Genomic DNA, 57,671 nt, shown 5'->3' on the forward strand with positions numbered 1-57,671 from the left:
ATGGACAGCGCCTCGCTGGGCGCGATACCGAAGAAGGCGGGGTCGAAGTCCGCGACACCGTCCACGAAGCCGCCGGTGCGGGTGTAGCAGGTGCCCGGAACATCGGGGTCCGGGTTGTACACGCCGGCCAGGTCCCAGCCACGGTCGGTCGGGAATTCGGAGAGCACATCACGGCCCTCGGCCAGCATCTCCCACAGGTCCTCGGGGGAATCAACCCCACCCGGATAGCGACACGCCATGCCGACGATGACGATCGGATCATCGTCGGTGGCGCGGGCGACCGCGGCGTGCTTGATCTCTTGCGGCACCCCGGCGAGTTGGGTACGGATGTAGCCGGCCAGGCCGTTGGGCGTGGGGTAGTCGAAGATCAGGGTAGGCGAAAGCGCAAGTCCGGTAGCGGTTTTCAGCCGGTTGCGCATTTCGACCGCGGTCAGCGAGTCGAAGCCCAACTCCTGGAACGCCTTGTCCGGGTCGATCGCCTCCGCGGTGGTGTTGCCCAGCACCGTAGCGATGTGGGAACGCACCAGATCCAGGAGCACGGCGTGCTGCTCGGGTTCGGACAGCCCGTCCAGGCGATGCGCGAGCGCCGATTTCGATTTCGCGGCGGCCAGGGAGTCGTCGACCCGGCGGCGCGTCGGGGCGTTGACCAGATCGGTGAACATCGGCGGCACCGCGACCGCGTTGGCCCGCAGCGCGCCGAGATCGATGCGCGCCGGCGCCAGGAATGGTTCGTCGACGATCAGTGCGGTGTCGAAGAGCTCCATGGCCTCGTCCGAGGACAGCGCCAAGATCCCGTCGCGGCCCAGCCGGGCGAGGTCGGCGGCGTCCAGGCCGCCGGTCATGGCGCTCGCCTGATCCCACAGCCCCCAGGCCAGCGAGATCGCCGGCAACCCGTGCGCCCGCCGGTGTGCGGCCAATCCGTCCAGGAACGAGTTCGCCGCCCCGTAATTACCCTGGCCCGACGAGCCGACCAGCCCGGCCATCGACGAAAACATCACGAACGCAGAGAGATTCAGCTCGCGGGTCAACTCGTGCAGGTTCCACGCCGCGTCGACCTTGGCCCGCAGCACCGCGTCGACGCGCTCAGGCGTCAGCGACGTGACCATCGCGTCGTCCAGTACGCCGGCCGCGTGAATCACCCCTGACAGCGGGCGCTGCGCCGCAAGGCCGTCGATCACCTGTGCCAGTGCAGCCCGGTCGGCCGCGTCGCACGCCACCACCCGCGCCCGGGCACCCGCGCTTTGCAGCTCGGCGACCAGCTCGGCGGACCCGGGCGCGTCCGGACCGCGCCGGCTCAGCAGCACCATGTCTTCGACCCCGTGGTGTGCCACCAGGTGCCGGGCCAATGTCGAACCCGCCATGCCCGTTCCACCGGTGATCAGCACCGTGCCCGATGCCAACCCGACACCCGGCCCGGAGGGCACCGTCATGACGACCTTGCCGATGTGACGGGCCTGGCTCAAGTACCGCAGCGCGGTCCGGCCGCGCCGCACGTCAAAGGTGGTGACCGGCAACGGTTCCAGCACCCCGGCGTCGAACAGCCCGGTCAGCTCGCCCATCCACTGATGCATCCGCGGGCGGCCCGGCTCGAACAGGTCGAAGGCGCGATAGCGGACACCCGGGTATTCCTGCGCCACCACGCCCGGGTCGCGGATGTCGGTCTTACCCATCTCAAGGAACACGCCGCCGGGAGCGACCAACCGCAGTGAGGCGTCGACGAATTCGCCCGCCAGCGAGTCCAGCACCACGTCCATGCCGCGACCGCCGGTGACGGCCCGGAACTTCTGTTCGAACTCGAGGCTGCGTGAATCCGAGATGTGATCGTCGTCGAAGCCCATGGCCCGCAACGCGTCCCACTTGCCACGACTGGCGGTCGCGAACACCTCCAAGCCCAGATGCCTGCCCAGCTGAACCGCCGCCATGCCGACACCGCCCGCCGCGGCGTGCACGAGCACCCGCTGCCCGGGCTTGACATCGGCCAGGTGGATGAACGCCATATAGGCGGTGGTGAAAACCGCCGAGATGCCGGCGGCTTCCGCGTAGGACCAGTGCGCCGGCTTGTGCTGCAGCAGGCGGACGTCGCCGGGCACCAGCGTGCCGCTGCCGTCGGGGAAGAAGCCGTATACCGAATCTCCGACCGCGAACTCGGTGACCCCCGGGCCGACTTCGACCACCACACCGGCGCCTTCGCCACCGAGCAGGGCATCGTGGGTGAACATGCCCAGGGTGATCATGACGTCGCGGAAGTTGGTGGCGATGGCCCGCAGGGCCACCCGAACCTGACCCGGCTCCAGCGCGGCGCCTGCGTTGGGAACCGGCTCCAGTTGTAGGTTTTCGAAGGTTCCCGCGCTGCTGATTCCGAGGCGCCATGGCACGTCCGCCGGAGGAGTCATGATGCCGTCGACCGCGCGGCTGCCGTGCACCCGCGCGATGTAGGCAGTGCCGTCGCGCAGCAACACCGCGGGCTCCCCGGCCGCCAGAACGGTCGCGATGGCGCTATCGTCCAGCGCCGCATCGGAATCCACCAGCACGATGCGGCCGGGATGCTCGGTCTGCGCCGAACGCACCAGCCCCCATACCGCCGCGCCGGCCAAATCGGGAACGTCCTCCCCCGCCAAGCCCATCGCACCCCGGGTGGCGACGATCAGCACGCCGGAGTCGCGCTCGGTCACCCACGACTGCACGGCCGCCAGCGCCCGATGCGTTCGCTCATAGGATCCGGAGACCGGATCTTGGCCGCCCGCAACGGATTCGAACACCTGATGCACGGGCGACTCGGCGCTTACTGCCGTCGTAGGGGCCGGTGACCAGGCCACCTCGAAGAGTCGGTCGGGGCCCGACGCCGACACCGCCGCGCGCAGCTGCCGCTCGCTCACCGGGCGCGCCACCATCGCGCGCACCGACAACACCGGCAACCCGAGCCCGTCGGCCAACTCGATCGAAACAGCCCTCGAGGCCGCGGCGCCCTCCGACGTCGAGGCCGCAGCGATGCGCACACGCACTGCAGAGGCGCCCGCCGCGTGCAACGACACGCCCTGCCAGGAGAACGGCAGCACCAGCTCGTCGGTCTGGCCGGCGACATGCCGGCTGACGATCAGGGCGTGCATGGCGGCATCCAGCAGCGCCGGGTGTACACCGAATCCGTTGACGCCGCCGGCCGCGTCGGGCAGGCGCACCTCGGCGAACACCTCGTCGTCGCGCACCCACGTCGCGGTCAGGCCCCTGAATGCCGGGCCGTAGCCGTAGCCAAGCGCCGCCAGCTGTTCGTAGCCGTCCGCCGCGTCGACCTTGACGGCTCCCGCCGGCGGCCATGCCGACAGGTCCGCTTGCGGCTCGACCGGGCCGGTGCTCAGCGTTCCTTCGGCGTGGCACACCCAGCCGGAGCCCGTGTCGGGGCGCGAGAAGATCGACACCGGGCGCTGGCCGGACTCGTCGGCGCAGCCGACCACCACTTGCACGGCGACCGACGCGGACCCGGAATCCTTGGTCGGCAACATCAACGGCGCCTGCAGGGTCAGCTCCTCGACCGTCGAGCAACCGACTTCGTCGCCGGCGCGGATGGCCAACTCCACAAAGCCGGATCCGGGGAACACGACCGTGCCGGACACGGCGTGATCGGTCAGCCAGCCCTGCATGGTCGGCGACAGGCGGCCCGTCAGCACCACCCCACCCGACGCCGGGAGCTCGACGACCGCGCTCAACAGCGGGTGCTCGCTGGTACCCAGACCCAGTCCGGAGGCGTCGGCCGCGATGCCCTCCCCGGACAGCCAAAACCGGCGCCGGTCAAAGGCATACGTCGGCAACTCGACGAAGCCGGCGCCGTCCAGCGCGCCGCGCCAACGCACGCCCACCCCCGCGACGAACGCGGTCGCGGCCGACGTCAGGAATCGGTCGAGTCCGCCGTCATCGCGGCCCAGGGTAGGGATGACGATGACTTCAGCGGCCTCGGCCCCCCTGCTGACATGGTCATTGGCGGTGTCCTCGATGCCCGCGACCAGTGCCGGATGCGGACTGGATTCGATGAACGTCCGGTATCCGTGCTCGCAGGCGCTGCGCACCGCCTGGTCGAACTGCACGGTCTGCCGGATGTTGCGATACCAGTAGTCGGCGTCCAATCCGGCTGTGTCCAAGCGGTTTCCGGTCACCGTGGAAAAGAACGCGCTGCGCGAGGAGCGCGGCTCGATGCCGGACAACACCTCCGCGAGGTCCGCGCGGATCGCCTCGACCTCGACCGAGTGCGAGGCGTAGTCCACGTCGATCCGTCGGGTCCTCAGCTCGAGGTCGGCGCAGAAGCCGACCAGCTCGTCGAGCGCGGCCACCTCGCCCGACACCACGACGGCCGACCGGCCGTTGACGGCGGCGATGCTGGCTCGATTGCCGTAGGGCGCCAACAGCTCCCGGGCCCGCTCAGTGCTGCAGGCGATGGACAGCATCCCACCGGGTCCGGCCAACGACGTCAGCAGCTTGCTGCGCAACGTGACCACCCGGGCGGCGTCTTGCAGCGAGAGCGCACCGGCGACGTAGGCGGCGGCGATTTCACCCTGCGAGTGGCCGATCACCGCATCGGGGTTGACCCCGACCGACTTCCACAGCTCGGCCAGCGACACCATCACGGCGAAGAGCACCGGCTGCACGACATCGACCCGGTCGGTTCCCGGCGCCTCGGGCGCGCCGCGCAGCACGTCGATGAGCGACCAGTCGACGAATTCGGCGAAGGCCTCTTCGCATTTGTGGATCTGCTGGGCGAATACCGGTGCGGTATCCAGCAATTCGGTCGCCATGCCGAGCCATTGGGAGCCCTGGCCCGGGAAGACGAACACCGTTTTGCCCGCCGGTGTCGCGATGCCACGAATGACCGATCCGGTGGGGTCGTCGTTGGCCAGCTCGTCCAGGCCGGCCAGCAGCCCGTCGCGGTCACCGCCGACGACGACCGCCCGGTGCTCGAACGTCGCACGGCCCGCCAAGGACCACCCGACATCGCCGACGTCGAGATCGCTGTGCGCGCGAACGTATTCGGCCAGCCGTGCCGCCTGGGCCGCCAGTGCCGACGGCGATTTCGCCGACACCGCCCATGGCACCACCGGTCGCGCCGGACCGGCCTCCCGCGGAGACCCAGCCGGAGCGGATTCGACGATGACATGCGCGTTGGTGCCGCTGATACCGAACGACGACACGCCCGCGCGGCGCGGGCGCTCGGGCCGTTCCGTCTTCCACGGCTGAGCTTCCGTCAGCAGCGACACCGCACCCGTCGACCAGTCGACGTGCGGGCTCGGAGCGTCCACGTGCAGCGTCGCCGGCAGCGTCTCGTGACGCATCGCCTGCACCATCTTGATGACGCCGGCCGCCCCGGCGGCCGCCTGCGTGTGGCCCATGTTCGATTTGATCGACCCCAGCCACAGCGGCTCGCTGCGATCCTGCCCGTAGGTGGCCAGCAAGGCCTGGGCCTCGATCGGGTCGCCCAATGTGGTTCCCGTGCCATGGCCCTCGACGACGTCCACGTCGGCCGCGGACAGCCCGGCATTGGACAGCGCGGCACGCACCACCCGTTGTTGCGAGGGACCGTTGGGTGCGGTCAACCCGTTGGAGGCGCCGTCCTGATTGACCGCCGAGCCGCGCACCACGGCCAGCACCGGGTGCCCCAGCCGCTGCGCGTCCGATAGACGCTCCACCACGAGCATGGCCCCACCCTCGGACCAGCCGACGCCGTCGGCCGCGCCCGCGTAAGCCTTGCATCGCCCGTCCGGCGCCAGTCCACGATGCCGGCTGAACTCGACGAAGACCGTTGGCGTGGCGTTCACGGTCGCGCCGCCGGCCAGCGCCAGGTCGCACTCCCCCGAGCGCAGCGACTGCACCGCCATGTGCAACGCCACCAACGACGACGAACACGCCGTATCCACCGACACCGCCGGGCCCTCCAGCCCCAGCACATACGACACCCGCCCCGAGGCGACGCTGGAGGTCATGCCGGTCAGCCGGTAGCCCTCGATCTCCTCGGCGAGCATGCCGTAACCCTGAACGATGAGCCCCGCGAACACGCCGGTGGCGCTGCCGCGCAGCCCGCTGGGGTCAATCCCGGCCCGCTCCAAGGCTTCCCACGACAGTTCGAGCAGCATCCGATGCTGGGGATCCATCGCCAGCGCCTCGCTCGGCGCGATGCCAAAGAAGGCGGGGTCGAAGTCCGCAACCCCGTCGACGAAGCCCCCGGTGTTCACGTAGCACTTGTGACGCGCGTCGGGGTCCGGGTCATACAGGCTCGCCACGTCCCAGCCGCGGTCGGTGGGAAATTCCGAGATCACATCGCGGCCGTCGGCAACCATTTGCCACAGCGTCTCCGGGCTGTCCACGCCACCCGGGAAGCGGCAGGACATACCGACGATCGCGATCGGCTCGTTGGACCGCTCCAGCAGCGCACGGTTGGTGCGCTTCAGGCGCTCAACCTGGACCAGCGCCTTACGCAGCGCTTCGGTCGCATGCTGGAGTTGATCAACCATCACAAACCTCGCCTAACCCTCACCTAAAGACATGTGGCCGCCCTTTACCGCCGGATGCGGTTTTCGCCGAGTGACGGAATTTGCTGCACGAGGCGACGCCGTTTCCCGTTCGACCAGCGCCGTGCTGCTCTCCGACCCAAGAATATTGCTGGTGAGTATGTCCAACTCCGACTGAAATTCAAAACGTCCGCTGCTCCCGCTGTTACGGGAGGACCGGCATGGACGGATGCGCCGCGCCGCGCGATGAATGTGTTATTCCAAGCGCCCGGTGTGGTCGCTGGACCGCGGCGCGCTGTAGACGTGGCCCGATGTCCATGGCGCGACTGTACCCGGCCGGCCATAGCCGGTGGTCAGGCGCATGTCGCGGACTGTGCGGGACTGCATCGGGGCCGGGCCGGACGACGCGGTCACACACCCGCTCGGCGCCATCCGTCGGCGGCCCGGGCGGCTTGGATCAGCGCGTCGCATAACTGGCGTAGCTCGGTGGCCCCGGCACCCTCGTCGACCGCCGTGGCCACGTCCTCGGCGGCGCACCGCACCTGGTAGACCCGATCCGACAGATCTGCGGCATCCTGGGCTGACAACACGACCGCGTCGTCGGCGACCGCTGCCGCGCCGTTGCGGTTCAGCGAGGCCCGTTGCTCATACGCGCGCTGCCTGCACGACTGCCGGCAGTACTGGCGGCGGCGGCCCATGCCCGCATCGGTGACGTCTCGGCCGCACCAGCGACAGGGCTGCGGGTGGGTACGGCGGCTCACGCCAGCCGACTTTAGTCGGGTTTTCCCGGTGATCCCGGTATCATTGATGGTCGCGTCGCGTACGCCGGCTCCGGCCGGGGAACTGCGCAGATCGTCGCAGCGTTTGCTAAATGAAGAGCTAGGAGCCGGAGAGCTCCGAGAAGACCTAAGGAGTAGCAGCCATGGCTGATCGTGTACTGAGAGGCAGTCGCCTCGGGGCCGTGAGCTACGAGACCGACCGCAACCACGACCTTGCGCCGCGTCAGCTCGCGAAGTACCGGACGGAGAACGGCGAGGAGTTCGAGGTTCCGTTCGCCGACGACGCCGAGATTCCCGGCACCTGGCTGTGCCGTAACGGCATGGAAGGCACCCTGATCGAGGGCGACCTGCCCGAGCCGAAGAAGGTGAAGCCGCCGCGCACGCACTGGGACATGCTGCTGGAACGTCGCTCGGTCGAGGAGCTCGAGGAATTGCTCAAGGAGCGGCTCGAGATCATCAAGACCCGCCGCCGGGGCTGACCGGCGAAATCGAGCCTGGCCGGCCGTGCCTAGCTGCGGTTGTCGGCCCTGGTGGGCCGGGCACCCGACCGCCGACCCTGGATACCCCAGCGGGTGACCTTGACCAGTGCTTCGCGGATGTTGGATCCGCTCATCTTGGACACGCCGAGTTCGCGCTCGGTGAAGGTGATGGGCACCTCGGCGATGGTGAACCCGTTGCAGATCGTGCGCCAGGTCAGATCGATCTGGAAGCAGTAGCCCTTGGAGTCGACCCCGTCGAGGTCGATCGCCTCGAGCACCTCGCGGCGATACGCGCGGTAACCGGCCGTGATGTCGTGCACACCGATGCCGAGCGCCAGCCGGGCGTAGGTATTGGCCGTCCAGGACAGGGCCCAGCGCCGCTTGGGCCAGTTGCGGACCGTTCCGCCCTCGACGTAGCGCGACCCGATGGCCAGATCGGCGCCGGCGTCGACGGCGTCCAACAGGCGGTGCAGCTGTTCGGGGGCGTGGCTGCCGTCGGCGTCCATCTCCACCAGCACCGAGTAGTCACGGCTCAACCCCCACGCAAAACCCGCCAGGTACGCCGCGCCCAGGCCGTCCTTGACGGTGCGGTGCATGACGTGCGTGCGGCCGGCGTCGGCCGCCGCCAGCTCCTCGGCGAGCTGACCGGTGCCGTCGGGGCTGCTGTCATCCACCACGAGCAGGTGCACGTGCGGGCAGGCGTCCTTGAGCCGCCGGTGGATGACCGGAAGGTTCTCCAGCTCGTTGTAGGTAGGGATGATCACCAAGACGCGCTGGCTGGGACGGTTGCCTGGGACCTGGGGCGCCGGCTGGCCGGTGGTCATGTAGCTCCTCTGTGTCGCCCGACATCGAATGCAGTGTCGGCCGTCCTGGTCGGACGGGGTGTGGTCAGTCGCCGTCGTCTTCCGGCGTGCGGTGCCGGGAGGCGGGCGCAGTGTCTTCAGTCGCGCTCGTCGGGCGGGGGTTTGTCCGCGGTCGCACCCGCCCTTTCGATCGGCGTGTGAACCGCAGACGTACCGAACGCGGGAACCATCCATTGTGCCGCATCCCGGCCAGGATCACCGCTCCGGCCGCCGCGACCATGACCCACTGCAGCAGCGGCCCCCACTGCGTCGCCGGGGTCAGCCTGGTCTTGAGGCGCACCTGCATGTCCAGATAGGCGGGCTGGAAGAAGTCGGTGCGGGCCAGCTCGCCGCCGTCGGGGGCCACCACCGCGCTGATCCCGGTGGTGCCGGCGACCACGACGTACCGGTCGTGCTCGACGGCACGCACCTTGGCGAATGCGAGCTGCTGCTCGCTCATCCTCTTGTTGAAGGTCGCGTTGTTGGCAGGTACGGCCAACAACTGGGCGCCGCCGAGCACCGCCTTTCTCGGCACGCGGTCGAATATCACCTCCCAGCAGGTGGCGACCCCGACGGGCACGCCCGCGATGTGCACCACGTCGGAACCCTGGCGAGGCACAAAGCTTCCGGCGCGGTCCGCGTAGCCGGACAGGTGCTTGAACAGCCACGGCATCGGCAGGTACTCGCCGAACGGCTGCACGATTGCCTTGTCGTGCCGATCGGCCGGGCCGGTCCCCGGATTCCACACGATCATCGTGTTGGTGTACTTCGGATCCTGCGGCGGGCGCCCCGGCACATCGAGGACGCTGCCGATCAGGATCGGAGCGCCGATGGCAGCCGCGGCCTGCGAAATCTCCTGGGCGGCGTCATTGTCGGAAAGCGGGTCGATGTCCGACGAGTCTTCCGGCCAGATCACGAATTGCGGTTGCGGGGCTGCGCCGGAACGCACGTCCTCGGCCAGCCGCAGGGTTTGCTGGATGTGGTTGTCCAGGACCGCGCGCCGCTGTTCATTGAATTCGAAGCCCAGCCGGGGCACGTTGCCTTGGATGGCCGCGACCGTGACCGATGGCTCGCCACCCGATCCGGTACCGGCGTGGCGCACCTGCGGCCAGACTATGACCGACGCGAACAGCACCAGGCAGATGCAGACGCCGGGCTGCACCACCGCGGGCGGCGCCTGATCGGGATCGTCCGCGCGTCCGTCGGCCGAGCCGGGCGCCGGGTGACCCAAATGCCACCACTTCACGATCTCCAGCGCGATGGCCGTAGCGCTGAAGCCCACGAGCATGATCGCCATCGACAGCAGTGCGACGCCGCCGAGCTGGACCAGCGGCAGGAACGGGCCGTCGGTCTGACCGAATGCCGCCGATCCCCAGGGGAAGCCGCCGAACGGGCCTATCGACTTGAGCCACTCCTGGGCGGCCCACAGCAGCGCGAACCAGAGGGGCCAGCCAGGCAGCCGGCGCACGGTGACAGCGCAGAGGCCGAACAGGGCGGGAAACAGCGCCGACACCGTCGCGAGCGCGATCCACGGGATCGGGCCGACGAGGAGCCCGACCCAGGGCAACAGTGGCAGGTAGAACGCCAGCCCGAACAGGAAGCCGTAACCCAGGCCGCCCGCCGGCGTGGTCGCGGGGTGCGTCAGCACCCACGCCAGCAGCGCGGCGGCCACGACAGCGCCCCACCACCAGTTGAGTGAGGGGAAACTGGCGCAGAACAACAAGCCGCCCGCCACCGCGCAACCCAGCCGGGTCAGGCGGGGCAGCATCGCGGCCTGCGCGGCGGGCAGCCGCGCGATCACCGCGGCGAGCAACCCGGTTACCGCGCCCCGCGCCGAGGTCCCCAGCCGACCGCCCGCCCGCCCGCGCTCCTCGGGAGGCGCGGCGTTCTCGCGCTCGTCGTGCTCGTCGTGCGCTTCTCGCTCGACGTGGACGGCGACGGGCTCGTCGTCGCGCTCCGACTCGGCCTCGTCGCTGATCGGGTCGGAATTTGGCCGCTGAGTCAGGTCCGCGTCCGCCCCATCGGTGCGGTCCGGCCGCCCGTGGCTGCCCGGCCGATCCCTAGCCATGGATGACAGCGCCCCGATGCACCGTTCGCCGGCACCGCGGTAGGGCGTCGCCCGGGTCCAATCGTGGCAGCGCGGGCACGCGCGAACGCGGGTCGGTCGACCAGCGCTGGACGGTGTCACGCGGGGCGTGCACCTCCAGGTCTCCGGCATCCCAGATGGCATATGAGGCCGGGGCTCCCGGCACCAGGGTTCCCGCGTTGCCGTCGCGGACACCGGCCGCCCGCCAGCCCCCGCGGGTGGCCGCTGCGAACGCCGCTCGCGCCGACACCCCGCTGCCCGCGGTGCGGTGGTTGACCGCTGCGCGCACGCTCACCCACGGGTTGAAATCCGTGACCGGAGCGTCGGAACCTAGCGCGAGAGGCACGCCTTGGGATGCTAACAGCGCAAACGGGTTGAGCCGACTGCCTCGCTGGACACCGAGCCGCCGTGCGTACATGCCGTCGGCGCCGCCCCAGAGCGCATCGAAATTGGGCTGCACGCTGGCGATGACGCCCCATCGGCCCAGCTTGGCGGCCTGCTCGGCGCTGACCATCTCGACGTGCTCGAGGCGGTGCCCGCAACCCGCGACGGCGACGGGCCCGAGGTCGGCGACGACGCGCTCGAGAGCACTCACCACCATCGCGACCGCGGCGTCCCCGATGACGTGGAATCCGGCGGTGACTTCGGCCTGGGTGCAAGCCCGAACGTGCGCCTCAGCGGCGTGGGAATCCAGATAGCAGCTCCCGGTGTGATGCGGCGCATCCGCGTACGGCTCGTGCAGCCAGGCAGTGCGCGAACCCACTGCCCCGTCGACGAACAGGTCACCGGCCAGCCCGTGGGCTCCGGTCGCCGCCATCAGCTCGCGCGCCTGGGCGGGGTTGCTCACCGGCTCGCCCCAATAACCGATCACCTCGACGCCGTGGTCGAGGGCCCGCAACTTCAGCCAGTCGTCGATCCCGCCGATCTCGGGCCCGGCGCATTCGTGCACCGCGACGATGCCCGACGCAGCGGCGGCCCGCAGGGCTGCGGCACGGGCTTCGCCGAGCTGATCGGTGGTCAGCCGATCCCGGGCGGCGGCACGCACCAGATGGTGCGCATCCCCGACCAGCGGCCCCTGGGCGCTGAAACCCGCGGCCGCCGGAAGGTCGCCCACCAGCCGTCGCAGGCCAGTCGACGCGAGCGCCGAGTGCACGTCCACGCGGGCCAGGTAGGCGGGCCGGTCACCGAGCACGGCGTCCAGGTCGCCCGTGCTTGGCGGCGCGTTCTCCGGCCACGACGTTTCATCCCAGCCATGCCCCCACACCGGCCGACCGGGGTGGGCGGCGGCGTAGTCGGCGACCATCCGCAGACACTGCGCGTACGAGGCTGCCGGACGCAGGTCCAGCCCGCTGAGCGTCAGCCCGGTCGCGGTGAGATGGATGTGGCTGTCCACGAACCCCGGCGCCACGAAACCGCCCCGGAGGTCTTCGACGTCGGCATCGGGAAACAAGCGGCGGCCGACCTCGTCGGCGCCCAGCCATGCCACGACGCCCTCGCGGACGGCCATCGCGGTCGCGTCGGGCTGGGCCGGGCTGTGCACCCGACCGTTGACCAGCAGGGTTACCGGTGCGGGACTAGCGGTCACTATCGGTCACAGCCCAAAACTACGTGCACCGGCCCAGGTGGCGATACGGCAATCAGATGGTCCCGGCGCCGGCGTCAGCGGCCGTCGAATCGCTGCGGATGCGCCGGCGCCTCGACGTCGCGGACATCGATGACCTCGCCGTCGATGTAGTCGCCGTGGCCACGGCCTGCCTCCGAGTAAGCCCCGCCGGTATACGAGGGTGGGTAAGGCTCCCCGCGGAAGGCGCTCGCGTAACTGAGTCCCGGCATCTGCCGCTGCAACCCGCGCACCGCTCGGGCGGTCAGCCCGGGACCGACGGCCGACCGTACCGGCGGGATGAGCAGCACCAAACCCAGCGCCGTGCTCACCAGGCCGGGCACGAGAACGAGGAGCGTGGCCAGACTGACCAGCACACCGTCGCCGGTAGCGGCGCGTTCTCCGGTCAGACCCGAGCGCAGCTGCCCGATCCGGCGGATGAGGCGCGAACCCGCCAGCGGGGCCACGATCCCCCAGCCGAGCAGAACGGTGGCCAGCAGCACCAGCAGGGTCCAGCCCCACCCGACCGTCGACACCAGCGCGAAGATCACCGCGAGTTCGACGACGGCGTAGATGAGCAACAGCCGCGACACCATGTGAGACCAACGTCCGCGGACCGCGCGCGAGTTCCCGTGGTGCCGGCCGGCGTGATTGCAGTTAGATGACGCTATGACGACGATTCAGATCGATACCCCCGACGGACCGATCGATGCGTTACTGAGCACGCCTTCGGGGCAAGGCCCGTGGCCGGGTGTGGTGGTGATCCACGATGCGATCGGCTACGGGCGAGACAAGCAGTCGATTAACGACCGCATCGCCGCGGCGGGTTATCTGGCCCTCACCCCGAACATGTATGCCCGCGGTGGCCGCATCCGATGCATCTCCCGAGTCATGAAGGAGCTGCAGACCCAGCGCGGCCGCGCCCTCGATGACATCTTGGCCGCGCGCGACCACCTCAAAGCCATGCCCGAATGCTCCGGCCAGGTCGGCATCGCGGGTTTCTGCATGGGCGGCCAGTTCGCTCTTGTCATGTCGCCCAAGGGTTTCGACGCCTCCGCGCCGTTCTATGGCGCTCCTTTGCCCCGCCACCTCGACCAGACGCTCGACGGTGCATGCCCGGTGGTGGCCAGCTTCGGCGGCCGCGACCCGCTGGGCCGGGGCGCGCCCGAGAAGCTGAACAAGACGCTCGCAGCCAAGAACATCACCGCCGATGTGAAGACCTATCCAGGTGTCGGGCACAGCTTCGCCAACGAGCTGCCCGGCCAACCCCTGCTTCGCATCGCCGGTTTCGGCTACGACGCGGACGCCACCGAGGACGCGTGGCGGCGGGTGTTCGCGTTCTTCGGCGAGCATCTGGGAACGGGCGCCGGGTCCTAGTGGGCTAGGGCGCCGCGTTCAGCTTCTGCGACAACACAGTTGCGAAGGTGTGGGTATCGCCGGGCCAGCGCGCCGACACGTAGCCGCCGTCGTCGACGACGAATGCGGACCGCGAGTCGGTCGGCGTATCGCGCGCAATTCCGGAGGTTTTCAGCCGCCAGTGCGGCGAACCGCGGGCGACGTCGCGAAAATCCGCTGGATCTTCAAGCGCGCGTGTGACTTCCGACTGCACCGACATGTACCCGCCGGGTTGGCCCGGTGCCTCGGTGAAGGTCCGGTAGTAGTCGCGATCCCAGAACCGGGTGAATCGGGTGATGCGCCAGGCCAACCGCTCCATTGCCCACGTCAACGCCGTGGTCCTGCGTCCGTACAGGACGGAACGGCCGGTCTTGGGATCGATGCTGCGCGCGGCGAGCAGGACCCCGTGACAGATGGCGGCCACCACCAGCCCGCGGGCGAAGGCCTCCACGACCAGCCGGTGCAGCATGTCGCTGTCGATATAGCTGCGCATTCCGCGGGCGCGGTGCCCACCCGGAAGCAACAGCCCATCGACGCCGTCCAGCGTGGCTTGCGCCCAGGTGAGCGGATGCTGAAACTCATTGGAGCGGAACATGTCCCGATAGGCGTCGCGCCCGGCCTTGTTGGCGCGCAGCGCCAGCCCGATCAGCGGGATGACGCCCAGCAGCGGCAGCGCGGACCAGATATCCAGTCCGCGGCCCGTCACCATGATGTCGTCGGCCACTCCGGGCGTGCCCGTTTCGGTCGCGAAGACCACGCGGTGGCCGTTGCGCGTCAACACGCGCCAGCTGACCGCGACCTCGGTCGGGTCGAAGTCGCGGTCCGGGATCGGGATGAGAACGGTGCCCACGGCGCCCGGGCGGTTACGCCACTTTCAATTCGAGGCCGACGTTGTTGTCCATGCCGCCGCGTAGCTTGCTGAAGAAATTGAACACCTTGCCCACGACGCCGTAGCGCTTGCCGATCGCGTCGTAGACGGCGGCGGTTTCGGACTTGTCGAGAATGGCCGCCGTCCCCTCGACGGCCTCGCTGGTCGGGCGGCCGTTCATGGTGCAGGTGGCCAGCGTGACCCGCGGGGTGTTGCGGATTCGCTTGACCTTCCAGGACTTTTCCTGGGTGATGACCAGAAGCCGGTCCCCGCGCTGCTTGTCCAGCGCGGCCCAGATCGGCGTCGGCTTGGGCTTGCCGTCCTTGGTGAACGTGGTCAGCAGGATGTACTGCGTTTTGGCGAGATCGGCGAAGGTCGGTGTCACCAGAACAACCTACCGCCGCGGCCCCGACGTTGACATTCTCAACGCCTAGCTGCGATAGTCATGGCAGCTTAAACGAAAATGCTATTTTCAATTAAGAGGCAGAGCACCGATCGAAGTGGGCGATAGTGAGCGATCTGAAGAAGCCGCTGGCGTGGTTGCCGTTCACGATCGCCGAGGCGGCCCTGGAGCCGGAGTCGTCGGATAAGCCGAGCAGTCCCGACGTGCTTGCCGCGTGGTCGCACTTCTTGAACCGGCTCAACGACGCCGCGCAGACAGTCGAATTCGAGCAGGCAAGTCGCAATCGGATCGACGCGGCCGCCGGTATTCGCCACCTGCTGGTACTGCTCGCCGCAGGTGTCGACGAGGCGCTGCGGTTCGATCCCGATCCGACACTGCGCGTCCAACGCACGAGCACTGACGACATCGTGACCTGGGGAATGGAGTGCCCGGACTGCCTCTACACCCGTGCCGCGCTGCGTGGCGGGGAGAGCTATCGACTTTTCGGCAACCGCGGCACCGCCCGCTACGTCGGGCTCCAGACGATGAACGGCATCACCGCCATCGCGAACGAGTTGGTCGACGAGCTCGAAACGGATCCTGAGGGCAACTTCGAGGTCGTGCTGTCGACCTCTGAACAACCGGGCAATTGGATGCGTATCGAAGGCGAGCATCCCACGTTGACGGTGCGGCACTTCTTTTACGACTGGGATACCGAGGTGGCATCGTCGCTGCGCATCGAGCGCCTCGGCGACCCGGTGCGAGCTACTACCGGCCCGGTCGATCCCTATTCGGCGGTGACGCGGCAATTGACCGCCCTGGGCGACTTCGTGGCGGACAACCTGGCGTTCTTTCTGCAGTTCGGTTCCGCCGCACCACCCAACGGCTTCCTGCCGCCGATCGACCGGACCGACATCGGCGCCGCCGCGGAGAACCGGCCGGTGATCGGCCGATGGGAGCTGCGCCCGGACGAGGCCCTCATCGTCGAACTGGAGCCACCGCAAGGCATCTACTGGAGCTTCTCGATCGGCAACCCCTGGTGGGAGACGATCCACTACGGGCGCCATCAGTCCAGCCTCAATGCCCATCAGGCCGCAATGGATCCCGATGGTTTGGTCCGTGTGGTGCTGTGTGATCGTGACCCCGGGATCGCCAATTGGCTCGACACGGCCGGCCACAGCAACGGCCCGATCATCATGCGCTGCGTACGGACCGAAACGGCGGCCACACCCACGACACGTGTGGTGCCGTTCGACGAGATCCATTCCGAGTTGCCTGCCGGCACTGCACAAGTCACGCGCGAAGCGCGCGCATCGATCCTCGCGGCCCGGCGCCGCGCGGTGCACGAAAGGTTCGGACGGTGACATTCGATGCCGACGAGTTAGAGGACGGCGCCCGAACCGCGACCGGCCTTGAGGATTTCGGCTCCTGCCACTACCGCGAGGGACTCGAACGCATCGTCGAAGCGCTCAACGCCGAGGCGGACCTCAATGACATCGGGCGAGTCATCCAGCACGCCACCATCAGCAACGCCCTGATCCAACGCCTCAAGGTCGAGGACACCTACCGGCAACACCCGGAGATCGACGACCAGGTGGTCGCCGGCCCCGTCTTCGTCATCGGCCTGCCCCGCACCGGGACCACCGCGCTGAGCCAGCTGGTAGCCGCCGATCCGCAGTTCCGGTCGTTGCGAATGTGGGAATCGCAAGCGCCTACCCCACCGCCGGAGACCGCCACCGAACACAGCGATCCGCGGATCGCGCAGGCCGAGGCCGGCCTGAAGATGCTCGACGACATGTTCCCGTTGATGAAGAGTTTGTACAACTCCGAGGCCACGGCACCCACCGAATGCCAGGACCTGATGGGAATGAGCTTCCGTACCTTCCATTTTGACGGCGCCGTGCGCGCACCCGGCTATCTCGCGTGGTTGATGGGATGCGACATGCGCGGGACGTACATTTTTCATCGGCGGGTGCTGCGGCTGTTGCAATGGCACTGTCCGCCCGTGCTGTGGCATCTCAAGACGCCCGTGCACATGTTCGCCCTTGATGCCCTCGTCGAGGCATACCCCGAAGCCAAATTCCTGTGGAGTCATCGCGATCCGGCCAAAGTGATGGGCTCGGTCTGCAGCCTGATCCGGTATGTGCGGAGCTGGAGCAGCGACCGCGATGACGCCAAGGAGCTCGGCGCCGAGCAAGTCGACAGTTGGGTCGAAGGTGTGCGGCGGGCGATGGAGTTCCGCACCCGGATGGGCGACGACCGATTCGCGGACGTCTCGTTCGCGGACCTGCAAACGGATCCGATTGGTACTCTGCGAGCCGGCTACGACACCCTGGGCTTGCCCTTCACCGATGCCACCCTGGCGTCGGTCAAGCGTTGGGCCGCCGACCACAGGCCCGGCTCCCGCGGCGCACACGACTATGACCTGGCCGACTACGGCCTCACACCCGAAGGCGTTCGCGAGCGGTTTGCCGACTACCTCGCCGCATACGACGCGACCGCGTGAATCCATGAGCACTCCGCGCACGCGGCGACGCGACAAGCTCGGTCCCGACGCGACGGTGCGCCGCGAGATCCTGACAGCCGCATCAACCGTATTGCGAGAGCATGGAATCGGGAAGCTCAGCATCGGCGCGGTATTGGAGAGAGCCGCTCTGGGCACGCGAGCCTTCTATCGGCATTTCGATTCCAAGGACGAATTGGTGGCCGCTCTCTTCCTCGATCTGGCGCACGCGGAGGGACGGCGACTGCGTCGCCGAATGGCTTCTGCCGCCACGGAGGTCGACGCGGTCGCGGCGTGGATCGACGGAAGACTCGACCTGGCATTCGACGCGGACATCAGATCCGACTTGCGTCGCCTGTCGATGGAGGCTCAGTCACAACCCCCCGCAATCGTTCAGCCCGCGTACGCGGAGATGCTCAAGCCGCTCAGCGAGGCGCTGCAGCGTGGTGTGCAGAGCGGGACGTTTCACCGCGTCGATCACATGGCGGACGCCCAGTTCATCCACGGGGTGGTCTGGGCGGGCATCAACCAGCAGTGGGCCACGGGCGATTGCGACCGCACCGATCTCCGCGAACGCATGCTGCAGTTTTGTCTGCGCGGCCTGGGCGTAGAGGCCCGAGAACCGATCGAAGGAGGCTAACGATGGACCTGGGATTTGCCGGATCGACGGCCGTGGTCACCGGTGGCAGCAAGGGCATGGGACTTGCTATCGCCGAAACCCTTGCGGCCGAAGGAGCCAGCGTGGCGGTGATGGCCAGGGGCCGCGAGGCCCTCGACGCCGCCGTCTCGTCGCTGCGCCGGGCGGGCGCTCCGGATGCCGTGGGCGTCAGCGTGGATATGACCGACGCCGAATCCATCGCGGACGGCTTCGCCGCCGTCTCGCAACGCTGGGGGCGACTCAACAGCCTGATCCACACCATCGGACCGGGCGACGGCTATTTCGAGCAGATGGACGACGCACAATGGTACGAGGCGTTCACCCTCGGCACGATGTCGGCCGTCCGATCGATTCGCGCCGCCCTGCCGCTGCTGCGCTCCGCGGACTGGGGTCGCATCGTGACATTGTCCGCGCATTCGATTCAGCGCCAAAACCCGCGGATCATCGCCTACACGGCATCGAAATCGGCGTTGGCGAGTGTCACCAAGAATTTATCGAAAAGCCTTGCTAAGGACGGTATTCTGGTCAACTGCGTGTGTCCAGGAACCATCGTCACCGCGAGTTTCACCGAAGCGCTCAAGGACGTCCTCGCCGCCGACGGCTTCGATGCCACCAATCCGGTCGACGTCATGACCTGGATCGACAACAACTTCCACCAGCCCTGTGACCTCGGCCGCGCCGGGCTACCCGAAGAGGTCGCCTCCCTGACCGCCTACCTGGCGTCGCGGCGCAACGGCTATGTCACCGGCGCGACGGTCAACGTCGACGGCGGATCAGACTTCATCTAGCGGACCCCGTCAGCCTTCCAGGTCGCCCTCGGTTTCCAGCAGCGCCTGCCGCAGCCCATCCAGGGTCTCCGGTTGCGGCTCGGCCCACATGCCGCGCCCGGCCGCCTCGAGTAGCCGTTCGGCCATGCCGTGCAGGGCCCAGGGATTCGATTCCGACATGAATTTCCGGTTCTCCGGGTCCAGCACGTAACGCTCCGTGAGCTGTTCGTACATCCAGTCAGCCATCACCCCGGCGGTCGCGTCGTAGCCGAACAGGTAGTCCACGGTCGCCGCCATCTCGAACGCGCCCTTGTACCCGTGCCGCCGCATCGCCGACATCCAGCGCGGGTTGACGACGCGCGCGCGGAATACCCGGGTGGTCTCCTCCGACAGGGTGCGGGTGCGGATCGCGTCGGGGCGGGTGTTGTCGCCGATATAGGCGGCCGGCGCCTGCCCGGTCAGCGCGCGCACCGTGGCCACCATGCCGCCGTGGTACTGGAAGTAGTCGTCGGAGTCAGCGATGTCGTGTTCGCGGGTGTCGGTGTTCTTGGCGGCCACCGCGATGCGGCGGTACTGCCGGTTCATGTCGTCGACGGCCTCGCGGCCGTCGAGGTCACGGCCGTAGGCGAAGCCGCCCCACGCGGTGTACACGGCGGCGAGGTCGGCGTCGTCACGCCAATTGCGGCTGTCGATTAGCTGTAGCAATCCGGCGCCATACGTGCCTGGTTTGGACCCGAAAATCCTTGTGGTGGAGCGGCGTTGATCGCCGTGCTGAGCCAGATCGGCCCGGGCGTGCGCACGAACGTAGTTCTCCTCGGCGGGCTCGTCGAGTTCGGCGACCAGCCGCACCGCGTCGTCGAGCATCGTCACGACGTGCGGGAAGGCGTCGCGGAAAAACCCCGAGATCCGGACCGTCACGTCGATGCGGGGCCGGCCCAGCTCGGTGGGCGGGATCGGCGCCAGGTCGATGACGCGCCGCGATGCGTCGTCCCATACCGGCCGGACACCGAGCAGGGCTAGGACTTCGGCGATGTCGTCACCGGCGGTGCGCATCGCCGAGGTACCCCATACCGACAACCCGACGGATTGCGGCCACTCCCCGTGATCATCGCGGTACCGGACCAACAGTGAATCGGCAAGCGCGACACCGGCTTCCCAGGCCAACCGGGACGGTACGGCTTTAGGGTCGACCGAGTAGAAGTTGCGCCCCGTTGGCAGTACGTTGACCAGGCCGCGCAGCGGCGACCCGGACGGGCCAGCCGGGATGAACCGGCCATCGAGGGCGCGCAGCACCTGCTCGATTTCGGCGGCGGTGCCGGCGAGCCGCGGCACCACTTCGGTGGCCGCGAATCGCAGCACCGCGGCGACGTCGGCGTCGCCCGTAATCCGTTCGGCCGCATCGGCGTCCCAGCCCGTCGCCTGTAAAGCGGCGATCAGCTCGCGGGCCACCGCCTCGGTCTGATCTACCGTGGTCCGGTCGTCGGTGCCGTCCTCGGCCAGGCCCAGCGCCTGGCGCAATCCGGGCAGGGTGTGCTCGCCGCCGAACAATTGGCGTGCCCGCAGGATCGCCAACACCAGGTCCAGTTCGGCTTCACCCGTTGGCTGCTGCCCCAAAATATGCAAGCCGTCGCGAATCTGGACGTCCTTGATCTCGCACAGCCAGCCGTCGACGTGCAGCAGCATGTCATCGAATGAGTCTTCTTCGGGCCGCTCGGTCAGACCCAGGTCGTGGTCCATCTTCGCGGCCCGCATCAGCGTCCAGATCTGCTGGCGGATGGCGGGCAGCTTTCCGGGATCCAGCGCGGCGACGTTCGCGTGCTCGTCGAGCAACTGCTCCAAACGTGCGATGTCTCCATAGGATTCGGCGCGCGCCATCGGAGGGATGAGGTGGTCGACCAGAACGGCGTGCGCGCGCCTTTTCGCTTGGGTGCCCTCACCGGGATCGTTGACCAGGAATGGGTAGATCATCGGCAGGTTGCCCAGCGCGGCGTCGGGGCCGCAGGCCGCCGACATGCCCAGCGTCTTGCCGGGCAGCCATTCCAGGTTGCCGTGCTTGCCCAGATGGACCACCGCGTGCGACCCGAATCCGGCGTCCAGCCAGTGGTAGGCGGCCAAATAGTGGTGACTCGGCGGCAGGTCCGGGTCGTGATAGATGGCGACCGGGTTCTCCCCGAAGCCGCGGGGCGGCTGCACCATGAGCACCAGGTTTTCCGATTGCATTGCGGCGATGACGATTTCGCCGTCGGGATCGTTGCTGCGGTCCACGAAGAGATTCCCGGGCGCCGGGCCCCAGTGCTCGGTGACCGCATCGGTGAGCTCGGTGGGCAGGGTCGCGAACCATTCGCGGTAATCGTTGGCCGACACCCGGATCGGGTTGCCGGCGAGCTGTCCTTCGGTGAGCCAGTCGGGGTCCTGGCCGCCCCGCTCGATCAGCGCGTGGATCAGGGCGTCGCCGTCGTCCGCCGCTACGCCGGGCAATTCACCCACCCGGTAGCCGTGCTCGCGCATCGCCTGCAGCAGCGCAACCGCGCTGGCCGGCGTGTCCAGTCCGACCGCATTGCCGATGCGAGCGTGTTTGGTGGGATAGGCCGAGAACACCAGGGCTACCCGCTTGTCCGCCGGGGCGATGCGACGCAGCCGCGCGTGGCGTACCGCCAGTCCCGCGACCCGCGCGCAGCGTTCCGGGTCGGCGACATAGGAGATCAGCCCGTCGGAGTCGATCTCCTTGAACGAGAAGGGCACCGTGATGATGCGGCCGTCGAACTCGGGTACCGCCACCTGACTGGCGACGTCGAGCGGGCTCAGGCCGTCGTCGTTGTCGTGCCACTGGGCGCGCGGGCTGGTCAGGCACAGCCCCTGCAGGATCGGAATATCAAGGGCGGCAAGGTGTTCGACGTTCCAGCTGTCGTCATCGCCGCCGGCGGACACCGTGGCCGGCTTCAGTCCCCCGGCCGCCAAAACGGTGACCACCATGGCGTCGGCGTCGCCGAGACGTTGCAGCAGTTCGGGTTCGGCGGTGCGCAGCGACGCGCAGTAGACCGGCATCGGCCGCGCCCCGGCCTCCTCGATGGCCCGGCACAGCGACTCGATGTAGGCGGTGTTGCCGGCCAGGTGCTGCGCGCGGTAGTACAGCACGGCGATCGTCGGGCCGTCGGTATCGGTGGCGTTCGGCGTCGTCAGCTCACCCCACGTCGGCGTCACGACCGGCGGGGTGAAGCCGAACCCGGTCATCAGCACGGTGTCCGAGAGGAAGGCGTGCAGCTGACGCAGGTTGTCCACGCCGCCGTGGGCCAGATAAATGTGTGCCTGCACCGTGATGCCGGCCGCGAGCGTGGACATACGGGTCAGCTCGGCGTCGGCGGCCTGCTCGCCGCTGACCAAAACCGTGGGCACCCCACTGGCGATCACCGTGTCTATGCCGCTTTGCCACGCCCGGTATCCCCCGAGGATTCGCACTACGACGATGGCGACGTCGGCCAGCAGGTCGGGCAGTTCCTCGTCCGACAGCCGCGACGGGTTGGCCCATCGATAGTTCTTGCCGCTGGAACGGGCGCTGATCAGGTCCGTATCGGACGTCGACAGCAGCAGGATGGTCGGCTCAGCCACCCATCATTCGTACCGCAGTGTCGCCGCGATCCGGGCGGCGACCTCTGCAGCCACCTGGCGCGAGTGCTCGCTCGCTCCCGGGACGTAGCGGTCCGTGCGGGCGTCATAGTCGGCGCCGGCGATCGATCCGTGATCGGCAGTCAGTTCGACCACCTCCACCGGCCAGCCAACTTTTTCCAGGCGGGCGGCGAACTCGCGGCTGGCGTTTACCGGCACCGCGTCATCGTTCACACCGTGCAGCAAGGTGAACGGAGCGCCGATATGGTCGGTCGACAGCATGCCGGTCAAGGTCTGACCGGATACGGGGTCGGGGACCATGAAGGCGCCCGCCAGGCAGACCGTATGGGCCAGGGCGAGGTCGAAGCGCGCCGCGTCGAGCGTCAGGCCCGCGGCGGCACACCCACCCAGCGACCACCCGACGAGGACGAGGGTGGCGTCGGTTGCGACGTTGCGGGCGAAGTCGAGCGAATGCAACAGGTCTGCGCGGCCGCCGTCATCGGCGTGCGAGTTCCAATCGGGCGCCACCACCGCGGCACCGTGGTCGGCGAGCATGCCGGCCAGCGGCCGGACGGCGGCGCGGGCGTCGGTCTGCATGCCGTGCCACAGCAAGACCGTGGGTTGCGATGAGTCGCCGAACACGTCGACCAAACGCCCCGGGGCGTACTCCTCCGTCCTCACGGGGACGAGTGTGCCCACGGTGGTGCGGAATCAATCGCACCGAACGTGCATCCGGGGCGAAAAATTCGCGCGAACCTCGCCGTGAATGCACGCTCGGCGCAACACTGTGGTGATGAACGTCTCCGGAAAAACCTTCGCCGTCACCGGCGGTGCCCGCGGGATCGGCCTCGCCATCGCCACCGCCCTGCACGGGCGGGGCGCCAAAGTCGCCATTGGGGACATCGACGAGACGGCCGTGCAGGAGGCGGGTCGCCGGCTGGGGCTGACCGCGTGCCGGGGGCTGGACGTGACGGACCGGCAATCCTTCGCCGGCTTTCTCGACGCCGTCGAAGCCGAGCTGGGGCCCCTTGACGTGCTGGTGAACAACGCGGGGGTGATCGCCGCGGGCAGCGCGGTCGACGAGCCCGACGCCGTCACCCAGCGGGTCCTCGATGTCAACATCGTCGGCGTCATCCTGGGCACCAAGCTGGCCGCCGAGCGGATGCTGCCGCGCGGTCGCGGTCACATCGTGAACATCGGGTCTATGGCCAGCATGCTGCCGTGCGCGGGCATCGCCACCTATTGCGCCACCAAGCACGCCGTGCTCGGGTACACCGACTCGGTTCGCATGGAGAACCGTGGCCGCGGCGTCCACTTCTCGACGATCATGCCGACCCTGACGAACACCGAAATGATCGCGGGTGCCGGACACGCCCGGGGCTTCAAGAACGCCGAGCCGCAAGACGTCGCCCGGGCCGTCGTCGGCGTGATCGCCAAACCCAAACGGCGCGTGGTCGTTCCGCGTGCGATGGGCATCCTGGCGTCGGTGCAGCGACTGATGCCGCAGGGCATGGCAGAGGCGATCGGACGCGCGGCAGGCACCGACCGCGTCTTTACCAGCGACCTCGAAACCGTCAAGCGCCAGGGTTACGCGCGGCGGACCGGAACGTCCTGACCTAGCCCGTCGCTACCCGCTTGCTGCCGAACACGCGTTCCTGCATGGCGGTGTCGCCGAAGGAGTGGGCCCTGACGACCTTGCCGTCGCGGAACTCGAACACGTCGGCTTCGTCGGCGCTCTCGTCGCCGACGCTGACTCGGGTGAGGACGATGACGACGTCGCCGTCAGCCAGGTAGCGCTTCGTCTCGACCTTGGTGGCCTTCTCGGACAGCCGCATGAACAGTTCGGTGAGCTCGTTCTTGCCCCGATACGTCCCGCCAATCATGCTGTTGCCGTTGATGGTCCACTCGGCCGAGTCGCTGAAGACGTCCAGCGCCGCTTCCAGGTCGCCCGCGGTAAACGCCTCGTAGCCCTTCTTGGTGACCTCAATGTTGTTGTTGGACATTTGACTTCCCTTCTCTTCCTTGCGGTTGACTTCGAACCCGTCGTCGACGGGTTCTACACCCGCCGGCCGACCGCCACGGGCTTGAGCGACGCGGCGCAATACCGACGGACGGAACAACCGGGCCGGCGCTTCGAGGGCACGCGGGCCGCCAACAGGCCGCCCATGCTTGCTCCCAACACCACCGCATGACCACCGCGCTGTTCCATGCGTGCTCCTGACCTGGAAGTAATTGCGCAATCGCAGTGTCGTTCGCGGCGTTGCCGGGCGGCTAGCGTAGTCGGCTACTTAACTGCCGCGGCGGCGGTCGTACCGTGTGGTGATGGCCCGCGAGCGCGACACCGACGCCTGCCCGGGTGCGCTGCAGGTGCACCAGGCGGCCGACGGCGCGCTGGTGCGGGTCCGGCTGCCCGGCGGCAGCATCTCCGCCGCCCAGCTGGCGACGCTGGCCGGCGTCGCGACCGAGTTCGGGTCCGGCACGCTCGAGCTGACCGCGCGGGGCAACGTGCAGGTGCGTGGCATCACCGACGTCACGGCCGTCGCTGCGGCCATCGCGGGCGCCGGGCTGTTGCCGTCGCCGACGCACGAGCGGGTCCGCAACATCGTGGCCTCTCCCCTGTCCGGCCGGCTCGGCGGGGAAGCCGACGTGCGCGGATGGGTGAGCGAGCTCGACGCGGCGATCTGCGCCGAGCCCAGCCTCGCGCAGTTGGGGGGCCGGTTCTGGTTCGCCATCGACGACGGCCGCGCCGACGTATCCGGGCTGGGCGCCGATGTCGGGGTGCATGCGCTGGGCGACCGCGTCGCAATGGTGTTGACGGGCCGGGACACCGGCGTGCGGCTGGCCGTCGACGACGCCGTGCCGGCACTGATCGCGCTGGCCGTGCGGTTCGTCGCGAGCCGCGGAAGGGCTTGGCGCGTCAGCGAATTGGCCGACCCCACGGAGCTGCTGCCCGATGCGGACATGAGCGCCGCGCCGTTCCGGCCCGTCACGAAGGGCCCGGTGGGGTGGATCAACCAGCAGGACGGCCGGGTGGCGCTGGGCGCGGCGGTGCCGCTGGGCGTGCTGCCCGCGCGGGTCGCGGAGTTCCTGGCCGCGATCGGGGCCCCGCTGGTGATCACGCCGTGGCGGTCGGTGCTGGTGTGCGATCTCACCGAAGAGGTCGCGGACACCGCGTTGCGGGTGCTGGCACCGTTGGGGCTGGTCTTCGACGAGAACTCCCCCTGGCTGAGCGTCAGCGCCTGCACCGGCAGTCCGGGGTGCGCGCATTCGGCGGCCGACGTGCGGGCCGACGCCGCGCAATCGCTGGATGCCGATTCCACGGTTCATCGTCACTTCGTCGGCTGCGACCGGGCCTGCGGCAGCCCGCTCGCCGGTGAGGTGCTGGTCGCTACCGGAGACGGGTACCGGCTGCTGAGGTCTTAGGGTGAGCGGGTGCTCGACTACATCCGCGACGCGGCGGAGATCTATCGCCAGTCGTTCGCGACGATCCGCGCCGAAGCCGATCTGGCGCGCTTCCCGCCCGACGTGGCGCAGGTGGTGGTCCGGCTGATCCACACCTGCGGGCAGGTCGACGTGGCCGAGCACGTCGCCTTCACCGGTGATGTCGTCGACCGGGTCGGCGCCGCCCTGCGAGGTGGTGCTCCGGTGCTGTGCGATTCGTCGATGGTGGCGGCCGGAATCACCGCCGCGCGATTGCCGGCCGACAACCAGGTGGTGTCGCTGGTGGCCGATCCGCGGGCGGCCGAGCTGGCCGCACGCCGGCAGACCACTCGCTCGGCCGCCGGTGTGGAGCTGTGGGCGGACCGGTTGCCCGGCGCGGTGGTGGCGATCGGCAACGCCCCGACCGCGCTGTTCCGGCTGCTCGAGCTGATCGACGACGGCGTTGCACCGCCGGCCGGGGTGTTGGGCGGGCCGGTGGGTTTCGTCGGATCGGCGCAGTCCAAACAGGAGCTTATCGACAACCCGCGCGGCACGTCGTATCTGGTAGTGCGGGGCCGCAGGGGTGGCAGTGCCATGGCCGCCGCCGCCGTCAACGCGATTGCGAGCGACCGCGAATGACCGCACAGGGCACCGCGCAGAGCGCCTATCGGGGCACGCTCTGGGGCGTCGGGCTGGGTCCCGGTGACCCTGAGTTGGTCACCGTCAAGGCCGCCCGGGTGATCGGTGAGGCCGACGTGGTGGCCTACCACAGCGCCCGGCACGGCCGCAGCATCGCGCGCGGCATCGCCGAACCGTACCTGCGCCCCGGTCAGATCGAAGAGCACCTGGTCTATCCCGTCACTACCGAGACGACTGACCATCCCGGCGGCTACGCCGGTGCGATCGAGGACTTCTATGTCGAGGCCACGGAGCGCATCGCGGCGCACCTCGACGCCGGTCGCAACGTGGCCCTGCTGGCCGAGGGCGACCCGCTGTTCTACAGCTCCTACATGCATCTGCACACCCGGCTGACCGAACGGTTCGACGCGGTCATCGTGCCCGGCGTGACCTCGGTGAGCGCGGCCTCGGCGGCCATCGCGACGCCGTTGGTGGCCGGCGATGAGGTGCTGTCCGTGCTGCCGGGGACCTTGCCGGTCGAGGAGCTGACCCGCCGCCTCGCCGACGCCGATGCCGCCGTCGTGCTCAAACTCGGGCGTTCGTATCACGCCGTGCGCGAAGCGCTTTCGGCATCAGGACAGCTGGGCGACGCGTTCTACGTGGAACGGGCCAGCACTGCCGGTCAACGCATACTGCCCGCCGCCGACGTCGACGCGGCCGGCGTTCCGTACTTTTCGCTGGCCATGTTGCCGGGCGGCCGGCGTGGGCGGCGCACGCCCCCCACCGGGAGCGTCACCGTGGTCGGGCTGGGGCCTGGCGACATGGACTGGATGACGCCGCAGACCCGGCGGGAGCTTGCCTCGGCCACCGACCTGATCGGCTACGGCGGCTACCTGGATCGCGTCCCGGTTCGCGACGGCCAGCAACGCCACCCCAGCGACAACCGCGACGAACCCGAACGGGCCCGGTTGGCGTGCGAGCTGGCCGAGCAGGGGCATGCCGTGGCGGTGGTGTCGTCGGGAGACCCGGGCGTGTTCGCGATGGCGACCGCGGTGTTGGAAGAGGCCAAAGAATGGCCGGGGGTGCAAGTCCGGGTCATCCCGGCGATGACCGCCGCCCAGGCGGTGGCGAGTCGGGTCGGTGCTCCGCTGGGGCACGACTATGCGGTGATCTCGCTGTCCGACCGCCTCAAGCCGTGGGAAGTGATCTGCACGCGACTGCAGGCCGCCGCGGCCGCCGACCTGGTGCTGGCGATCTACAACCCCGCTTCCAAGACGCGAACCTGGCAAGTCGGCGCGATGCGCGACATATTGTTGGCCCACCGCGAACCCGGCACTCCGGTGGTCATCGGCCGCAACGTGTCCGGTCCCGACGAAAGCGTTCGCGTGGTCAGGCTGGCCGATCTCGATCCCGGCGAGATCGACATGCGCTGTCTGCTGATTGTCGGGTCGTCGCAAACCCAATGGTATTCAAGCGATTCCACCGACCGGGTGTTCACGCCGAGGCGTTACCAGGGTTAGTCGCGGTCCCAGGTGCTTGGCATCATCGGGACGCCGGGGCCGTCGCTTAATCCCTCACGGGTCAGCGTCGCCAACCCGGCGGCTCGCGCGGCATCAGGTTTGGGAGCCGCACCGGCGAATCCGAGCGGACCTGCACTGTCTCCGGAAGGACGGGCGGCGTGCGGATCGTCAGCATCACCGGCCGGAGCCGAATCATCGTCGAAGTCCATGAACTCGTAGCGGTATGCGCGCTCAGTGACGGTCCCTCCGCGGCGCCGGCGCGCCCGGGCTTTCTTCTTGGCCTCAGCCGCCGCGGCCGCGCCCGCTGGTGCGTCGACGTCGTCTGACGACGGTTCCTCCACCTTGCGGCGTGACCGCCCGCTCGCGCTGTCGCGCGCCGACAGTCCCGAAAGTCCCACCGCATAAAGGGCGTTGGACAGGTTCGCTCCGATTCCGTCGGTCGCCGTCGGACCGAAACCGACGCCCGGACCGCCGCCGACCGGTCCACCACCTGGAGCCGTGGCCGTACTTGGCGTCACGCTGGAAACCGGGGCGCTGCTCGCGTTTGCCGGGATACTCGCCGACATGGCCGGCGCCGAAGCCGGCGTGGTCGCCATCGGCGTCGGCGGCACGGTTGCCAACGGCACGCTGGCCGGCAGCGCAACGCCGGCGGCACTCGCAGCACCGGCGACAGCCGCGGCAATGCCGGCACCGGCAGCGGCGACCACCGGAAGAACGGCGAGTAGCAGGACAGGAGCCAGCATTAACGCCGTCTGGACCGCTTGCACCAACGGCCAGACGAGCATCAACGAGTGAAAGGTGAACCAGGCGAGCGCCGTCGCCAGCGTCGGGGTCATGCCCGGGATGTTCATCAGCTGCGCGGCCAGCCCGTTGGCGAACGAAACCGCGTCAATGGGCCAGCCGTCGGGGTATATCTCCTTCCCGAGCGGCCAGAGGACGTTTTGGGTGAAGTTGGACAGTTCCTGCGCAAGCTGGTCCTGCCAGGAGGTGGCGGGAGGAGTCTGGGAAGCGGTATCCGTCGCCGTTGCCTGGACCTCGCCGCCGGGCGTGACGATCTGCGGTGCGGGTGTCGTCGCCGGAACTGCGGCCAGGGCGGATTCACTGACCGCCTGGTAGGTGGTCATCGTCGTGGCGGCTTGCACCCACATGCGCGCGTAGTCGGCTTCGTTCACCGCAATCGGAATCGTGTTGATGCCGAAGAAGTTCGTCGCGACCAGCGCCGCGTGTGTGGCGTGATTGGCGACGAGCTCTGGCATCGTCGGCATCGTGGCCAGCGCCGCCGTGTACCCGCCTGCTGCCGTCTCATGCAGCGCCGCGGCGGTCGTGCTCTTGGCGGAACTCTCCAGCAGCCAGCTCAGATAGGTCGCATGCGCCGCCACGTACTGCTCGGCGCTCGGCCCCTCCCACGCACCGCCCTGCGTGGCGCTCAGGAGTGCGCTGAGCTCCTCCGCCGCCTCGGCGTATTGGGTGCCCATGGAAGACCACGTCGCCGCGGCGGCGAGCAGCGGCCCAGGTCCCGGACCGCTGCTGAGCAACGTCGAGTGCACTTCGGGGGGAAACGCGATCCAGACCGGGGCGGTCATCGTCGGGGGCCTTCAGGCAAAAACACGAATACCTCTTCGGTGGATCATGTAAATGGGCTGGCGATGTCTCTGAGCAGAGGTCGGTTGTCGGCGCCGTTTAGTTCCCCACGAATTCGTTCTGGCGCTAAATCTCGGTGAGTCTTTGCGCGCGGCCGGGCCATGCGCAACGATGCAGGGATGCGGTGTGAGATTGCGCGTGAAGCGCTGTCGGCTCGGTTGGACGGCGAGCGTCCCCAAGTGCTCGCTCAGCAAATCGACGCCCATCTCGAATCCTGCCGCGGTTGCCGCTCCTGGCTGATCGGTGCGGCGGTGCAGACGCGCCGGTTGGCCTCGGTGACCCCCGGCGACGGGCCCGACCTGGTCGAACGAATCATGGCCAGCATCGGCGAGCAACCGACCGGGCACCAGGCCCGGATGCGATGGCTGCGAACGCACTACCGGCGGTGGGGGCTGATCGCCGTCGGCCTTTTCCAGGTGGCGATTGCCGCCGCTCAGATCAGCGGCATCGATTTCGGCATGGTGTCCGGTCATATGCACGGCGCGATGTCCGGTGAACACCTGATGCACGAGTCGACGGCATGGTTGCTGGCTTTGGGTCTGGCCATGATCGCCGCCGGCGTCTGGCCCGCCTCCGCGTCGGGGGTGGCCGCGATCACCGGTGTGTATTCGCTTGCGTTGCTGGGTTATGTGATCATCGACGCCTTTGACGGCGAGGTCACCGCCACCCGCATCGCCAGCCACATGCCGCTCCTGCTAGGACTGGCGTTCGCGTTGCTGGTGGCGCGCGAACGAGTGGGCTCGCACCGACGGCACGGCTCCGATGCCTCGGATGAGGCCGATTTCCCCGCGTGGGCGGCGGACTCAGCCGGTGGTCGGCGGCGCGGGCACCTGAGGCCCATCAATCACGCGGCCGTCGACCCGACGGAATCTTCTACGACGTGTCGTCGTAGAATCGGAAAACCCGCACAACGAAGGTGGTTGGGCATGACCGCGCCGAGTGACGACGAGGCCGTAACCGAGCTCGCGTTGTCGGCCGCGCGCGGAAACCCACGAGCGCTCGAGTCGTTCATCAAAGCCACCCAGCAAGACGTGTGGCGGTTCGTCGCCTATCTGTCGGATACCGGCAACGCCGACGATCTGACTCAGGAGACCTTCCTGCGCGCCATCGGCGCCATCGAGCGATTCTCCGGGCGCTCCAGTGCGCGGACCTGGCTACTCTCGATCGCCCGCCGCGTAGTGGCCGACCATATTCGCCACCTCCAGTCGCGGCCCCGCGCCGCCCTGGGCGCCGATCCTGAACATGTGGCGCGCGGGGACCGTCACGCCCGGGGATTCGAGGACCTGGTCGAGGTGACCGCGATGATCGCCACCCTCAATGCCGAACAGCGCGAAGCGCTTTTGCTCACCCAGCTGCTGGGCCTGCCCTACGCCGACGCGGCCGAGGTCTGCGGCTGCCCGGTCGGCACCATTCGCTCCCGCGTTGCGCGCGCCCGCGATGCGCTGCTGGCCGATGGCGAGCGCGGCCACCTAACCGGCTAGCGCGCCCACCCATGCGGCGGCCTCGGCCACAGTGCCGGCGGTCAACACCCCAGCGGGTAGCGGCGGCCGCGCCACCATCACCACCGGAACCTCCAGCGCCGCAGCCGCATCCAGCTTCGCGCGCGTCATGTCCCCACCGCTGTTCTTGGTGACCAGTGCATCGATGCGGTGGGCGCGCAACAGCGCGAACTCGTCGTCGTAGCGATACGGTCCGCGAGAGAGCACCACCCGGTGCCGACGGGGCAGCGCGGAGGCATTCGGGTCGGTGACCGCTCGGATCAGAAACCACGCGTCGCTGCCGGCGAAGGCTCCCACGCCCGAGCGGCCAGTGGTGAGAAAAATTCGCGAATACCCTTGCCGTGCAACGGTTTCAGCGGCAGAGGCGTCCGACTCGACGACGATAGCGGTGCCGGGATCCCAGGCCGGGCGGGCGAGGATCAGATGCGGGATCCGCAGTTCGCCGCACGCGGCGGCGGCATGCGCCGTCATGGTGGCCGCGAACGGGTGGGTTGCATCGACGAGGGCGTCGATGCGTTCGTCGTGCAGCCAGCGCCGTAACCCGTCGACGCCACCGAAGCCGCCGATGCGCACGGGGCCGACCGGCAGGGCCGGATCCGGAACGCGGCCCGCCAGGGAGCTGATGATGTCGATGCGCGGGTGCAGGGATTTCGCCAGGGCGCGCGCCTCGCCGGTGCCACCGAGCAGCAGTACACGCATCAATGCCTGCTCCCCCGGGCGCGCCCGGTCGAGTACAGGTAGCTGTCGGTGAAACCTCCGGCCGTCAACGCGTCGCCGACGACAATGACGGCGGTCTTGGTGATGCCGGCCTGATGCATCTGTCCGGCGATGTCGGCGAGCGTGCCGCGCAGCACCGCCTCTTGCGGCCAGCTCGCGAAAGCCACTACGGCCGCTGGTGTTTCGGGGCGGTAGCCGCCTTCGAGAAGTTGCGGGACGATAGCATCGATCTGGGCGGCGGCCAGGTGCAGGACGAGGGTCGAGCCCGATCGCGCCAACGTCTTCAGGTCTTCGCCGGACGGCATGGCCGTCGACAGGGTCGCCACCCGAGTCAGCGTCACCGTCTGCGCCACCCCGGGAACCGTGAGCTCGCGCTTCAGAGCGGCCGCCGCCGCGGCGAATGCCGGTACGCCGGGCACGATCTCGTAGTCGATGCCAACAGTGTCGAGGCGTCGGCACTGTTCGGCCAGCGCGCTGTAGAGCGACGGATCGCCGGAATGCAGCCGCGCCACGTCCAGGCCTGCGGCGTGCGCCTCGGCGATCTCGGTGATGATCTGCTCCAACGTCAGGGGGCCGGTGTCAACGACTTTCGCGCCCGGCGGGCACAACGCCAGCAGGTCGTCAGGCATGATCGATCCGGCGTAGAGGCACACCCGGCAAGTCTGCAGGAGCCGCTGGCCGCGCACCGTGATGAGGTCGGCCGCGCCCGGGCCCGCGCCGATGAAATACACCGTCATTTGGTCACCGCCCACTGCGTGACCGGATACTGCGGGCGCCAGCCGGTGAAGCCGCCCAGCGGCTCGCCGTGATAGTGCTGGAAGCGCCGCAGCTGGCCACCCAGACGCTGATGCGCCTGCGCCAGAACGGCTTCCGACTCGGCCGTGACCGCGTTGACGACGAGCCGACCGTCGGGGGGCAGGTTGTCCCAGCAGGCGTCGAGCAGGCCGGATTGGGTCACTCCGCCGCCGATGAAGATCGCCGACGGCGGCTCGGCAGCGTCGAAGGCGTCGGGGGCGGCGCCATGCACATCGATGTCGACCCCGAACGCCGCGGCGTTGGCTTCGAGGTGGCGCCGGCGCTCTTGGTTGCGCTCGAATACCACTGCGCTGCAACCTCGTCCGCGCAGGCACCATTCGACGCTGATGCTGCCCGAGCCCGCGCCGATGTCCCACAATCGCTCCCCGGGGCGCGGCGCCAGGGCGGCCAGCGTCACCGCGCGGATGCCTTGTTTGGTGATCTGCCCATCATGGGTGAAGGCGTCGTCGGGCAGGGGTGACACCCGTTCGTCGGGCAGGTAGCGCACGGCGATCACGTTGAGGTCGTCCAGGTCTCGCTCCTTGGCCCAATCGCGCGCCGTGCCGTCGCGGCGGTGCTCATCTGGGGCGCCCAGTCGTTCGAGAACGGTGAACTCTGAATCGCCACGACCGTAGGCGGTGAGCAGCGCGGCGAGTTCGGTTGGCGTGGAGTTGCTTTGCGACAGCACGATCGCCTGACCGCCGCGACGCACTGCGGTGTGCGGCGGTGCGGTGACCAGACTGATCACCTCGGTGTCGTGGACGTTCCAGCCCATCCGCGCACACGCCAGCGTCACCGACGACACGTGCGGCAGCACCCTGACGTTGTCGCGGCCGTGCAGGCGGATCAGGGTGCCGCCGATCCCGTGCAGCAGCGGATCGCCGCTGGCCACCACGTGCACGTCACCCGATTGCTCGTCGAGCAGCGTCTGCAGCGCGGGCAACATCGGCGACGGCCACTGGCGCCGCGGCGCGGGCACCGTGTCGTCGAGCAGGTCGAGTTGTCGTTTGGATCCGTAAATCACTGCGGCGCGTCGTATTTCGGCGAGTGACGCCCCGCCGAGCCCGGCCATGCCGTCGGCGCCGATGCCGACCACGATGATCATGAGCGCCACTCCTCATCGCCTGGCCCCGCATCGTCAGCGGCCCGGATCATCGCGGCATCCTGCGCCAGACGAACTGCGGCAGCAGCCGCATCACAGCGGCCGCGGGCCCCAGCGCCCACGGGATCCACACCGTGCGGCGGCCTTTCGCCAACGCGCGCGCGGTCGCGGCGGCCACCTGCGCGGGCGTGCTCGGCAGCGGCGCGGGCGTCATGCCCTCCGTCATACGCCCGATGACGAATCCCGGCCGGACGATCAGCAGCCGAACCCCGGTCTCGTGCAGCGCGTCGGCCAGGCCACTGGCAAAGCCGTCCAAGCCGGCCTTGGCCGAGCCGTAGACGTAGTTGGCGCGGCGCACCCGTGCGCCGGCGATCGATGAGAACACCACCAATCGGCCCCTGTCAGCGTTGCGCATGGCGGCGGCCAGGTGGGTGAGCAAGCTGACCTGGGCGAGGAAATCGGTGTGCACGACGGCGACCGCGTGCGCGGCGTCGGTTTCGGCGCGGGCCTGATCGCCCAGGATTCCGAAAGCCAGCACCGCCGTGCCGATGGGCCCGTGGTCGGCGACGATCGAGGCGATCAGCGGACCGTGCGAGGCCAGGTCGTCGGCGTCGAATTCTCTGGTGTCGACCGCCGTGGCGCCGGCGGCTTTGAGCGCGCTGACCTGGTCAGCGAGCCGGTCGGCCTGCCGGGCGCCCAGCACGACCGTCGCGCCCGGGGCGAGCAGTCGTGCCAGCTCGACCCCGATCTCGCTGCGGCCGCCCAGGATTAGTACTGGTCCTGCGCCCGTGTCGTCCACGGCTGCGATTATCACCTGCGCTAGCGTTGGCGATGATGGCGAATACCACTACCCGGCTCACCGACGACGCGTTGGCGTTCCTGTCGGAACGGCATCTGGCCATGCTGACCACGCTGCGAGCCGACAATTCGCCGCACGTGGTGGCGGTCGGTTTCACCTTCGACCCCAAGACGCACATTGCGCGGGTGATCACCACCGGGGGTTCGCAGAAGGCGGTCAACGCCGATCGCGGCGGACTGGCCGTGCTCAGCCAGGTCGACGGCGCGCGGTGGCTGTCGCTGGAAGGCCGTTCCAAGGTCAACAACAACGGCGATGCGGTGCGCGATGCCGAGCTGCGTTACGCCCAGCGCTACCGCACGCCGCGGCCCAACCCACGCCGGGTGGTCATCGAGGTTCAGATCGAGCGGGTGCTGGGGTCGTCGGACCTTCTGGACCGCAGCGGGTAGCGCGATTAGCGCTCCGTTCGGTGTTGGTTCGCCTGCGCGCCGCATGGCTTCCGGGTTGACGAAGGTTCCAACCGACACATCAGCCGATCTCGGGCAACGCTTCTTCGGGCAATTCTGGACGCTTTTTATGGAAACGGACAGTCGGATGTCCATGAGTCGTGGCGTTCGACCCCCGCTTACACAGGGGTCCCGCGATTGTTGCCAGGTTGTTGCAAGAGCAGGTCGTCATGCTCATGCCGACGGCAAGCTTCAACGAATCTGACTGCGGCCGCCCTGTCTTCTAGGAACTGGTGATATTGGTCAGGAGTGAGCTCATAATATTCTTCGTAGTCGACAATCCCATTGCTCACCGGAATCGACGCGTAGTAGCGCCCCGACATCGATTCGATGCCGATCGAATATCTGTCCTCTCGAGAAAAATAGGTGTCATCAAACTTCATAACGCTTCTTTCCACTCGAAGACCTCAGTGACAGTGTAGTGCTCCGGTTTCATCGATCCACCATCGACAACACCCTCCGACAAGCCATTGGGCAATAGACCACCGGGTACCCATTGTTCGTTGGCGCCGACCTCATTGCCCGACGGCATTCGCAGATTGAAGTCATGAGGATCGGAGATATCTACCCTGACAATCTTATTCGAGTCCAAAAACCCTTGAGGTAATCCGAGCTCGGTTTCCATTGCTCGCAGGTCACCTCCCGTGGCGGCCGTCATTGCATCGGCTTCATGTTTGGGCATCACAAAAGAGGTTCCATCCCGCTGTGCGATACCGTATTTCTCGAGATTGCCTTCCGGCATAAATCGAGTTGCACCGCCGTCAAACTTTTGCAAATGACGTTCAATATATTGTGACGACAAGTATTCCGATGGGTCGGGACGCGCGCCTTTCGGCATCGCGATTACTTCGTCGCGCGTCTCCGCGGTGAGTCCGTCCGCCTTCCCGTCGCCGCCGTGCGAAGCATCTTCATCCTCAGGTCCCTGAGGCGAATCGTGATGGCCTCGCGGGCGGTGGTGCTTGTCCTCCTTGGTCGGATCGCCGTCACCATCCCCATGCCCTTTCCCACCATCTGGCAGCTCTCCCGGCGCGTGCTCACCCGGAGGAACGCCCTCGCCGGGCCCGTGCCAGCCACTGCCCGACATTGGCGTTCCGGCGGGGTGGCCATTCAATGGCGCGAAATGAAAGGGCGCCGGAGTCGTCGGCGCCGGTGAGTGAGCAGCAAAACGCGGGGCGTTACTGGGAAATTCGCTAAACGACAAGGGCGGCGAGTGGTCGAACGCTTGCGGAAGTGCGGATGGCACGCGCTCGCCGGCAGCGGTCGGCACTGCCGCGGCAGGCGAACCGGCGGCCGGAGCCCAGGCAGGCTGCGGCCCCTCGTGCGGACCATTCGCCGGCTCATGCGGTCCGTCCGCCGGGACCGAAGCCGGTTCATGCGGACCGCCGTGCGGAACGCCCACCGGCTCATGCGGTCCCTCCGCGGGCACCGAAACCGGATCATGCGGACCGCCATGGACCGCCGGTGTCGGTGGCGGCGCGATCGCCGGGTCGAAAGGTCGGCCCGCAGCGGCAGCCCTCGCGGTCTCGGACAACGGCGGCCCCGGCGCTGTCGTCGGCGACTGTGGCGAGCCAGGGACTCCGTCGGCCGGGCGCGGCGCCGCCTCGATCGGCAGCGCAATCGGCTTGCCGGGCAGCAATGCCACGGGACTGCCACTCGTAGGAGGCTTGATCTCGGGCAAATCCTTCGTGACGCCCTCGAGGTTTTTGGGGAGTTCGGCACTCGCCTTCGTGATGTCAGTCAGCGTTCCCCGAGCGCGTGCGGTGCCGCTAAGGCCTTCGCCCGCTTTCGTGCCGGCACTTCCGGCGGCCTCCGCCTCCGCCTCGGCGCCGCGTGCGGCCGCACGGGTACCGTCCGCGGCCGCGTCGGCTTCACCGGCCCCGGGTAGAAACAGCGTGGCAACGTCGAACAGGTTCTCGCCCGCGCCCAATCCCGGTCGAGCTCCGCTCCAATCCTTTTCGTGCACAATGCCTTTCAATTCTTGGATCCTCGCGTCCGCGAATTCCTGGGGGTGGAGGGGCGCGTTGAACAAACTTCCCTTCCATGCGCTCTTCCCCAGGCCGGTCCAGGTGGCGGCCGCGCCTTGGGGATCGACGAAGAACCAATGCGGACTCAGGTCGGCGAAGCCTAATGCCATCTCGACCGCGCCCTTGAGAACACCTTCGTGGGCATTTATCCAGGTGTCGAATGCGGTCGCGACCGGATTACCGACGTCGTCTCCCAAAAATTGGGTGAGCCCGCGACGCGCGTACTTTTCGCACGTGACGATCTCGCGATCGGCCGCTTGCATGAGCAGTCTGATCCCCTGCTCGCAGGCCCGGGCCTCGTGTCCAAGGTGGCCCAGTACGTCGTTGATGTCCTTGGCGATCTTCTTGATCTCGTCCCACGCGTCACCGTCGATGATGAGCATGATGTCGTGACCGATGTCGCCGAGGGATCCGAGTCGGTGCAACAGATCCCGGATCGCGTGTTGGGCGTGGTCGACCCTGCCCGCAAACGTGTCGATGACGGTGGCCAACTTCTTGCACTGCACACCGATAGTCGCTGCGGCAGAGCCTATTTCGTTCAGAGCGTTGTCGATCTTGACGCCTTCGGGCAGGTGTTGAGTATCCAGCAGCGTCTTCGACGCGTTGAGAGATCTTTGAACCCCTTCGACCGCCGCGGCGAAGTCGCGCCAACGAGATGCGGCCGCGCGCAGACCCGCCACATCACCGTCGGGCCACAATTCAAGGACGAGCGACTCCACGATCGACCACAGCAGCGGCGGTGGCTCGCCGGGGCCCACCGTTCCAGGGGGACCGGGCGGGCCAAGTTCAACCGGCGGCGACGGTGCCTCCAGCACACCGCCAGCGCCACCGAGCGTCGAGGCCACTTCGGCCTTCGAATAGTTCGATGCGCCTTGCTGGATGAGAGCCCCGCATTTGAGGCACGCGTTCACGGCAGCGGCCGCCGCCTTCAGCAGCGACTTGGCGGCGTCTTGATACGCCAGACCGAACACCTCGCCGGCGCGGTCCACGCCCGTGTGGGCCGAAAAGCCCGCGGCCAAGACCGTCAGATTCGCGGACAGGCCACCGCCGGCGGCGGACACTGCACTACCCGCGGCGTACAACGCCTCCGGATCGACAGCCAAGGGAGCCACGCGCGGAATTTTCGCCCAGTCCGCCCGTCGCCGCTATTCACCCAGAGACCGCTCCGTCAAGCCGGCTACGATCACCTAGCGCGACAACTCATGCATCGACAGCCGCTCCGGCCGTCAACGTGATGCGGTGGCGCCCGGGCGACATGGTGACGATCGGCCCGGCCGGCTCCCCATCGACCTGCACGACAGCCCCGGCGCGCAGGCCACCGAGCGTGATCTGGGTGACGACATCGGTGGCCACCGTGATGGTCGACGACGGCAACGCGGCCAGACCGGCGCGCGCGACATCGACCCTCAGACTCCCAATCCCGTTGAGGCGCAACGTCAGATATGGCAGCGGGCCGACGGGCCGTCCCACCTGCCAGTCCAGTTCGCTGTACAGCCCGGGCGTCGGCTCGAAGTGTGGGATGAAACCACGATGATGCCTGACGGTATGCGTGGGGTCCGGCCGCGCGTACGAGCGCGCGTCGACTTCCGCGACGGCCCCGCGCCGCGCGGTCACCTCGGGATCGGCGGCCAACTCCGACAACCACCACACCTGGTGCGGTCCGATACCCAGATCGGCGCGCACCAGCTGCGGATACCAGGCGAAGGTGATGTGTCCCGGATCCGCTTGGCGCAGAGCGGTTCCCATGTGGGAAATCGGATCCTCGAACTTGTCCTGGAACACCCAGGCGATGTGATCCTCGAGCGGGTAGACACTGAACCGGTGGCGGTAACCCAGCCGGTCCAACTCCAGCACCTGCTCGGCGGCCGAGGCGAACGGCACCAGCTCGTCAAGTAGCCCATGGGCGATGACATAGGGCAGCCATCGGGCGTTCACCAACAGCTTCCAGGTGTCACCCTCACGGGCACAGGGCGTGTCGAGATCGAGGTCGGCGGGGATGTCGACGTCGGGCAGCAGCCGGACCCCGCATGTCGGGGGTCCCGCCAGCACCACCGCTTGCGAGAACACCTGCGGATAACTCAACCCCAGCTTGTACGTCGCATAGCCGCCCATCGAATAGCCAGAAATCACAGTGCGATTGGGATCAGTGCCCAGTTGCTCGGCAACCCGCGCCCACACTTCCCAGACGTCGAGTTCACCGGTGTCGAAATACCAGGTCGACGGCCCCCGGGCCAGCGGCGTGACCACCACCGAGTCGCGGCCCTCGCACACCTCGTGCAACAGTCGCGGGTCGATCGCGGCGAACTGGCTCTGCCCGAGTGAAAGGGAGTGCAGCAGCAGGGTCAGCGGCAGCGTGCGACCCGGTGCATAGCTCGACGGCAAGCAGATCGAATACGGCTGTACCCGGCCGAGGAATTGCGGCTTGGTGCTCAAGATGTCGTTGGCGGCCCAACCTTGTTCCAGACCCTGCCCGAGCTCGATCGAAGATACGTACCACCGGGTGGAAGGGCCGGTGATCAGCGGCTCGGGAGCGGTTTCGCGGGCCGCCAGCTGAGCCCACGGCACCGTCAGCGCGAACTCGGAGACGTCGCCAGTTGTCAGAGCGGCGGCCTGGGCGGCATCCGACCAGAAATTCAGGTGCGGCGGCTCCTGCTCGTTGGTTCGGAATGCCACGTTGTAGACGTTGGCTTGGCCGGGCAGCGCACCGTGCAGGGCCGGCACGTCGGCGAATCCGTCCCCCGCCGTGTTGGCCAAGCCTGCGGCCAGGCGGACCGTCCAGCTCCCGGTGGGTTCGGCGAGCGACCGCGGGACCTGCGCCACGAACGACCGCGACTGCATGTCGACACTGTGCTCGACCGGCGTCCTGACCTGGGTCGTCAGGTCGATCAACGCGGCACCACTCCCCGCGACCAGCAGGGCCATGTCGATGCCCTTTGACCGCACGCCGGCTCCGGCGGGCCACTGCTCGTCCGCCGTTCGGGCCGGGTCGGTGTCGAAGGTGAACAGCGCGATGGGCACCGAGGCGTCCAGCAGCGTGTTCCAGTCGATCCGCCACCAGGTGTGGGTCTCGGTGAGCCCGATGGCGACCCGGAAGATGTCGGCGCCGTTGCCGGCCGCCGGCCCGTCCGGGTAGACGTAGGTTCCGCGCGGCGGCGCCTGAATCTTCAGGTCGCCGATCGGGATGCCCGTCGCGCCGTGGTCGTCGTAGAGGAAGTCGGTCCAGAACAAGGCACCGTCGGCCACTCGGCCCGCGCCGCAGGTGCGCGGGAACCGTTCGCCGAATGGCCATCCCGCCGGCACGGGAAGCTCGGGCTCGGGGCGCCGCGCGGCCGGCGGCACCCCCTCGGGCATGCCGTCGACCACGATGAGCTCGGCCGGCGGAGCCGGTGCCGGCGTTGGCGCCGGTGCGTTGGAGTGCAAGACCGCGTCGACCACGTGGCGTGCAAGGCGAATCGGAAGCAGCGGGAGATCCAGGATTGACACCACCCCCAACCTACGCGGAACTCGGGGCGCGCCCGTTAAGGCACCGGCACCACGATGAGTTCGTGCGGACGATTGTTGACGGGTGAGGCACCGTCCGCGGTCACGACGACGATGTCCTCGATGCGAGCACCCCAACGGCCCGGGAAATAAATCCCCGGCTCGATCGAAAAGGCCATGCCCTCGGCCAGCGGCAGATCGTTTCCGGCGACGATGTAGGGCTCTTCGTGTACCGACAGCCCGATACCGTGCCCGGTCCGGTGCACGAAATATTCGGCAAGCCCTTCGGCGGCCAGCACGTCGCGGGCGGCAGCGTCGACCTGCTCGGCCGTCACCCCGGGACGTACCGCATCACACGCCGCGCGCTGGGCGCGTTGCAGCACCGAATACTGTTGGGCTGTCTTGGAATTCGGCTCGCCGAGGCTGTAGGTGCGGGTGGAATCGGAATTGTAGCCGGGTTCGTAACAGCCGCCGATATCGACGACGACGATGTCTCCAGCCTGCAGCTCGCGATCCGAATATCCGTGGTGCGGATTGGCGCCATGCGGCCCAGATCCGACGATGATGAACGCTACCTCCGAATGCCCTTCGGCCACAATGGCATCCGCGATGTCGGCGGCGACGTCGGCCTCGGTGCGGCCCGGAACCAGAAACTCCGGCACCCGGGCGTGCACCCGATCGATGGCCGCACCTGCCTTGCGTAACGCGTCGACCTCGCACTCTTCCTTGACCATCCGCAGGGTGCGCAGCACGTCGGTGGCCAGGACCGGCAACACGCCGAGCACGCCGGCCAGCGGCAGCAGGTGCAACGCCGGCATCGCATCGGTAACTGCGGTCGCGGCGGGGGCACCGCCGAGCGCGGAGCCCACAAGATCGTAAGGGTTCTCGCCGTCGACCCAATCCCGCACCGCCAGGCCGAGTTCGGCGATAGCAGACCCTTTGAGCGAGGCCAGCTCCAGCCGCGGCACCACCACCGTCGGATCGCCCGACGCGGGCAACACCAGCGCGGTGAACCGCTCCAGTGTTTGCGCGCGCGACCCGACGAGGTAGCGCAGGTCATAGCCCGGGGTGATGACCAGCCCGGCCAGGCCCTCGCTGGCGGCCGCGGCGGCGGCCGTCGCCAGCCGGCGTTCGTACACTGCTGCGTCGAAGCGGTGAGACTCCATGGCAGCCAGGCTAATGCTCGCTTGCGCATCGTCTCACGGCGGCGTGAGACCATAACCGGCATGCCAGCACCCCGCTCGCCGCTCGTCCTGCTCGACGGCGCCAGCATGTGGTTCCGCTCGTATTTCGGGGTGCCGTCTTCGATCACCGCTCCCGACGGCCGGCCCGTCAACGCCGTTCGCGGCTTCATCGACTCCATGGCCGTGGTGATCACCCAGCAGCGGCCGGGCCGTCTGGCCGTTTGCCTGGACCTCGATTGGCGCCCTCAGTTCCGCGTGGACCTCGTCCCCTCCTATAAGGCCCACCGCGTGGCCGAAGTGGAGCCGCAGGACGAGCCCGACATCGAGGAGGTCCCGGACGACCTGACGCCCCAGATCGACATGATCGCCGAACTCCTTGACGCGTTCGGTATTCCGACGGCCGGCGCGCAGGGCTTCGAGGCAGACGACGTGCTGGGCACCCTGGCGGCCCGGGAACGCAAGAATCCGGTGGTGGTGGTCAGCGGGGATCGCGACCTGCTGCAGGTGGTGTCCGACGATCCCGTCCCGGTTCGGGTGCTCTACCTCGGCCGCGGGCTCAGCAAGGCCACGTTGTTCGGGCCCGACGAGGTGGCCGAACACTATGGCGTGCCGGTGGATAGGGCCGGCCCCGCCTACGCCGAACTCGCGTTGCTGCGTGGCGATCCGTCCGACGGCTTGCCCGGTGTCCCGGGCGTCGGTGAGAAGACGGCGGCGACGCTGCTGGCCCAGCACGGCTCGCTGGAACAGATCCTGGCCGCCGCCCACGACCCCAAGTCGAAGATGGCGAAGGGCGTGCGCACGAAGTTGCTGGCCGCGCTGGATTACATCGAGGCGGCCGGCAAAGTGGTGCGGGTGGCCGCGGACGCTCCCGTGATGTTCTCCACGGCCAGCGACGAACTGCCGCTGGTCGCCGCCGATCCGCGGCGCACCGCCGAACTGGCAACCCAGCTGGGTGTCGGCTCGTCGATCAGCCGCCTGCAGAAAGCGCTGGACGGGCTGGAAAACTGACGAGCCCGCCGACTACTGCGGCCGCCCGACCTCGTAGGTGCCCTTGTTGTCCTGGAACGTCACGGTCACGTGTTTGGGCGCGCCGTCGATGCTGACGTCGCAGTCGAACGTGGCGCCCTTTTTCACCGTCGGGTTTTGACCGTGGTTGCACTTGACGTTCTGGACGTTCTTCGCGCCGTAGCCGTTGGTTTCGTCGCTGAGGACCTGCTGGACCCCCGCCTGCGCCTTATTGACGTCCAACTTGGTGGTGACGAAGAACCCGGGCTGCCAGAAGCCCAGCACCAGCACGACCGCGATGAGCAGAAAGGCGATCGCGCCGCCCACGCCGGCGATGAGCCCGACCGGCCGATTCTTGCCCGGTTGCTCGTAACCGGGGTACTGCGGCGGGTACTGGCCCGGCTGCCCGTACTGGCCGGGCTGGGGATACTGCCCGGGCTGCGGGTACTGGCCCGGCTGGCCATACTGCCCCGGCTGGGCGTATTGCCCCGGCTGCCCGTATTGGCCGGGCTGACCGTACTGCCCGGGCTGCGCGTAGCCCGGCTGCTGCTGCGGGTACTGCTGCGGGTACGCCGGCTCGGCCGGCTGTTGGTACTGCGGGTAGTCGGCGGGCGGCGTGTACGCCGGGGCCTGCCACGACGTCTCCTGGTTCGACTGATCCTGCCCCCAGGTCGGTGCCACCTGAGTTTGGTCCGACGAGTGATCGCTACCTTGACCTTGACCGGGCGGCTGCCACTGCTGGTCCGATCCCTGCGGTCCGCTCATCTTTCTCCCTCAGCCTGTGTGTCTTGGCATGCTATCGGCGCTTAACGGTAGCTCCGGCCCAGCCTACCCGGCGTCAACTGCGACGACGCCGCGCCGAATGTCATTGATAGCGCGCTTGGCGGTGGACCGTAATTCGGGGTCTGGAGCAGCGTTGCGCACCTGGTCCAGCAGGTCGAGAACCTGGCGGCACCAGCGCACGAAATCCCCCGCGAGCAGGGGTGATCCGGTGCCGGCCGGGTCGGCCGCCGCCAGTGCCGCGGCAAGGTCTCCGGTCCTGGCCCAGCGGTAGATGACATTGACGAAGCCGTCGTCCGGTTCGCGGCTCGGGGCGATTCGGTGCGTTTGCTCATCGGCGCGCAACGCCATTGACAGCCGCGACGTCTGCTGCAGCGCCTGCCGCACTTGCTGGGTGGGCGCGTCGGCCGCAAAGGCCGCCCCCGGCCCCTCCCCGCCCCGGGTTTCGTACAGCACCGCCGAGACCACCGCCGCCAGCTCGGCCGGCTTCATCCCCGACCACGCGCCGGTGCGCAGACATTCGGCGACCAGCAGATCGCTTTCGCTGTAGATGCGCGCCAGCAACCGGCCGTCGTCGGTGACGCGAGGATCTCCGTCGCGTCCCTCGATGAAGCCGCGCTCGCTGAGCAGCCCCACGATCCGGTCGAAGGTCCGCGCCAGCGAATTGGTCGCCGCCGCAACCTTTTTCTCCAACTGCGCGTTGTCGCGTTCGATCCGCAGGTAGCGCTCGGCCTGCCGGACCTGCGCATCCAGGCCGGGAATGTTGTGCGACGGGTGTCGGCGTAGCTGTTCGCGTAGCGACGCCAGCTCCGGGTCGTGGAAGTCGCCGTCGGAGTCGCCGCGGCCGCCGCGATGCCGGGCCGGGATGGTCAGCCCGGCCGCGGCCGATCGCAGCGCCGACGCCAGATCGCGCCGGACCCGTGGCTGACGATGTTCGACCCTCTTCGGCAGTGACATCGAACCGACGCGTGCGGACGCCCCCGAATAGTCGGCCGACGAAATCCTGCCCGCCCAGCGGTTTTCGGTGAGCACCAGCGGCCGCGGATCGGAGCTGTCGCGGGCCGATTCCAGCACCACGGCCAGGCCTCCGCGCCTGCCGTGCGTGATGTTGATGATGTCGCCCCGGCGCAGCGCGGCCAGCGCATCGGTGGCGGCCTGCCGCCGTTGCAGCCGGGACGCGCGGGACTGCGCCCGCTCCATCTCGGTGATGCGTGCACGCATTCGGGCGTACTCGAGAATCGGGGCCTTGGCTCCGCCAATCTCCGCGGCGATCTCATCGAGCAACGCGGCGCCCCGCTCGATGCCACGAACCAGCCCGACGACGGAACGGTCGGCCTGATACTGCGCAAATGACTGTTCCAACAATCGATGCGCCTGCTCGGGCCCCATCTGCTGGACCAGGTTGATCGTCATGTTGTACGACGGGGCGAACGAACTGCGCAGCGGGAAGGTGCGGGTGGAGGCCAACCCGGCCACCGCGGACGGCTCCGTGGTTTCCTCAGTGGGATTCCACAGCACCACCGCGTGCCCCTCGACGTCGATACCGCGCCGCCCGGCGCGGCCGGTGAGCTGTGTGTACTCCCCCGGCGTCAACGCCACGTGCTGCTCGCCGTTGAACTTCACCAGCCGCTCGAGCACCACCGTGCGAGCCGGCATGTTGATGCCGAGCGCCAGGGTCTCGGTGGCGAACACCGCCCTGACCAGTCCGGCGGTGAACAGCTCTTCGACCGTGTGACGGAAGACGGGCAGCATGCCCGCATGGTGGGCCGCCAAACCGCGCAGCAGGCCCTCGCGCCACTCGTAGTAGCCGAGCACGCTCAGATCCGCGTCGGCGAGATCGCCACACCGATGTTCGATCACCTCGGCGATCTGCGCGCGCTCCTCCTGGGTGGTCAGCTGCAGGGATGAGCGCAGGCACTGCTGGACCGCAGCATCGCAGCCGGCCCGGGAGAACACGAACGTGATCGCGGGCAGCAGCCCTTCGGAATCCAACGTGGCGATCACGTCCGGACGCCCCGGTGTCCGGTAGAAGCGGGGACGCGACGGCCGGCCCGCGCTTCCCCGGCGCCGCGGTTGCCAGTCGGTCATGCGGTCCGCCTCGCGGCGGTGCGAAATATGGCGCAGCAGTTCGGGATTGACGCGCGGTTGACGATCCGCGGCCGGCTTCTCGTGGTCGTAATCGAACAGATCCAGCAGGCGCTTGCCCACCAACACGTGTTGCCACAGCGGCACCGGCCGGTGCTCGTCGACCACGACGGTCGTATCGCCGCGCACGGTCTGGATCCAGCCGCCGAATTCCTCGGCATTGCTCACGGTCGCCGAGAGGCTGACCACCCGAACCTCGTCGGGCAGGTGCAGGATCACCTCCTCCCACACCGGACCCCGCATCCGGTCGGCCAGAAAATGCACCTCGTCCATCACCACATATGAAAGTCCATGCAGCGCGGGTGAATCCGCGTAGAGCATGTTGCGCAGCACTTCGGTGGTCATGACCACGATGGGCGCATCGGCGTTGACGGACATGTCCCCGGTGAGCAGGCCGATGCGATCGCGGCCGTAGCGCGCCGTGAGGTCGGTGTGCTTCTGGTTGCTCAGCGCTTTCAGCGGCGTGGTGTAGAAACACTTGCCGCCGGACGCGAGCGCCAGGTGCACGGCAAATTCGCCGACCACCGTCTTGCCCGCGCCGGTCGGCGCGCAGACCAGCACGCCGTGGCCTCGTTCGAGCGCCGCGCACGCCCGACGCTGAAAACCGTCGAGCGCGAATGGCAGTTCAGTGGTGAACTTGGTGAGCTCCACGAGCTCGGCGACGTCCTGAGGCGGCGACGGATCAGGTGACATCGTCGTGTTGCCCGGCGGTGAACGACGGCTCCGGTATCGCGGTGGGCGGTTCGATGACCGATGGTTCGTCGTCGGGAATCACGGCCTGGGCTTCACGCTTGGCCTTCCGTCTGTCGTGCAGCCGGGAGATCTGGATGGCGAACTCAAGGAGGATCGACAACGCCAACCCGAGCGCGGTCATCGAAAACGGGTCGGACCCCGGGGTGAAGATCGCCGCGAACGCGAACATCGCGAAGATCAGGCCGCGCCGCCACGCCTTGAGCCGCTCGTACGGCAAGATGCCGATGGCGTTCAGCATGACGATGAGCAGCGGGAATTCGAAGCTGACGCCGAAAACGATGAGCAGGTTGATCAGGAAGCCGAAATACCGGTCCCCGGACAGCGCGGTCACCTGTACGTCGCTGCCGACGGTCAGCAAGAAGCCCAGCGCCTTGGCCAGTACGAAGTAGGCCAGCACCGCGCCGACGAGGAACAGGACCACGGCGGGGATCACGAACGCGACCGCGAAGCGGCGTTCCTTCTGATACAGCCCGGGCGTGATGAACGCCCACAACTGGTAGAACCACACCGGACAGGCGAGCACCACCCCGGCCGTCAGCCCGACCTTGAGCCGCAGCATGAACTGGTCGAACGGCGCGGTGGCCAGCAGCCGGCACTGGCCGCCCGGGCTGATCTCCGCGCGCGCGGACCGCGGCAGCGAACAGTAGGGATGACGTAGCCACTCGCCCAGGCTTTCCAGCCCGAAGATCGAATGCGAGTACCAGACGAAGCCGAAAATCGTGGTCACCAGGATGGCGGCCAGCGAGATCAGCAGCCGGGTGCGCAGCTCGGTCAGATGGTCGACCAGCGACATGGTCGCATCCGGGTTGGTTCGGCTGCGCCGGTTACGAGGGTTGAGGCGCCTCAGCAGGCCGGAACTGCGCGCTGAAACCTTGAAGACTTTCACGATGCTCGGTCAGTGGCGCTCGGGCAGCGCGACGATGATGGCGGCTACGCCGGACGTGCTTCGCTGTGCCCCTGCTGCTCGCTGGGCGTCGGCGCGTCGACCCGCTGCGACTGCACAGGCGTGGGGTTCGCCGCGGAGCTCTCGCTTTGGGTTCCCAAGGCTGACGTCTCCCCTTTGTTCTCCGTCTGCATTTCGCGGAGCTCGGACTTGAAGATCCGCATCGACTTGCCCAACGAACGCGCCGCATCGGGGAGCTTCTTGGCACCGAAAAGCAAGATCACCACGACCGCCAGGATCGCCCAATGCCACGGACTAAGACTGCCCACTTTGATTACCTCCAGACGTTCACCCGATGCTACCGCAGTGATGGCGTGCGGCGCCCGGTGCGCGCCGCCCCACGGCCCATGTCGCCTGGACTTTTATGAGTTCAGGGCTTCGTAGCATCTCACCGCGGCCGCGGCGGCATCGCGCACCCGCTGCGCCAGGGATGCAGGCTGCAGTACCTGCACGTCGAGCCCGAAGCCCAACACCAGCCGCGTCATCCAATCCTCGGAGGCGTAGGTCATCACCGCCTCGCAGGACCCGTCCGGCAATTCGCGCACATCGCGCAGGGGGTAGTACTCGAACATCCAGGACGCCGCGGGCGCAACCCGAAGCCTGGCCGACGGGAGTGACGGATCGCCGTCGAAGAGCGAGGTGTCCGGTGGCGCGTGCAGCACCGGCTCCGGCGGTGCGGCCGGCTCGTCGAGCTGCGTGGCGTCCACGATCCGGTCGAAGCGGAACAACCGCACGCCCTCGGCCTCGCGTGACCAGCCCTCCAGGTAGCTGTGGCCGCCGATCAGCAGCACCCGGATGGGGTCGACCACCCGGCTGGTCAGGGTGTCGTGCGAGGCCGAGTAGTAGTCGATGGCCAGCGCGTGCCTGGACTGGACTGCCGCGCGCACGGCGGCGGCGGCCCGGTTCTCCACCGGTGCGGCCTCGTCGACGGCCGAAGCCGCGTGTGACGCGTCGTGCCCGACGGCACCCGCCGCATCCTCGATCTTGGCGATGGCGCTGCGCGCGGCTTCCGGGTCGACAACCCCGGGGATATCGGCCAGCGCCCGCAACGCCACCAGCAGTCCCGTCGCCTCCGGCGACGTGAGCCGAAGCGGACGGTCGATGCCCGCGGAGAACGTCACCTCGATGGTGTCCCCGGAGAACTCGAAATCGATGAGGTCGCCGGGGAAGTAACCGGGCAGGCCGCACATCCACAGCTGGTTGAGGTCCTCTTCCAGCTGCTTGGCCGATACCCCGAGGTCGGCGGCGGCCTTGGCTCGGGTCACCCGCGGATTGGCCTGGAAGTACGGCACCATGTTCAGCAGCCGGATCAGGCGGGTGGACACGGGTGTCATGCGGTCCCTCCCCCTCGGCCGGGCGGTTGCCCCGCAGCGACGGCGTCCACGCCCGCATGCGCGCGCAGCCGGCCCAGCACGTCGTCGCGCAGCGATTGTGGTTCGAGCACCAGGGCGTCGGCTCCGTAACCGGCGATGTCACGCGCCAGCTGGTCGGCGAATGAGATGTCGAGTTCGATCACCTCGCCGTCGCGGGCCCCGAGTCGGCGCGCCTCGACTGGCCTGCCGGCGCGCCGCAATGCCGTTGCCCGCCCGTCGGCCACCCATACCCGGGCCTGCCCGACGGTCGGCGCCGCCGAAACCTCGGTGACGGTCTGAGCCACGATCTTGCGCAGGTCAACATCTTTCGGCACGGCGACGGTGCCCGGCGGGCCGACCGGCGTGACGTCGGGACCGATCCGGGAGAGCCGGAAGGTGCGGGTCGCGTCACGGTCGCGATCGTGGCCCACCAGATACCAGCGACCCTTCTCGGTGACCACACCCCAGGGCTCGACGGTGCGCATGGCGTACGGCTCGGCTCGCGACGGCCGGTGCGGAAACTGCACCGCCTGCCGCGAGTCGATCGCGGACAACAGGATTCCGAGAACATCCTCCGATCCGCGCAGACCCGGAACCCCGGCAGGCGACGCGATGGCGACCGGCGCGTCCGGATCGACGTCGACCCCGGCCGCGCGCAGTTTGAGTAGCGCGCCCTGCGTCGCGGTGATGAGCTCGGGCGACTCCCACAGCTGCGTCGCCACGGCCACCGCCGCCGCCTCGTCGGGAGTCAGGTCGACCGGCGCGAGCGAGTAGGCGTCGCGGTTGATCCGGTAGCCCTCGGTGGGGTCCCAGGCCGACGCCCGTCCGACCTCGAGCGGGATGCCAAGGTCGCGCAGCTCGTTCTTGTCCCGCTCGAACATGCGCGAGAACGCCTCGGCGCTGGGGCTGTCCGAATAACCCGCCACGCTCGACCTGATCTTCTCGGCCGAGATGTAGCCGCGGGTGGACAGCAGGGCGATGACCAGATTTACCAGCCGCTCGACTTTTGACGTCGCCATCGGCTCCAGATTATTCGATGGTGCTCGCCTGGCGCTTCCACCGGCCGTCCGCGTCGCGAGATTCTCCGCCACCACTTCTGCGTCGAGCCGGAGAGCCGCGCCGGCGCGCGGCTACATGCTCGCGATGAGGCGCTTGACCCGCTCGTCGACCGCCCTGAACGGGTCCTTGCACAACACGGTGCGCTGGGCCTGGTCGTTGAGCTTGAGGTGCACCCAGTCGACGGTGAAGTCACGACCGGCGGCCTGGGCCGCGCTGATGAACTCGCCACGCAGGCGCGCCCGGGTGGTCTGCGGCGGGTTGTCGACCGCCTCCGCGATGTCTTCGTCGGTGGTGACTCGCGCGGCAAGCCCCTTGCGCTGTAGCAGGTCGAATACGCCGCGCCCGCGCTTGATGTCGTGGTACGCCAGGTCCAGCTGGGCGATCTTCGGGTCGGACAGCTCCATGCTGTAGCGGTCCTGGTAGCGCTGGAAGAGCTTGCGCTTGATCACCCAGTCGATCTCGGTGTCGACCTTGGCGAAGTCCTGGCTCTCGACCGCGTCGAGCTGGCGGCCCCACAGGTCGACGATCTGCTCGATCTGCGCGTTGGGCTCGCGGGTCTGCAGGTGCTCGACGGCGCGGCTGTAGTACTCGCGCTGGATGTCCAGCGCACTGGCCTGACGCCCGCCGGCCAGCCGCACGGGCCGGCGGCCGGTGGTGTCGTGGCTGACCTCGCGGATGGCGCGGATGGGGTTGTCCAGCGAGAAGTCCCGGAACGGGACGCCCGCCTCGATCATCTCCAACACCAGCGCGGCGGTGCCGACCTTGAGCATGGTGGTGGTCTCGCACATGTTCGAGTCGCCGACGATGACGTGCAAGCGCCGGTACTTCTCGGCATCGGCGTGCGGCTCGTCGCGGGTGTTGATGATCGGCCGGCTGCGGGTGGTGGCCGAGGAGACGCCCTCCCAAATGTGCTCGGCGCGTTGGGAAAGGCAGAACGTTGCCGCCTTGGGGGTCTGCAGCACCTTGCCGGCACCGCAGATCAACTGGCGGGTGACCAGGAAGGGCAGCAGCACGTCCGAGATCCGGGAGAACTCGCCGGCGCGCACGATCAGGTAGTTCTCGTGACAGCCGTAGGAGTTGCCCGCCGAGTCGGTGTTGTTCTTGAACAGGTAGATGTCGCCGCCGATGCCCTCATCAGCGAGCCGCTGCTCGGCGTCGACCAAAAGGTCTTCCAGCACCCATTCCCCGGCGCGGTCGTGGGTGACCAGCTGCACGAGGCTGTCACATTCGGCGGTGGCGTACTCCGGGTGGCTGCCGACGTCGAGGTACAGCCGGGCGCCGTTGCGCAGGAAAACGTTGGAGCTTCGGCCCCAGGACACGACGCGGCGGAACAGGTAGCGGGCCACCTCATCCGGGCTGAGCCTTCGATGGCCGTGGAATGTGCAGGTGACCCCGAACTCGGTCTCGATGCCCATGATTCGCCTCTGCACGTAATCGAGGGTACTGGTTGTCCGACCCGGACGGTGAGCATGCCGCGCTTATCGATCCGATGAAGTGTTCAGCCGCCTCCTGGCGGGGCCCTCGGACTGCGCGCCCGAGCACACATGGACCCGCTGGGGCGCCGTGGCTGCCGCTAGCCCACCAGCACCTTTGGCATCACCAGCCCCACCCGGGAACGTGCGGCGCCGTTCGGGCGTGTCTAGTCGGAGGGCCCGCCGTTGGTATCCGACGACTCGCCATCGCCGTCCGCGCCATTGGAATCCAGTTCGCGCAGCAAATTTTCCAAAGTGGCGCGATTGATCCGCCGGAACGCCCGTCGCGGCCGGTTGACGTCCAGGATGGCAACTTCGAGGCTGCCCACGTCGAGCGCGGACTGGTCCCCATTCGAGGCTTCGCTGCCGGCCCGCAGCGCTTTCACGGCGATGCGCGTGGCCGCCCGCAGATCGGCGTTCTCGGCGTACGACTCCTTGAGCGCCGTAGTGATCGGTTCGGTGGTCCCACCCATCACGACGAAATGCGGCTCGTCGGCGATCGATCCGTCATAGGTGATCCGGTACAGCTCAGGTGCTTTGGTCTCGCCGTAGTGCGCGACCTCGGCGACGCACAATTCCACCTCGTAGGGCTTGGCCTGCTCGGTGAAGATGGTGCCCAGCGTCTGCGCATAAACGTTGGCCAGCTGGCGGCCGGTCACGTCGCGACGGTCGTAGGCGTAGCCGCGGGTGTCGGCGAATTGGATTCCGCCGCGGCGCAAGTTGTCGAATTCGTTGAACTTACCGGCGGCCGCGAAACCGACACGATCGTAGAGTTCGCTGATCTTCTGCAACGACCGTGACGGATTCTCCGCGACGAAGAGCACACCACCGGCGTAGACCAGCGCGACCACGCTCTTGCCGCGAGCGATGCCTTTGCGCGCGAGCTCGCTGCGCTCGCGCATCGCCTGCTCGGGCGAGATGAAATAGGGAAAGCTCACTTCTCACCACCATCGGGACCGAAAGTGTCAGCGCGCGAACGGCTTTGGATCACTTCGCGGGCCAATTCCGCGATGCGGCTCTCTGGCACTTCGAGCGCTCCCTCGGCACCGATGGTGACCGCGGTGGGATAGATGCCCCGGACCAGATCCGGTCCGCCGGTGGCGGAATCGTCGTCGGCGGCGTCGTAGAGCGCCTCCACCGCGACACGCACGGCGGAATCGGCGTCGGTGACCTGCGAGTACAACTTCTTCATCGACGACTTGGCGAAGATCGAGCCCGAACCCACCGACTGGTAGCCCTCCTCTTCCAGGTTCCAGCCGCCGGCGGCATCGAAGGACACGATGCGGCCGGCGCCTTCCGAGTCGGGCGCGTCGATGTCGTAACCCACCAGCAGCGGCAACGCGATCAGACCCTGCATCGCGGCCGCCAGGTTCCCGCGCACCATGATCGCCAGCCGGTTCACCTTGCCGGCGAACGTGAGTGGCACACCTTCGAGTTTCTCGTAGTGCTCGAGTTCCACCGCATAGAGGCGGGCGAACTCCACGGCGATGGCGGCGGTACCGGCAATGCCGGTGGCGGTGTAGTCGTCGGTGATGTACACCTTCTTGACATCGCGCCCGGCGATCATGTTGCCCTGCGTCGAACGGCGGTCGCCGGCGAGCACCACCCCGCCCGGGTACTTCAGCGCCACAATGGTGGTGCCGTGCGGCAGCTGCCCGGTGGCAGCATCCGAGTGCGTGCCGGACAGGCTCGCCGGCAGCAATTCCGGCGCCTGCCGCCGCAACAGGTCAGCAAACGACGAGAGGTCTATAGCGGAATTGCCCGGAAGTGCGGGGCCCGGTAGTGCGGAATTGGTGGACAGGCGATTAGAGAAAGGCCAGGTCACTGTCCGCCCTTTTGGACATACGCGCGAACGAAGTCCTCGGCGTTCTCCTCGAGGACGTCGTCGATCTCGTCGAGCAGATCGTCGGTGTCCTCGGCTAGCTTCTCGCGGCGCTCTTGGCCCGCGGCCGTGCTGCTGGCGATGTCGTCGTCGTCGCCGCCACCACCGCCACGCTTGGTCTGCTCCTGAGCCATCGCCGCCTCCTGCGTTGTGTGGGCCCTTGGAATGGCTTACTCACCGATCAAGCCACACTGCCCGTTGGTCTTTCTTAGCCTACCGGTCGACCCCGACGATCCCACGGTTAACCGGTACCTAGCTGGTGAGTTGTTCCACCAGTTCGGCGGCGCTGTCCACCGAGTCCAGGAGCGCCCCGACGTGCGCCTTGCTGCCGCGCAGCGGCTCCAACGTAGGAATGCGGACCAGCGAATCACCGCCCAGGTCGAAAATCACGGAGTCCCAGCTGGCCGCGGCGATGTCGGCGCCGAACCTGCGCAGGCATTCGCCGCGGAAGTAGGCGCGAGTGTCCGTCGGCGGTTTGTCCACCGCCTCGAGCACCTGGTGTTCGGTCACCAACCGCTTCATCGAGCCGCGCGCGACGAGCCGGTTGTACAGGCCCTTGTCCAGCCGGACGTCGGAATATTGCAGGTCCACCAGGTGCAGCCGCGGCGCCGACCAGCTCAGGTTCTCGCGCTGCCGGAACCCCTCGAGCAGGCGCAGCTTGGCCGGCCAGTCGAGTATTTCCGCGCATTCCATCGGGTCGCGCTCGAGTTGGTCGAGCACGTGCGCCCAAGTTTCGACGACGTCGGACGCACGCGGGTCGGGGTCGCGGCTGTCGACCAGCTTCGCCACCCGGTCGAGGTAAACCCGTTGCAGCGCAAGCCCGGTCAGCTCGCGACCGTCGCTCAGGGCCACCGCGACGCGCAGCGAAGGGTCGCGGCTGATCGCGTGGACCGCATGCACCGGCCGCGCCAGCGCCAGGTCGCTCAGGTCGATGCCGTGCGCCGGGCCCTCCTCGATCAGGTCCAGCACCAGCGCCGTGGTGCCCAGTTTCAGATAGGTCGACGTCTCGGCGAGGTTCGCGTCGCCGATGATGACGTGCAACCGCCGGTACCGGTCGGCGTCGGCGTGCGGTTCGTCGCGGGTGTTGATGATGCCGCGTTTGAGCGTGGTCTCGAGGCCGACCTCGACCTCGATGTAGTCCGAGCGCTGCGACAGCTGAAAACCGGGCTCGTCACCCGAGGGCCCGATGCCGACCCGGCCGGACCCGGTGACCACCTGCCGGGAGACCAGAAACGGGGTCAGTCCGGCGATGATCGCCGAGAACGGCGTCTGCCGCGACATCAAATAGTTCTCGTGCGACCCGTACGAGGCGCCCTTGCCGTCGACGTTGTTCTTGTAGAGCTGCAGTTTCGCGGCTCCGGGCACGCTGGCAACGTGGCGTGCGGCGGCCTCCATCACCCGCTCGCCGGCCTTGTCCCAGACCACCGCGTCGAGCGGGTCCGTGCACTCGGGTGCGGAGTACTCGGGGTGCGCGTGGTCGACGTACAGCCGCGCGCCGTTGGTCAAAATCATGTTGGCCGCGCCGACCTCGTCGGCGTCGACCACCGGGGGCGGGCCGGCAGAGCGGCTCAAGTCGAAGCCGCGGGCATCCCGCAACGGCGATTCCACCTCGTAGTCCCAACGGGTGCGCTTGGCGCGCTGAATGCCCGCCGCTGCCGCATATGCCAAAACCGCCTGCGTCGATGTGAGGATCGGATTGGCTGTCGGGTCCGATGGCGATGAAATGCCGTATTCGACCTCCGTCCCGATAATCCGTTGCATGGCCTAAGCGTAGGCCGCGCGACGAAGCGGCCCGTGCGGCGGGGCGCAGCGGGGCTACCTCCCGGCGGCGCGGCGCGAGGGGGCGAGCCGGCCGGCGGGTCCGCCGATGTCCGGAAACCGCAAGCCCGGCAACCATTTCGATAAGGCCACCGCGGGTGACCTGCCAGCCGTAGGGTGAGCCGGCATGGAGCTACTTCGCGGCCGCGCTCCGGGTCGCCGGGCCGAGCCGGCCGCCGCGGCCGAAAGCTGGTTTTTGGGGCGCGGTTTGCCGTCCGTACTCACCCGCCGCGCGCGGTGGCGACGGCTCTGGACGCGGTCGGCACCCGCGCTTGCCGCGTACGCGGGGCTGCAGGGCTGCATCCTCGCGCTCTACTTGATCACCGGCGGCCACGACGTCGAGATCAGCGGCGAACCGACGACCTCGCAATTGGCGGTGCTGATTCTGCTCGCGCTGGCGTTGCCGTTGATGGCCGTGATCGGCTGGCTGGTTTCGCGGTCGCGAAGCCGCAAGACACGCACCGCGATAGCGGCGGTGTCGGTTGGGTTCGTGGCGTGCGTCGGGATCACGGTCGACGACGTCATACAGGAGTCCGTCGTCGTTGCCGCCGTGCTGATCCTGACCGGCAGCGGGATCGGATCGATCCTCGGCTGGGCGGTACGCATGATGCTGTCGCACTTTGCGACGATGGGCGCCTTGGCCGTTCGGGCGTTACCGGTCGTGCTGCTGACCGCCTTGGTGTTCTTCAACACCTACGTCTGGCTGATGGCCGCGACCATCAGCGGCAACCGGCTGGCGCTGGCCATGGCGTTCCTGGTCACCATCGCGGCGGCGTTCGTCAGCTCGGCCACGAGAGAGCGCGTCAGGCCGATGCTGCAATCGGCCACTGTGCCGCGCGATGAACCCGAAAAGCTCGCGGGCACACCGTTCGCCACCATGCCCGACGCCTTCGATGGGGCACCGCTGAAGAAGTCGGAACGCCTCAACGTGGTGTTCGTCCTGGCCGTCTCGCAGCTGGCGCAGATCATGGTGGTGGCGGTGGTGACGACCGCGATTTACTTGATCCTGGGACTCATCGTGCTCAGCCCCCAACTGCTCAACGAGTGGACCCACACCGCCAAGACCAGCGCGACGGTGCTCGGATTCACGCTGCCGGTGCCCGACTCGCTGATCCACATGACGCTGTTCCTCGGCGCGCTGACGTTCATGTACATCAGCGCCCGCGCCGCCGGCGACGCGGAATACCGGTCGACGTTCCTCGACCCGTTGATCGACGACCTGGACACCACTTTGGCGGCGCGCAATCGCTACCACGGCGCCGCCGGGTGACCGCCCGTCGTGTTGACGGCACCGACACCAGTGATTAATTTCACCGGAGTGTCCGCCCCCGAATCCGGCCGCGCCATCGGTAAGCATGCACTCGACCTGTCCGGGAAGCGCTACGGCGAGGTGCTGCTCGTGACACGCGGCGAGGCGGGTCCGCAGGCGACGGTTTACAACAGTTTCCCGCTCAACGACTGTCCCCAGGAGCTGTGGTCGGCGCTGGACGCGCACGCCATCGCGACCGAACACGGGGTAGCCGCAGTCCTGCTGAACGGTCCCCGGTACTGGCTGATGAACGCGATCGAAAAGGAAGCTCGGGGTCCGCAGATCACCAAGTCCTTTGGCGGGATCGACATGATCCAACAGGCCACCGTCCTGTTGTCATCGATGAACCCGGCGCCCTACATCCCCAACACGGTCAACCGTCGCACGGTGTTCGTCTTCAACGCCGGCCAAGAGGTGTACGAACTCATCGATCCCCAAAACCAGCACTGGGTCATGCAGACCTGGAGCCAGGTCGCCGACGCCACCTTGTCGCGCGCCGACCTACCGGGGCTGGCCGAGCGGCTCGACCTGCCGGCCGGTTGGAGCTACCAACCGCGCGTGCTCACCGACGAATTGCGCGTGGACACGACCCAGCGCCCCGCCCGCGTGCTGCAGGACAATCTGACCAACAGCTATTCGCTGGTGACCGACTGACGTCGGCGGTACCGACCCCTACAGGTACTGACCCAGGTTGGATTCGGTATCGATGGCCCGCGACGCGCTCGAGCTCTTCCCGGTGACCAGGGTGCGGATGTAGACGATCCGCTCACCCTTCTTGCCCGAAATCCGCGCCCAGTCGTCGGGGTTGGTGGTGTTGGGCAGGTCCTCGTTCTCGGCGAACTCGTCGACGATGGAGTCCAGCAGGTGCTGGATGCGCAGACCGGGCTGGCCGGTCTCCAGCACGGACTTGATCGCGTTCTTCTTCGCGCGGTCGACGACGTTTTGAATCATCGCCCCGGAGTTGAAGTCCTTGAAGTACATGACTTCCTTGTCACCGTTGGCGTAGGTGACCTCCAGGAACCGGTTGTCATCGATCTCGGCGTACATCCGCTCGACGACCTTTTCGATCATTGCCCTGATGCATGCCGACCGGTCGCCCCCGAACTCCGCCAGGTCGTCACCATGCACGGGCAGCGACTCGACCAGGTACTTCGAGAAGATGTCTTGCGCCGCTTCGGCGTCCGGCCGCTCGATCTTGATCTTCACGTCCAGACGTCCCGGCCGCAGGATCGCGGGGTCGATCATGTCCTCACGGTTGGAGGCGCCGATCACGATGACGTTCTCGAGTCCCTCCACGCCGTCGATCTCACTGAGCAGCTGTGGAACCACGGTCGTCTCGACGTCCGAGGACACCCCGGTGCCGCGGGTGCGGAAGATCGAGTCCATCTCGTCGAAGAACAC

45 protein-coding genes and 2 pseudogenes (2 of these 47 running past the window's edge) are annotated in these 57,671 nt (G+C 68.1%); 16 read left to right on the forward strand and 31 right to left on the reverse strand.

What is annotated here, in order from left to right; translation table 11 throughout:
* Together AC5Y4H_RS07305 and AC5Y4H_RS07310 are read right to left on the reverse strand one after the other, a co-directional pair.
* Positions 1-6,491, reverse strand: partial view of a type I polyketide synthase gene (locus AC5Y4H_RS07305; protein ID WP_499979841.1) — the 5' portion only. 6,055 nt of this gene lie to the left of the window's left edge; 6,491 of the gene's 12,546 nt are visible here — the first part of the coding sequence; the start codon lies at positions 6,489-6,491; the stop codon falls past the left edge of the window.
* A 407-nt stretch (positions 6,492-6,898) separates the two neighbouring features.
* Entirely contained in the window at positions 6,899-7,249 is a 351-nt protein-coding gene (locus tag AC5Y4H_RS07310; RefSeq protein WP_499979842.1) for a hypothetical protein, read from the reverse strand.
* Between the two features lie 161 nt (positions 7,250-7,410).
* Between AC5Y4H_RS07310 and AC5Y4H_RS07315 the strand changes: the two genes are divergently transcribed.
* Complete coding sequence (locus AC5Y4H_RS07315) at positions 7,411-7,746, forward strand: RNA polymerase-binding protein RbpA (protein ID WP_068067977.1); 336 nt, start codon at positions 7,411-7,413, stop codon at positions 7,744-7,746.
* A gap of 29 nt (positions 7,747-7,775) precedes the next feature.
* Here AC5Y4H_RS07315 and lnt read toward each other — a convergent pair.
* The 3 genes and pseudogenes from lnt to AC5Y4H_RS07330 all read right to left on the reverse strand — a co-directional run bounded on the left by lnt (position 7,776) and on the right by AC5Y4H_RS07330 (position 12,870).
* Positions 7,776-10,356, reverse strand: a pseudogene (gene lnt / locus AC5Y4H_RS07320) (apolipoprotein N-acyltransferase).
* Between the two features lie 292 nt (positions 10,357-10,648).
* Positions 10,649-12,181: an amidohydrolase gene (locus AC5Y4H_RS07325; RefSeq protein ID WP_499979972.1), complete on the reverse strand. Its 1,533-nt coding sequence runs from the start codon at positions 12,179-12,181 to the stop codon at positions 10,649-10,651.
* 152 nt (positions 12,182-12,333) lie between these two features.
* Entirely contained in the window at positions 12,334-12,870 is a 537-nt protein-coding gene (locus AC5Y4H_RS07330; RefSeq protein WP_499979844.1) for an FxsA family protein, read from the reverse strand.
* A 73-nt stretch (positions 12,871-12,943) separates the two neighbouring features.
* Here AC5Y4H_RS07330 and AC5Y4H_RS07335 point away from each other — a divergent pair, with 73 nt between their 5' ends.
* Positions 12,944-13,651: a dienelactone hydrolase family protein gene (locus tag AC5Y4H_RS07335; protein WP_499979845.1), complete on the forward strand. Its 708-nt coding sequence runs from the start codon at positions 12,944-12,946 to the stop codon at positions 13,649-13,651.
* A 4-nt stretch (positions 13,652-13,655) separates the two neighbouring features.
* Here AC5Y4H_RS07335 and AC5Y4H_RS07340 read toward each other — a convergent pair whose 3' ends face one another.
* Together AC5Y4H_RS07340 and AC5Y4H_RS07345 are read right to left on the reverse strand one after the other, a co-directional pair.
* Positions 13,656-14,519: a type 1 glutamine amidotransferase domain-containing protein gene (locus AC5Y4H_RS07340; RefSeq protein ID WP_499979847.1), complete on the reverse strand. Its 864-nt coding sequence runs from the start codon at positions 14,517-14,519 to the stop codon at positions 13,656-13,658.
* A gap of 13 nt (positions 14,520-14,532) precedes the next feature.
* Positions 14,533-14,922 (reverse strand): PPOX class F420-dependent oxidoreductase, encoded by a 390-nt coding sequence (locus AC5Y4H_RS07345; RefSeq protein ID WP_067348002.1) that lies wholly within the window; start codon positions 14,920-14,922, stop codon positions 14,533-14,535.
* 125 nt (positions 14,923-15,047) lie between these two features.
* On the opposite strand from AC5Y4H_RS07345, the gene AC5Y4H_RS07350 reads away from it, so the two are divergent.
* Genes AC5Y4H_RS07350 through AC5Y4H_RS07365 form a run of 4 tightly spaced genes read left to right on the forward strand, consistent with a single transcriptional unit; the run spans position 15,048 to position 18,868 of the window.
* Positions 15,048-16,283: a DUF1214 domain-containing protein gene (locus tag AC5Y4H_RS07350; protein WP_499979848.1), complete on the forward strand. Its 1,236-nt coding sequence runs from the start codon at positions 15,048-15,050 to the stop codon at positions 16,281-16,283.
* Positions 16,280-17,425, forward strand: coding sequence for a sulfotransferase family protein (locus AC5Y4H_RS07355; protein WP_499979849.1), 1,146 nt, complete (start codon positions 16,280-16,282; stop codon positions 17,423-17,425). The genes AC5Y4H_RS07350 and AC5Y4H_RS07355 overlap by 4 nt, the downstream gene beginning before the upstream one ends.
* 4 nt (positions 17,426-17,429) lie before the next feature.
* Positions 17,430-18,062: a TetR/AcrR family transcriptional regulator gene (locus tag AC5Y4H_RS07360; RefSeq protein WP_499979850.1), complete on the forward strand. Its 633-nt coding sequence runs from the start codon at positions 17,430-17,432 to the stop codon at positions 18,060-18,062.
* Between the two features lie 2 nt (positions 18,063-18,064).
* Positions 18,065-18,868 (forward strand): SDR family NAD(P)-dependent oxidoreductase, encoded by an 804-nt coding sequence (locus tag AC5Y4H_RS07365; protein ID WP_499979852.1) that lies wholly within the window; start codon positions 18,065-18,067, stop codon positions 18,866-18,868.
* 9 nt (positions 18,869-18,877) lie between these two features.
* Here AC5Y4H_RS07365 and cobN read toward each other — a convergent pair whose 3' ends face one another.
* A complete protein-coding gene (cobN, locus tag AC5Y4H_RS07370) occupies positions 18,878-22,453 on the reverse strand; it encodes a cobaltochelatase subunit CobN (RefSeq protein WP_499979854.1) in 3,576 nt (1,191 codons plus the stop codon).
* 3 nt (positions 22,454-22,456) lie between these two features.
* A complete protein-coding gene (locus AC5Y4H_RS07375; protein WP_499979856.1) occupies positions 22,457-23,131 on the reverse strand; it encodes an alpha/beta hydrolase in 675 nt (224 codons plus the stop codon).
* A gap of 112 nt (positions 23,132-23,243) precedes the next feature.
* Here AC5Y4H_RS07375 and AC5Y4H_RS07380 point away from each other — a divergent pair, with 112 nt between their 5' ends.
* Positions 23,244-24,065, forward strand: coding sequence for an SDR family oxidoreductase (locus AC5Y4H_RS07380; protein ID WP_499979858.1), 822 nt, complete (start codon positions 23,244-23,246; stop codon positions 24,063-24,065).
* 1 nt (position 24,066) lies between these two features.
* Here AC5Y4H_RS07380 and AC5Y4H_RS07385 read toward each other — a convergent pair whose 3' ends face one another.
* Positions 24,067-24,453 carry a nuclear transport factor 2 family protein gene (locus AC5Y4H_RS07385; protein ID WP_499979859.1) on the reverse strand — a complete coding sequence of 129 codons (387 nt, stop codon included), beginning with the start codon at positions 24,451-24,453 and terminating at the stop codon, positions 24,067-24,069.
* 319 nt (positions 24,454-24,772) lie between these two features.
* Between AC5Y4H_RS07385 and cobG the strand changes: the two genes are divergently transcribed.
* From cobG to AC5Y4H_RS07400, 3 genes are read left to right on the forward strand one after another with little or no spacing between them, the layout of a single operon-like run.
* Positions 24,773-25,873: a precorrin-3B synthase gene (gene cobG, locus AC5Y4H_RS07390; protein WP_499979860.1), complete on the forward strand. Its 1,101-nt coding sequence runs from the start codon at positions 24,773-24,775 to the stop codon at positions 25,871-25,873.
* Positions 25,874-25,882: 9 nt separating this feature from the next.
* The gene (locus AC5Y4H_RS07395; RefSeq protein WP_499979862.1) at positions 25,883-26,509 is read left to right on the forward strand and encodes a precorrin-8X methylmutase; all 627 of its coding nucleotides are present in this window, start codon (positions 25,883-25,885) and stop codon (positions 26,507-26,509) included.
* Positions 26,506-28,008, forward strand: a complete 1,503-nt coding sequence (locus tag AC5Y4H_RS07400) for a precorrin-2 C(20)-methyltransferase (RefSeq protein WP_499979863.1) — start codon at positions 26,506-26,508, stop codon at positions 28,006-28,008. Before AC5Y4H_RS07395 ends, AC5Y4H_RS07400 begins: the two co-directional genes overlap by 4 nt.
* Here the strand turns inward: AC5Y4H_RS07400 and AC5Y4H_RS07405 are convergent.
* A complete protein-coding gene (locus tag AC5Y4H_RS07405; RefSeq protein WP_499979864.1) occupies positions 28,005-29,591 on the reverse strand; it encodes a PPE family protein in 1,587 nt (528 codons plus the stop codon). The two genes, AC5Y4H_RS07400 and AC5Y4H_RS07405, sit on opposite strands and share 4 nt — an antisense overlap.
* Before the next feature lie 177 nt (positions 29,592-29,768).
* On the opposite strand from AC5Y4H_RS07405, the pseudogene AC5Y4H_RS07410 reads away from it, so the two are divergent.
* A pseudogene (locus AC5Y4H_RS07410) lies at positions 29,769-30,461 on the forward strand (DUF2275 domain-containing protein); the annotation flags it as partial.
* 114 nt (positions 30,462-30,575) lie between these two features.
* Positions 30,576-31,130, forward strand: coding sequence for an RNA polymerase sigma factor SigC (gene sigC / locus AC5Y4H_RS07415; RefSeq protein ID WP_499979973.1), 555 nt, complete (start codon positions 30,576-30,578; stop codon positions 31,128-31,130).
* On the opposite strand, the gene AC5Y4H_RS07420 is transcribed toward sigC, so the two are convergent.
* From AC5Y4H_RS07420 to AC5Y4H_RS07435, 4 genes are read right to left on the reverse strand one after another with little or no spacing between them, the layout of a single operon-like run.
* Positions 31,119-31,847 (reverse strand): cobalt-precorrin-6A reductase, encoded by a 729-nt coding sequence (locus AC5Y4H_RS07420; protein WP_499979866.1) that lies wholly within the window; start codon positions 31,845-31,847, stop codon positions 31,119-31,121. The genes sigC and AC5Y4H_RS07420 overlap by 12 nt on opposite strands.
* Positions 31,847-32,602, reverse strand: a complete 756-nt coding sequence (gene cobM / locus AC5Y4H_RS07425) for a precorrin-4 C(11)-methyltransferase (RefSeq protein WP_499979867.1) — start codon at positions 32,600-32,602, stop codon at positions 31,847-31,849. The genes AC5Y4H_RS07420 and cobM overlap by 1 nt, the downstream gene beginning before the upstream one ends.
* Positions 32,599-33,765 carry a precorrin-6y C5,15-methyltransferase (decarboxylating) subunit CbiE gene (gene cbiE / locus AC5Y4H_RS07430; RefSeq protein WP_499979868.1) on the reverse strand — a complete coding sequence of 389 codons (1,167 nt, stop codon included), beginning with the start codon at positions 33,763-33,765 and terminating at the stop codon, positions 32,599-32,601. Before cbiE ends, cobM begins: the two co-directional genes overlap by 4 nt.
* 46 nt (positions 33,766-33,811) lie before the next feature.
* Positions 33,812-34,561: an SDR family NAD(P)-dependent oxidoreductase gene (locus AC5Y4H_RS07435; RefSeq protein ID WP_499979869.1), complete on the reverse strand. Its 750-nt coding sequence runs from the start codon at positions 34,559-34,561 to the stop codon at positions 33,812-33,814.
* A gap of 35 nt (positions 34,562-34,596) precedes the next feature.
* Between AC5Y4H_RS07435 and AC5Y4H_RS07440 the strand changes: the two genes are divergently transcribed.
* On the forward strand, positions 34,597-35,007 hold the full coding sequence (locus AC5Y4H_RS07440; RefSeq protein WP_499979872.1) for a F420-dependent biliverdin reductase: 411 nt from the start codon (positions 34,597-34,599) through the stop codon (positions 35,005-35,007).
* A gap of 176 nt (positions 35,008-35,183) precedes the next feature.
* Here AC5Y4H_RS07440 and AC5Y4H_RS07445 read toward each other — a convergent pair whose 3' ends face one another.
* The 4 genes from AC5Y4H_RS07445 to AC5Y4H_RS07460 form a co-directional block, all read right to left on the reverse strand.
* A complete protein-coding gene (locus tag AC5Y4H_RS07445) occupies positions 35,184-35,447 on the reverse strand; it encodes a hypothetical protein (protein ID WP_499979873.1) in 264 nt (87 codons plus the stop codon).
* Entirely contained in the window at positions 35,444-38,200 is a 2,757-nt protein-coding gene (locus AC5Y4H_RS07450; protein WP_499979874.1) for a WXG100-like domain-containing protein, read from the reverse strand. The genes AC5Y4H_RS07445 and AC5Y4H_RS07450 overlap by 4 nt, the downstream gene beginning before the upstream one ends.
* A gap of 88 nt (positions 38,201-38,288) precedes the next feature.
* Positions 38,289-40,571: a prolyl oligopeptidase family serine peptidase gene (locus AC5Y4H_RS07455; RefSeq protein WP_499979875.1), complete on the reverse strand. Its 2,283-nt coding sequence runs from the start codon at positions 40,569-40,571 to the stop codon at positions 38,289-38,291.
* A 35-nt stretch (positions 40,572-40,606) separates the two neighbouring features.
* A complete protein-coding gene (locus tag AC5Y4H_RS07460) occupies positions 40,607-41,734 on the reverse strand; it encodes a M24 family metallopeptidase (protein ID WP_499979878.1) in 1,128 nt (375 codons plus the stop codon).
* Positions 41,735-41,794: 60 nt separating this feature from the next.
* On the opposite strand from AC5Y4H_RS07460, the gene AC5Y4H_RS07465 reads away from it, so the two are divergent.
* Entirely contained in the window at positions 41,795-42,760 is a 966-nt protein-coding gene (locus AC5Y4H_RS07465; RefSeq protein ID WP_499979881.1) for a 5'-3' exonuclease, read from the forward strand.
* Positions 42,761-42,772: 12 nt separating this feature from the next.
* Here AC5Y4H_RS07465 and AC5Y4H_RS07470 read toward each other — a convergent pair whose 3' ends face one another.
* The 11 genes from AC5Y4H_RS07470 to dop form a co-directional block, all read right to left on the reverse strand.
* The gene (locus tag AC5Y4H_RS07470; RefSeq protein ID WP_499979884.1) at positions 42,773-43,522 is read right to left on the reverse strand and encodes a DUF4333 domain-containing protein; all 750 of its coding nucleotides are present in this window, start codon (positions 43,520-43,522) and stop codon (positions 42,773-42,775) included.
* Between the two features lie 63 nt (positions 43,523-43,585).
* A complete protein-coding gene (locus AC5Y4H_RS07475) occupies positions 43,586-46,375 on the reverse strand; it encodes a DEAD/DEAH box helicase (protein ID WP_499979886.1) in 2,790 nt (929 codons plus the stop codon).
* Positions 46,365-47,321, reverse strand: a complete 957-nt coding sequence (gene tatC / locus AC5Y4H_RS07480; RefSeq protein ID WP_499979891.1) for a twin-arginine translocase subunit TatC — start codon at positions 47,319-47,321, stop codon at positions 46,365-46,367. The genes AC5Y4H_RS07475 and tatC overlap by 11 nt, the downstream gene beginning before the upstream one ends.
* A 44-nt stretch (positions 47,322-47,365) precedes the next feature.
* Positions 47,366-47,647 carry a Sec-independent protein translocase subunit TatA gene (tatA, locus tag AC5Y4H_RS07485; protein WP_499979894.1) on the reverse strand — a complete coding sequence of 94 codons (282 nt, stop codon included), beginning with the start codon at positions 47,645-47,647 and terminating at the stop codon, positions 47,366-47,368.
* 93 nt (positions 47,648-47,740) lie between these two features.
* Positions 47,741-48,712, reverse strand: coding sequence for a helix-turn-helix transcriptional regulator (locus tag AC5Y4H_RS07490; RefSeq protein WP_499979897.1), 972 nt, complete (start codon positions 48,710-48,712; stop codon positions 47,741-47,743).
* Positions 48,709-49,749: a helix-turn-helix transcriptional regulator gene (locus AC5Y4H_RS07495; RefSeq protein WP_499979898.1), complete on the reverse strand. Its 1,041-nt coding sequence runs from the start codon at positions 49,747-49,749 to the stop codon at positions 48,709-48,711. Before AC5Y4H_RS07495 ends, AC5Y4H_RS07490 begins: the two co-directional genes overlap by 4 nt.
* Positions 49,750-49,860: 111 nt before the next feature.
* Positions 49,861-51,219 (reverse strand): Pup--protein ligase, encoded by a 1,359-nt coding sequence (gene pafA, locus AC5Y4H_RS07500; RefSeq protein ID WP_156656176.1) that lies wholly within the window; start codon positions 51,217-51,219, stop codon positions 49,861-49,863.
* A gap of 209 nt (positions 51,220-51,428) precedes the next feature.
* Positions 51,429-52,199, reverse strand: coding sequence for a proteasome subunit alpha (gene prcA / locus AC5Y4H_RS07505; protein WP_499979899.1), 771 nt, complete (start codon positions 52,197-52,199; stop codon positions 51,429-51,431).
* On the reverse strand, positions 52,196-53,086 hold the full coding sequence (gene prcB / locus AC5Y4H_RS07510; RefSeq protein ID WP_499979900.1) for a proteasome subunit beta: 891 nt from the start codon (positions 53,084-53,086) through the stop codon (positions 52,196-52,198). Before prcB ends, prcA begins: the two co-directional genes overlap by 4 nt.
* Positions 53,083-53,277 (reverse strand): ubiquitin-like protein Pup, encoded by a 195-nt coding sequence (locus tag AC5Y4H_RS07515; RefSeq protein WP_064951594.1) that lies wholly within the window; start codon positions 53,275-53,277, stop codon positions 53,083-53,085. The genes prcB and AC5Y4H_RS07515 overlap by 4 nt, the downstream gene beginning before the upstream one ends.
* 118 nt (positions 53,278-53,395) lie before the next feature.
* The gene (gene dop, locus AC5Y4H_RS07520) at positions 53,396-54,904 is read right to left on the reverse strand and encodes a pup deamidase/depupylase (RefSeq protein WP_499979903.1); all 1,509 of its coding nucleotides are present in this window, start codon (positions 54,902-54,904) and stop codon (positions 53,396-53,398) included.
* A 184-nt stretch (positions 54,905-55,088) separates the two neighbouring features.
* Between dop and AC5Y4H_RS07525 the strand changes: the two genes are divergently transcribed.
* Positions 55,089-56,231, forward strand: coding sequence for a hypothetical protein (locus AC5Y4H_RS07525; RefSeq protein WP_499979907.1), 1,143 nt, complete (start codon positions 55,089-55,091; stop codon positions 56,229-56,231).
* A 48-nt stretch (positions 56,232-56,279) separates the two neighbouring features.
* Positions 56,280-56,924 carry a hypothetical protein gene (locus AC5Y4H_RS07530; protein WP_499979908.1) on the forward strand — a complete coding sequence of 215 codons (645 nt, stop codon included), beginning with the start codon at positions 56,280-56,282 and terminating at the stop codon, positions 56,922-56,924.
* Between the two features lie 18 nt (positions 56,925-56,942).
* On the opposite strand, the gene arc is transcribed toward AC5Y4H_RS07530, so the two are convergent.
* Positions 56,943-57,671, reverse strand: partial view of a proteasome ATPase gene (gene arc, locus AC5Y4H_RS07535; protein ID WP_499979909.1) — the end only. It continues 1,089 nt past the right edge of the window; only the last 729 of its 1,818 coding nucleotides appear in the window; its start codon lies beyond the right edge, outside the window; it ends in the stop codon at positions 56,943-56,945.

The organism is Mycobacterium sp. NGS58 (genome assembly GCF_059812385.1).

What these genes read in the sequence shown, in the direction of transcription:
- AC5Y4H_RS07315 (WP_068067977.1), top strand. Translation starts at nt 7,411, where the DNA reads ATGGCTGATCGTGTACTGAGAGGCAGTCGCCTCGGGGCCGTGAGCTAC.
- AC5Y4H_RS07325 (WP_499979972.1), bottom strand. Translation starts at nt 12,181, where the DNA reads ATGGCCGTCCGCGAGGGCGTCGTGGCATGGCTGGGCGCCGACGAGGTC.
- AC5Y4H_RS07330 (WP_499979844.1), bottom strand. Translation starts at nt 12,870, where the DNA reads ATGGTGTCGCGGCTGTTGCTCATCTACGCCGTCGTCGAACTCGCGGTG.
- AC5Y4H_RS07335 (WP_499979845.1), top strand. Translation starts at nt 12,944, where the DNA reads ATGACGACGATTCAGATCGATACCCCCGACGGACCGATCGATGCGTTA.
- AC5Y4H_RS07360 (WP_499979850.1), top strand. Translation starts at nt 17,430, where the DNA reads ATGAGCACTCCGCGCACGCGGCGACGCGACAAGCTCGGTCCCGACGCG.
- AC5Y4H_RS07365 (WP_499979852.1), top strand. Translation starts at nt 18,065, where the DNA reads ATGGACCTGGGATTTGCCGGATCGACGGCCGTGGTCACCGGTGGCAGC.
- AC5Y4H_RS07380 (WP_499979858.1), top strand. Translation starts at nt 23,244, where the DNA reads ATGAACGTCTCCGGAAAAACCTTCGCCGTCACCGGCGGTGCCCGCGGG.
- AC5Y4H_RS07385 (WP_499979859.1), bottom strand. Translation starts at nt 24,453, where the DNA reads ATGTCCAACAACAACATTGAGGTCACCAAGAAGGGCTACGAGGCGTTT.
- cobG (WP_499979860.1), top strand. Translation starts at nt 24,773, where the DNA reads ATGGCCCGCGAGCGCGACACCGACGCCTGCCCGGGTGCGCTGCAGGTG.
- AC5Y4H_RS07400 (WP_499979863.1), top strand. Translation starts at nt 26,506, where the DNA reads ATGACCGCACAGGGCACCGCGCAGAGCGCCTATCGGGGCACGCTCTGG.
- AC5Y4H_RS07405 (WP_499979864.1), bottom strand. Translation starts at nt 29,591, where the DNA reads ATGACCGCCCCGGTCTGGATCGCGTTTCCCCCCGAAGTGCACTCGACG.
- sigC (WP_499979973.1), top strand. Translation starts at nt 30,576, where the DNA reads ATGACCGCGCCGAGTGACGACGAGGCCGTAACCGAGCTCGCGTTGTCG.
- AC5Y4H_RS07420 (WP_499979866.1), bottom strand. Translation starts at nt 31,847, where the DNA reads ATGCGTGTACTGCTGCTCGGTGGCACCGGCGAGGCGCGCGCCCTGGCG.
- cobM (WP_499979867.1), bottom strand. Translation starts at nt 32,602, where the DNA reads ATGACGGTGTATTTCATCGGCGCGGGCCCGGGCGCGGCCGACCTCATC.
- cbiE (WP_499979868.1), bottom strand. Translation starts at nt 33,765, where the DNA reads ATGATCATCGTGGTCGGCATCGGCGCCGACGGCATGGCCGGGCTCGGC.
- AC5Y4H_RS07440 (WP_499979872.1), top strand. Translation starts at nt 34,597, where the DNA reads ATGGCGAATACCACTACCCGGCTCACCGACGACGCGTTGGCGTTCCTG.
- AC5Y4H_RS07445 (WP_499979873.1), bottom strand. Translation starts at nt 35,447, where the DNA reads ATGAAGTTTGATGACACCTATTTTTCTCGAGAGGACAGATATTCGATC.
- AC5Y4H_RS07460 (WP_499979878.1), bottom strand. Translation starts at nt 41,734, where the DNA reads ATGGAGTCTCACCGCTTCGACGCAGCAGTGTACGAACGCCGGCTGGCG.
- AC5Y4H_RS07465 (WP_499979881.1), top strand. Translation starts at nt 41,795, where the DNA reads ATGCCAGCACCCCGCTCGCCGCTCGTCCTGCTCGACGGCGCCAGCATG.
- AC5Y4H_RS07470 (WP_499979884.1), bottom strand. Translation starts at nt 43,522, where the DNA reads ATGAGCGGACCGCAGGGATCGGACCAGCAGTGGCAGCCGCCCGGTCAA.
- AC5Y4H_RS07475 (WP_499979886.1), bottom strand. Translation starts at nt 46,375, where the DNA reads ATGTCACCTGATCCGTCGCCGCCTCAGGACGTCGCCGAGCTCGTGGAG.
- AC5Y4H_RS07490 (WP_499979897.1), bottom strand. Translation starts at nt 48,712, where the DNA reads ATGACACCCGTGTCCACCCGCCTGATCCGGCTGCTGAACATGGTGCCG.
- AC5Y4H_RS07495 (WP_499979898.1), bottom strand. Translation starts at nt 49,749, where the DNA reads ATGGCGACGTCAAAAGTCGAGCGGCTGGTAAATCTGGTCATCGCCCTG.
- AC5Y4H_RS07515 (WP_064951594.1), bottom strand. Translation starts at nt 53,277, where the DNA reads ATGGCTCAGGAGCAGACCAAGCGTGGCGGTGGTGGCGGCGACGACGAC.
- dop (WP_499979903.1), bottom strand. Translation starts at nt 54,904, where the DNA reads ATGCAACGGATTATCGGGACGGAGGTCGAATACGGCATTTCATCGCCA.
- AC5Y4H_RS07525 (WP_499979907.1), top strand. Translation starts at nt 55,089, where the DNA reads ATGGAGCTACTTCGCGGCCGCGCTCCGGGTCGCCGGGCCGAGCCGGCC.